Origin of the sequence: Paenibacillus sp. 2RAB27, assembly GCF_052115445.1 — a bacterium.
GTDB lineage: Bacteria > Bacillota > Bacilli > Paenibacillales > NBRC-103111 > Paenibacillus_E.
This window is the reverse complement of record NZ_JBFRGR010000014.1, coordinates 57672-115342: the sequence shown is the minus strand read 5'-3', so window position 1 is coordinate 115342 and position 57671 is coordinate 57672. Positions and strand designations below refer to the sequence as shown.

The following is a 57671-nucleotide window of genomic DNA, read 5'->3' as shown; positions in this document are numbered from 1 at the left end:
ACGACAAAAAGAGGAAATGCCGTTATATGCTGATCCTGACTGGAGAAGACGAATGGAGGACCCTGAATTTGCCTGGAGACAGAAGCTCATGATGGATACGGCGAATGATGATGCAGAAAGAGGAATTCTTACCCCGCCATCTGCGCGGAGAATCGCCTTTAAGCTGCTCATCAGTGGTGCCCTATTTGCATCTGTTTACGGTATGTTTCACATAGACAAGCCATGGGCAAATCAAGGGAAGCTGTACATAACGGCAGCACTAACGCAGTCTTATGACTTTACAGCTTTGTCCGCTTGGTATGCTGATAAGTTCGGAGGAGCTCCTTCGTTTATTCCAAGCTTTAATCGCGCAGGCAATGAAGCTGTGATTGTGAGTACCTCGAAGCGTACGTTGTTCGCACCAGCCAAAGGAAGCGTGTTGATCAGATACGATGGGACAATCCATAAGGGAGTCAAATTGAACACGGCTGAGTTCGCTCCGGTGTATGCGATGGATACGGGGCAGGTTATTTTTGCAGGTACAACCACGGATACGGGATTGACGATTATGATTCGGCATCCGGGTGGACTGGAATCTTTATATGGTGGACTAAGTGAGGTTACTGTAGCTGTTGGCGATTGGATGAAGGTAGGGGAGCCCATAGGTAAAGCTTCAGCCAAAGATCCAACAAAGGGGAATCTGTACTTCTCAGTCATGAAAGAAGGCGTGACGATCAATCCGGTGGATGTGATCACCTTTGATTAAATGGGCAGGGACGAAATATCGATTTCATCCATTATTCACCTTAATAATGATTGGCTGTGCGATAACGGGATATTTCCTAGAGGCAATCACTTTATTCGGCATCGTACTTATCCATGAGTTAGGGCATTTAACCGCGGCGAAAGGGTTCGGTTGGAGGGTCCAAGAAGTGCAACTACTCCCCTTTGGTGGTGTCTTAATTGTTGATGAGCTAGGGAGTACGTCTACTCGTGAGGAGTTGATCGTCGCTATAGCGGGACCCCTTCAACACGTATGGATGATACTGCTGGCGTTGATTTTGAAGTCGCTGGATATTGGAAGTGGTAACTGGTGGGACTACTTCATTGAAGCGAATCTCATGATCGGATTATTCAATCTAATACCAGTGATGCCGCTCGATGGCGGGAAAATCATGCAAGGCTTGTTAGGCTATATCATGTCGTTTCATAACACCATTGTCTATTCGGTTTGGATCAGTATGATCATAAGCTTATCAATCATTGTTATGGCAATTATTCAGCTCGTACATGGGCAACTGCCAATCAATATTCTAGTTATAGGTCTGTTTCTACTTGTATCCAATTGGTACGCCTACCGGCAGATTCCCTATCACTTTCTACGTTTCCTAATGGGGCGCGGGTTGCGAGTAGGGCAGTTGCTGAGCCGAGGTACTCGAGCGCAGCCGATTGTAATTACGAAGCAGCTTACGATGGCGGAGACATTGAAGCTTTTTATGCGAGAACGATACCACTTAATTTATGTTGTGAATGAAGCAGGGCGCATCCAAGCTGTGCTGCCCGAACAGCAAATCGTCGGCGGTTATTTAGATGGGAAAAAACCGGGGAGTGCAGTTTCCGATCTTTTCATGTAAAATAACTGTTGAGGTGAACATGTATGAAGCAACTGATAATTCACTGCGCACCAGAGCTTACACAAGCGGCATTGCTAGAGGATGGACGTCTTGTGGAGTATGATACGCAGTATCCGCTTGAATCTCAACGGGCAGGCAGCATCTACATGGGCCGCATCGTTAACGTACTTCCTGGCATGCAAGCGGCATTCGTCGATATTGGACTTGCGAAGAATGCCTTTCTTTATATAGACGATCTCCTCCCCGTTCATGTGGACAAGCAACCTAAGATTAAGCCGTCCATTACGGATATTGCTGAAGTTGGGCAAATGCTAATGGTTCAAGTGAGCAAGGATCCACAGGGGACCAAAGGGGCAAGAGTGACTACGCACGTGTCCATTCCGGGCCGTTGGATTGTTTATATGCCAGATGCGGATTATATTGCCATATCTCGTAAAATTGATCTTGAAGCAGAGCGACAGCGACTAAAGCAGCTAGCAGAGGGTAATCTTATGCCTGGTGAAGGCGTGATTATTCGAACAGGTGCAATCGGTCAAAGTGAAGAAGCTATTCGAGACGATTTGCAAAATTTACGCGATGTGTGGGGTACCATTCTAGCGAAGAGAGAAGAAACGCATGTTCCCGCACAGCTTTATCAAGACCTGGATTTACTGCCCAAACTAGCGCGAGATGTGATATCGGATGAAGTTCAAGAAGTGTGGATGAGCAATAACAAGGTTTTTGAAGAAATGAGAACCTTATTACGCAAGCAGCAGCCAGGTTGGCGTGGCCGCATCGCTTTCTACGACCGTAGAACACCTATGTTCGATCATTTCGGCGTCACGGAAGAGCTGAACCAGAGCTTTCGTCGCAAAATCTGGCTCCCTAGCGGCGGGTATTTAATCATCGATCAAACTGAGGCACTGACAGTAATTGATGTCAATACGGGACGATATACGGGTTCTATTGATTTGGAGCAAACGGTTACAGATATTAATCGGGAAGCAGCTATCGAGATCCCTAGGCTCTTGCGGCTTCGAAATCTAAGAGGCATCATTATTGTTGATTTTATTGACATGCATGCAGAAGACAATCGAGCGAAGGTCATGGCGAATATGGCCGAAGCTGTACGCAAGGATCGTTCTAAGACGACAATTGTAGGTTGGACCAAGTTAGGATTGTTGGAAATGACTCGGAAGCGCAAATAAAAGGTTTGCATATGAAAATATAACTGTGATATAATACTCGGAGTGTGTTGTTTAGGCATGCTGTAACCGCACGAAACAGGTCGAAGTACGCGAATGGATGTAGTTCTGTTCCGTCACCTGCACAAGGCGAGTCTGAGACATGAGGAGGTAATGAAAATGTACGCAATTATTGAAACAGGTGGTAAACAGTACAAAGTTCAAGAGGGCGATGTTCTTTACATCGAAAAATTGAACGCTGCTGAGGGTGAGGTTGTTTCTTTTGATCGTGTGTTCTTGGTTTCCAAAGAAGATGGCCTAGTAGTAGGTGCTCCATTGGTTGCAGGTGCTTCAGTTTCCGCGAAAGTGGAAAAACACGGCAAAGGCGCAAAAGTCATCGTTTATAAGTACAAACCGAAAAAGAACTATCACAAAAAGCAAGGTCATCGTCAACCGTACACAAGAGTAGTAGTTGAGAAAATCCAAGCGTAAGAGACAAGCCTATGATCTACGTGACCATAGAACGTCTTGCACCGGATTCACCTCAAATTCTTTCTTTTGTAGTTGAAGGCCATGCTGAATATGACGTGCCTGGCAAAGACTTGGTCTGCGCCGCGGTATCAGCGATTTCCGTTGGTACATGTAACTCGATAGAATCCTTAACCGGTGTGATTCCCATTCACGAAATGGAGCCTGGACTGCTGGATGTAACCATCCCAGATAGTGCGCGTACCATGCCTGAAACTTGGGGTCAAGTGCAGTTAATTATAGAATCGATGGTCGTTATGTTACAAACGATTGAACAAACTTACGGTGACTATATAACGATTGAAACAATCTATCACAAAGGAGGATAACACCATGTTTTTGAAATTGGATCTCCAATTATTCGCTTCCAAAAAAGGGGTAGGTTCCACAAAGAACGGTCGTGACTCACACTCTAAGCGCCTTGGCGCTAAACGTGCTGACGGTCAAACTGTTACTGCTGGAAGCATTCTTTACCGCCAACGCGGTACGAAAATTCACCCAGGAACGAACGTAGGCATCGGTTCGGATGATACACTTTTCGCTTTGGTACAAGGCGTAGTGAAATTCGAGCGTTTGGGCCGCGATCGCAAAAAAGTGAGCGTATACCCAGTTGATGTAGCTCCAGTAGCTGCAGCTCTAGAAGCGTAATTAGAATCCCTGGTGAGCGAGAGTTCATCCAGGGATTTTTTCTCAATATGCAAGGAAAAACCTCTAACCGTGATCACTCATTTCGGATGGTCCGGGGCGGGGGTTTTCTCGTTTGTTTGGTGAAGTTTTCCAGGCAGCATGATATACTGGATGAACGGTTACAAAGCAGAGAACGGGGCGAGCGGATAATGAAGCAATTGGGCAGCGCACAGGTCTATATATTAGCACTTGTGCTCATAGGATTGACTGGCTTGTTGGTTACAGAACCGTGGATTATTCGAGTGGCATTTCTACTAATCATTCTCGTAAGTGGGTATACAGCTTGGAGATTAGAAGTAAGTAGAATGGAAGAAAAGTGGCTTTCTACGCTGAAGCAGCAGGAGCAAGAGGACCATCTGAAGCTGATTGCCGTTGTAAATCGCTTGCGGCATGATTGGATGAATGATACCCAGATTTTATTTGGTTACATTCAAATGAAGAAGTTTGATAATTTACGGCCATATATGGAAAAAATAAAAATGACTATGCAGCAGGAAAGCAATCTCTCCAAGCTGGGAATCCCTTCTTTTATTGCTTACTTGCTTCAATTCCGTGTGCAGTCAAAGACGCTAGAGCTGAAAGTGGAAGTTGAGCAAGAAATTAATCTTGGACAACTCCCGATTCAGCACGGACTGATTGAACGATTGGTTCGGCAAATGGTGGCCTGCATCCAGGAACATACGGCATTCGAAGATGGGGAAAGTGGCACACTCAGCTTGGAGTTTGATGTTCAAGAAGATGGCTTACTGCTTGATTTTGTATATCAAGGCCCCTATAATCGGGAACAACTTGAGCAATCGATTTTAGCACGTTTTTCATCGAAAGGTTCACAGAACTTGCTTGAGAATGATGATTGGCATGAAGAAGAAGCAAGTGTCACGCTGCGATTGCCGTTTCATATATAAAGTTGAGGTGTAGAAATGTTTGTTGATAAGGCGAAGATTTTTGTAAAAGGCGGAGACGGTGGTGACGGTTTAGTTGCTTTCCGTCGGGAGAAGTATGTACCGGAGGGTGGTCCTGCCGGCGGTGACGGAGGCAACGGTGGTGATGTTGTTTTCCGCGTAGACGAAGGCCTACGGACATTGATGGATTTCCGTTATCAGAAGCACTTTAAAGCAGAACGCGGCGAGAAAGGCCGTAACAAATCGATGCATGGAGCTAACTCAGAGGATATGATCGTTCGTATTCCCCCTGGGACAACCATTATTGATGATGACACGCAAGAAGTGATTGCTGACTTAACGCGTCATGGGCAAGAAGTCGTTGTTGCGAAGGGTGGCCGAGGCGGAAGAGGGAATACGCGCTTTGCAACTGCTCGCGTGACAGCTCCTGAGATTGCGGAGAACGGTGAAGAAGGCGTTGAACGTTGGGTTATCTTAGAAATGAAAGTAATGGCTGACGTAGGGCTTGTAGGTTTCCCGAGCGTGGGTAAATCAACTTTATTGTCTGTCGTTTCTGCCGCGAAGCCTAAGATTGCAGCGTATCACTTTACAACGTTAACCCCTAACCTAGGTGTAGTTGACGTTGGGGATGGCAGAAGCTTCGTGATGGCAGATTTGCCAGGTTTGATCGAAGGCGCTCACGAAGGTGTAGGCTTGGGCCATGAGTTTCTACGTCACGTAGAGCGGACGCGAGTCATTGTACATGTCGTGGACATGTCGGCTGCGGACGGACGTGATCCTTATGAGGATTTCATCAAAATCAATGAAGAAATCAAGCTCTATAATGCGAAGTTAGAGCAACGTCCTCAAATCGTTGTAGCCAACAAAATGGATATGCCAGAGTCGGAAGATAACTTGGCCTTGTTCAAAGAGCAGTTGGCTGCTGACGGCAAGGATTATGCCGTTTATCCGATTTCGGCATTGACGCGCGGTGGCGTTCAAGAGTTGCTCTATAAGATTTCTGACATCGTGGAAAGTATCCCGAATGCCCCAGAGGTCGAGGGAGTTGCTGAGACACAAGAGCGTAAAGTATATCGCTTTGAGAAACGCGAAGAGAATGACTTCACGATTCGTCGTGATAATGATGTATTCGTTATTGAGAGCCCGTCGATTGAGAAATTGATTAAGCGGACGAATTTTACGACCCAAGATGGAATCGCGCGTTTTGCTCGTATTTTGCGTAACATGGGGATTGATGATGAGTTGCGTAAGCGTGGCGCCGTACATGGACAAACGATTCAAATTGGTGACTTTGACTTCGAGTTTGACGAAAACAATTTATAATACAAGAGCACTTATCCCTAAGGGATGGGTGCTTTTTTTTGTTCTGACCCATTTAATGTCATGATACTTGACATGTATTATTAAAAGCATTACCATTTTAGATATATCACAAAAATAATGTAAGTAAATATAACATAAAATGAACATAAGAAAGGGGGAGTATGATGAAGAAATGGATTCAAGCGATGGGGGCGGATCAGACGCGAATGCGGAATTTAACCTACGATGAAGCTGTAGAAGCTGCTGGCGAAATGGCGAAAGGAGATTCAACAGATGCGCAATGCGCAGCATTCCTAATKGCGCTATGTATGAAAGGGGAAGCAGATGAAGAGTTGATGGCCTTTATCGATGTCTATCGCGGCTATTCCTTGAATTATCATACTCAGCCTAACTCGCTTAATTCAATCGGGCCTACGGAAGGGAGAAAGCGATTCCCTGTTACGTTGCCTGTCAGCTTGCTGCTTGCTTCAGTGGGATTCACCCAGGTGATGCAAGGTGGTGATGCGCTTCCGTCTCGCCAAGGGACTGCACTGAAAGAGATCGTAGAAGGCTTAGGTGTTACCTTGCAACTTTCTGTGAAGGCTTGGCAATCCATGTTGTTTCATTTGCACATCGGATTTCTACCTACAGAGCAACTGTGTCCGCCAATTGGACGGTTGAAGCCGGTGCGAGAACAATTGGGTATACGAACAGTCATTGATACGATAGAGAAAGTATTAAATCCTGTGCTGTCGACGAACTTAATTATCGGTGTGCAACAGCGCAAAGCAATGGAATCCCTGATTCCGATATCGATGCGTTCGGGTTTTCAACAAGCGTATATTATAAGCGGCATTGATGGCTCAGAGGATTTACCCCTTTATGAGAATAGCACGATCCGGATCGTGACCCCCTGGGGAGATGAGTCCCGTAGTGTTGAGCCGCAGAAATTTGGCTTTACGAGTACACCTCTACCTCATCTGGCGAAAGAAGATCAGATTTCCATGGTGAAACGCATTATTACAGGCGAGGATGGAACAGAGGTCAAACGTGAACGTGATCACGTCATTTTCAATACAGGGTTAAGATTGAAATGGTTTGATAAGGTAGATAGCTACGAAGAGGGCTTTCAGCTTGCCGAAGCTCTACTACAGCGGAAAGAAGCGCATAAAATCATGCAGCGCTGGATTGATCAGAGTCAGTATTTGAAATTGCAAGATCTTGCCGACAGTGATGATTCCTCTTCGAAAATAGGTTAAAGGCCTTCCAAAAAGCTGTGAGTAGACAGCAAATGGGGGGCTTTTTTTATGGGGGTAGGCAAATTGGTAGATGTTACAGCTAAAACTTAATCAATGGATATGTTACCATTTACTAGTGTCATCAGGATTCGTAAGTACAAAACGCTAGGAGGCCTACTTCATGAAGAAACAACTACTTGCTTTTGCTCTTATCCCATCATTACTATTTGGTGCTGTTACAGTCCCATTCCCTAAAGCAGCTTCTGCTGCAACTACTGGTGAAGTCGTTAGCAGTGTGAGCTTCCGCCAAAGTCCAGACGAGAATTCACCACGTATTCGGTATTTAAAAGCTGGAGAGCCAGTCTCCATTATTGAGAAAGTGAATGCTTACTGGTATAGAGTTCAAGTGACGAACGGTCAGATCGGTTATGTCTCGACGAGTTCGAAGTACATAAAAGCAAACGATCAAACAACGTCACCTGCAACAGGGACAGGACGTATCGTCGCAAGCGTGAGCTTCCGCACCGCGGCTAATGAGAATGCAACGCGAATCCGTTATCTGAAGACAGGAGAAACCGTTCAAATCCTGCAGAAAGTAAATGCGTATTGGTATAAAATCAAGGCATCAGATGGTCGTGAAGGATACATAAGCACAAGTCCTACCTACATATCAACATCAGGTACAAGCACGTCTCCTGGTACGAACACAGGTGGTGGGACAACAAGCGAAAAGATTCAAAAGGTAATAGCAGCAGGTAAGAAATACATAGGAACGCCATATGAATATGGGTCCAGTCGTGATAGCACCGCAACGTTTGATTGTTCCGATTTTGTACGTCAGGCATTTTTGGACGGAATTGGATTGAAATTACCGTCTGATTCAAGAGGTCAAGGTGCGTATGTGAAATCGCTCGGACACAATGTAACGGATTGGCATAACCTCAAAGTTGGCGATCTCATGTTCTTTATGTCTTATAAAGGAACAGCGCAATCCAACTATGCAGGAATTAATAAGTCTACACAAACGATTACCCATGTGGCTATTTATTTAGGCGATGGTCAAATCCTTTCGACGTATTCCAAAGAAAGTGGCGGCGTGCGAATTGATTCAATCGCGAATCGGCATTGGGAATATCGCTTCCTATTCGGAGGCAGTGCGTTATAAGAATGCTACAAAAAGAGCAGGCAACGAGAAATCGTTGTCTGCTCTTTTCCAAGTCGGGGGTTGGACTAAATTTGCATCGGGTCCAATAAGGGGTTCCAATGAATCGTAGGTGTATCTGTCCCTAATTGAATCCCTGCAGAGCCTATCCACGGATGGGAAGTCCGGCCTACGCTGAAATAATGTTCGAGTAAGCAGCGGAAAATATAGGGCATCGGACGATCTAGGACAGCTGTTTTGTGAATCCAATGCAGATCACCTTCCGATGTAACGATTCGTGGATTCACATCTGTTTTACCGACATAGAAAAACTGTTGGCGTATTTCTTGGCCATTGAGCCGAAGTAAGACATATTGCAGATGTAAATCTTGAATCTCGTCTTGCTCAATGCCGGTTTCTTCCCAAACTTCACGAAAGCAAGCCGTTCTTGGTTGGCTAATTTCATGCGGTTCGAGATGACCCCCAATTGCCGCCCATAAGCCGGGAGAGAGGGTGCGGTTTAACGCGCGTTTCATCATGAGGAGCTCGTCATGCTTGTTCCATAAAAGTGCGGTAGACATCATTCGTAATGTAATCATGGAGAGATCCCCTCCCTTCGTTAGTTCCGTTTCAGCTTATCATAGAAAAGGAAGGGGCTGCAAAGGCGAATGCTTGGATGCATTTTGCCTATTGCTTCACAAGGCATGTTTCGATATAATGTCCTCTATAGGGAAACATTAGTCTTTTTGGAGAGGACGGTAGTTAGGTGCCGGAGAGCAAAGAGTTTCTTCCAACCATGAAGCACATCGGACCTGAGAGGTACTACTTAGTCCGTGAAGACATTCTTCCAGAAGGTGTTCTGAAGACAGCGCAGGCCAAGGAGTTGCTTGCACGGGGTGAAGTGAAGACGATTCACGACGCCGTCGAACAAGTTGGGCTGAGCAGAAGCGCCTTCTATAAGTATAAAGATGGTATTCATCCACTTAGCAAGCTAGAGCGCGAACGCATCATTACGATTTCGATGGATTTGGAGCATAGGTCTGGGATATTGTCCCGCGTACTCGCACTCATCGCTAATTTGGATGGCAATGTACTGACTATCCACCAAACGATTCCATTACAAGGTATGGCGAATGTCGTTATATCCTTAGAGATTTCTTCCATGGGCGAGGAGATCCGGGAAATTGTGGATCGCCTAGGGGCGCAAGACGGAGTCAAGCGTGCCATGGTCATCGGTCAAGGAAGTTAAGATTTGATTAGCATACAATTCAGGAGGTAATGAAATGAAACCCATCAAGGTTGGTTTACTAGGATTAGGTACTGTAGGAACAGGTGTCGTACGTATTGTTGAAGGGCATCAAGAAGATTTGCAACGTCAAACAGGTTCAGCTATTGAAATTGCAAAAATTCTTGTACAAGATAAATCCAAACATCGTAACATTTCTGTTGATGCAGATAAGCTTACAGAGAACGTCTGGGACGTCATTGGCGATAGTGAGATCGATATCGTTGTTGAAGTAATGGGTGGCGTTGAAGCAACGAAAGCCCACATTCTAACAGCACTGGGGAACGGCAAACATATCATTACAGCCAATAAGGATCTAATGGCGATGCATGGGGCTGAAATTTTGGCCAAAGCCGCTGAAAATAACTGTGATGTTTTTTATGAGGCGAGTGTTGCAGGCGGGATTCCAATCATTCGTGCACTTGTTGAAGGCTTCTCCTCCGATCGCATCACGAAGATTATGGGGATTGTGAACGGCACGACGAACTACATTTTAACTAAAATGAGTCAAGAAGGCGCAGCATATGCCGATGTCTTGAAAGAGGCACAGGAATTGGGCTATGCAGAAGCAGACCCAACTTCAGATGTTGAGGGCTTAGATGCTGCTCGCAAAATGACAATCTTATCAACGCTTGGTTTTCATGCCAATATCGCATTGAGCGATGTGGAAGCTAAAGGTATTTCCAAGGTAACGAAGGAAGATATCCAGTACGGTAAAAAGTTAGGGTATGAAGTAAAATTGCTTGGTATTGCTGAGAATCATGATGGTCATATCTCGGTCAGTGTTCAACCGACTATGGTCAAAAGCTCGCATCCACTAGCTTCCGTAAATGGTGTTTTCAATGCCGTTTATGTGACTGGTGAAGCAGTTGGTGAAACGATGTTCTACGGTGCGGGTGCAGGTGAACTTCCAACAGCAACATCCGTTGTAGCTGACCTAGTGGCTGTTGTACGCAATTTGAAATTAGGTATTAATGGACGTACGGTACAGGCTCCTTACAAAGAGAAGAAGCTTAAAACGGACGAACAAATCGCTTCCAAAAACTTCATCTTACTTCATGTTGAAGACAAAGCAGGCGTACTTGCCCAAATTACACAAATTTTCGCAGAGCATGAGGTTAGCTTGGAATCGGTCTTCCAACATCCGAATAAATCGAACCCGAAAGCAGAAATCATCATTATTACACATGATGCCAATCAAGCGAGCATGAAAAATGTATTGAATCAATTCGAATCCATGGATGTTATCCATGCGATTAAGAGCGTATATCGTGTAGAAGGCTAGAAATCGGTAACGCACTCGTCCTAGGAGGAGTGCGTTCGACGTTTATTTTAAAATATAGGAATTTATATGTTTCACATAATTATTAGAGCTATATTTCTCCATAAAACGCTCCCGTCCCCGAAGGACGGCGTAGCCGTTTATTTTGAGTGAAGAGAGGCGCAATTTCGAAATGAGCTACAAGACAGAACAAAAGGTAAGGGTGAAAGTACCGGCAAGCACTGCGAATCTAGGTCCCGGCTTTGACTCCTTGGGGATGGCCTTGAACTTATATGCTTGGATTGATATGGCGATCTCTGATCAGACAAGAATTCAATTGATCGGCGATCAGATGAGTGGAATTCCTACGGATAAATCGAATTTAATCTATAAAGTAGCTCAAATGGTGTTTGATAAAGCTGGCGTTTCGCATCCAGAGCTTGAGATTTCTATGTATAGCGAAATTCCACTTACACGAGGTTTAGGAAGCAGTGCTTCGGCAATCGTAGGGGCGCTTGCAGGAGCAAACGCACTTATTGGGAATCGATTCTCAACCTATGAGCTGTTCCAAATCGCTTCGCGTCTGGAGAAGCACCCTGACAATGTCGGCGCAAGCCTATATGGCGGAATTGTCGTTGCCTTCTGGGACGAATCAAGGGCAGAGTCGATACGTATTGAGCCTGATCACAACTTGGAAGTGCTGGTGGCGATACCAGCTTTCCAGTTATCCACGGAAAAGGCGAGAGGCGTTATGCCACAGCATGTATCGATGAAGGATGCCGTGTTCAATCTTAGTCACTCCTCGTTACTGGTTGCTGCCTTAAGCACGGGAAACTTGGAGATGATTCGTCTTGCGATGAAGGACAGATTGCATCAGCCCTATCGCGCGGCGCTTATCCCTGGTATGAAGACACTATTGAATGAATGTGAGGATCATGGCGCGCTTGGTGTTGCTTTGAGCGGAGCAGGTCCAACCATGTTAGCACTGGTCGACGCACGTAGTGAGAAAAAGACAGAGCTAGAGGCGTTCCTTCGCGACACGTTGGCGAAAGAAGGCATTGAAGCCCAGCTTCTATGGCTGAAGCCGAGCGAAGAAGGTGTGACGACAACAGCCCTTCAAAGCGGAGATGAGAGTCTTCTATCTTTAGTGGAAAATGAGGTGTTGGCATGAAGCGAGTTGCAATTCTTGGCCCCAGTACGTTCTCGGAAGAAGCTACACGTCACTTTCTAGGTGAGAAGTTTACATATGTCTCGTACAAGCTGATCTCTGAGGTTTTCAATGCAACGGCATCGGGTGAAACCGATTTAAGTGTGATACCCATTGAGAATACGCTAGAAGGCTCTGTGCATCTCCACGTGGATTGGCTCGTTCATGAAGTTGATCTTCCGATTCGAGCAGAATGGGTATTTCCGATCGATATGAATCTCATTGGTTACCCAAATCCCGATGCAGAAGTTGACGGTTTGAATCCCTATCGTCACATTCGCAAGGTACTTTCTCATCAAGTTGTACCTGCTCAATGCAATCAATTTATGAAGCAATATTTGCGTGAGGCCGAGTTTGAGCAAGTAAGCTCTACGGCTGAGGGTGTACGCATCGTGTCTACGCTTCAGGACCCGACAGTCGCTGCGATTGGAACGGCCATTGCCTCAATGAACTATGGTGTGCCGATGCTGCAACGTGAGATTCAAGATCACAAGGATAATATGACTCGCTTCTTGCTTGTTGGTAAAGAAGCGTCGGAGTTGATGCCGTCTGAGGATATGAAGACGACGATTCTGGTTACACTACCAGAGGATTATCCAGGTGCTTTGCACCAAGTTCTATCCGCTTTCGCTTGGCGGAGAATTAATCTTTCCAAGATTGAATCGAAACCGACGAAGAAGAAGCTTGGCATTTATTATTTCTATATCGATATTGCGGGTACGATGGACTCAGTTCTTCTGCGTTCAGCTATACAAGAGATCGAAGCCATTGGATGTCAGGTTCGAATTTTGGGCTGTTATCCAAGCTATCCGTATATTGGATCCTAAGGTAAATCCCTTGCGTTTATGACGCGAGGGATTTTTTTTGTACGAAAGGGGCAAAAGCCTAGGAACGTGCATAAACTGTAATATCATTATTGTGAATAAGCGATGCTGACGCGGCCAAGTTTATGGCGATTGGAAGAGAAACGCGAAGGAAATGCTTACAAGCCAGTTTTCTGTAGAAAACTTTAAGGAGGTAGGGTTTTGAAAATCCATATTGTCAAAAAAGGCGATACCCTGTACGAGCTCGCAAAAAAATACAACACCACCCTAGACCAGATTATTGCACTTAATCCGCAAATAGYTGATCCAAATCAGATTGAGATTGGGATGAAAGTGAAAATTCCATCTACAGTTAAACCTGCTGAACCACCTGCATCTGATTATGTCTATAAGCATGTTGTACAGCAAGGTGACAGTTTATGGAAGCTTGGAAAGGCGTGGGATGTACCACTGCAAGCAATGATTAAAGCGAATGCACATCTTAAGAATCCAAATGTACTTATGACGGGGGATGTGGTTTTTGTCCCTAAAATGCAGCAGGGACATACGCATAGTAATCAGCATGGCATGCACCACGCGCACCACAATCCATCAAAGCTTAGCACAGAGCCGTTTGCTCCCGTGCCAATGACTGAGCCAATGCCGCCAACAGAAGCTTATCAACAGCCAATTATCGCAAGCCCACAACAACCTGTCGTTGAGGCACCTCCGTTATCTACGGGGGAAACGGTTCCAGCCATGCCACAAATAATGCCGCCAKCGCCGGTTATTCCAGCTCCCGTCATGGAAGATCATGAACTCCATCAACCCTATGGGCAAGCGGTACATCCGTTCCAACAATTTCATATTACAGCCACAGAAGTTTTTGCTTACCCCGAGCAGCACCATGAGGCAATGACGCTTCCAGAGTATCCTCCGTATCMTTCGTATCCTCCGTATCAGGAGGAGCCGTGTGAGCAGCTTCCGACGATGGTAGCTCCAGTCACTTCAGTCGATGAGGGATGTGGGTGTGGCGGACCTTCTATGAATGAACACCCTTGGATGAACTATCCAGCTCATTACGGGAATGTTCCTATGGGGAACCCTTGGGACAATGCGTCACAGGAGATGCCGGTAATGCCTGCCTTTTATCCACCTCCAATGCCGTATGATCATCTTATGGCGCAACAATATGCGTTCCAACATGATCCTTATGGTATTCCTTATGTGGGTGCAGGCCACCACGCTCCTTATGAAGAATCATCTTTGTTGCCGCAAGTTCATACCCATGAACTAAAGCAGGTTACAGATACGCAAGCGGAAATTGACATTGACATTCGCGATAAGCAAAAATCAGTTAAACCCAAAACAAGTGGAAGCCGCACAACACGAAAAGTAAAATTATCAGGAGCCTCAGCGTTGAGTGCGTTCTTACAGCAACAAGAACGGGGTATAGAGAAGCGGGAATCGAGCAAACCGGGTCCGTGGATTAATTTCTAAGTTTCAAAAAAATAAGCCTCAAATCACGATTTATATCGTGGTTTGAGGCTTATTGCTATTCTGCATGTCAATTAAGCGATCATGCCCAATGTGAAGAAGGTCATTAAACCAATAACGAAATTCATTCCCCATTTTTTGCGAAGAAGCTCACGTCCCCGGTGTAAACGAGTTTTCACAGTCGTAATCGGCAGGTTCAGACGCTCGCTAATTTCTTGAAGAGAAAGCTCCTCTAGATAGTACAGCGTAATAATACCTTTATATTTGTCTGCTAATTTGTTGATGGATGCGTGCATATGCTCTTGAATTTCGGTTTGAAGCACGGCATGTTCCGGCGATTGATCTTGACTGGCAAGCTTACTGTAGTAGCTGTAATCATCATCAAAATCATTGAGCTCCGCATCAAGGGATTGAACGGGCCTTTTTTTGCGTAGCAAATCGATGGCAACATTTTTTCCGATCCGATAAATCCAGGTTGAGAAATTCTGGCTTTCATCAAAGTGGTTTAAATTCAAATAGACGCGGATAAAGGTTTCTTGCACAATATCCTCAGAATCAGGACGGTTATGCAGCATCTTAAACGCAAGCTTTTGTATTTTGCTACGATAGAGCTCGACTAACTCCACGAAAGCGTTGCGATCGCCTCGTCTGGATAATTGAATTAATTGAAGTTCTGCCACATTCATGATGTTTCCCTCCTTAGAGTTGTCGTTTAGAAAAAAGGTGTAGACCAGTCTCATTTGCTTATATCATATATATCGTCATTCCTGTATGCCTATGAGAGTTTTATCTATCTTTGACTATATCATTTCTGTGGCTACAGTCAAATTCAAATGAGAACGAGAGTCCGATTATAACCAATTGTTACCGAAATCATGTAAGTTTCGTGACATTTTATAGGGATCTTTGACGAAGTCAAAGTCTCTCTGCTAGCTATGGGGACTCGGATTTGATTGGGTGACAGAGGTTGTATTCGTATTCGAGTTGCCTGGTCCAATTTTATGGATTTCGTTCCATAAAGCTACACTTCCCCACAATATAACGACGCCGATAATGAGGAGAGTTGTGCGTTTAATTGGTTTTCTTCCGTTCATGGTAAATTCACCATCCGTCTTGATTGGTTTGATTCTCTTCTATGGTAAATGATGTATAGTGCTTCCTGCAAATGGATACAATACGAAAAAACAAGAAGAAGGGGATAACGTGATTGTACATCGGTTCTTGAAGCAATTGAAGAAGAGACTACGCTGGAAGCGAAGTTGGTTGACCTTAGGGATATTCGTTCTGGTTGTTATGGTTACCTGGTCCGTATTTGGTGATAATGCCCCCTACAACTCGAAAATTGCCACTCGCGCGACGATCACTGGTCTAACACCAGAAGAAGATGAACGTCTTCAGGAAGCAACGAAATTGTTGCAAGCCATTTCCGATCGCAGAGAAAGCTATTTGCTCAAGTCCTATGTCTGTGGTGAAGAACGCAGTCAGTTGGGTTCGCACACATCACAAGAACTACTTTCACTGCAGAGACAACATCCGAGTTGGCAGTTAAGCATTCAAGGGACAGGCGAGGTTGTTTTTACGGAAAACATTGAAGATTTATCTCCAGACTGCAAAGAAAAAGCAGTATTCGGAATAGACGGCAGCAGTAATTTGTCGTTATTCAATGGAACTCCTGCAAACAATCACATTATACGCACCTTTTTCCAACTCAATATTCAGCAGTTAGAAAGCAGTTTACCAAGAGATACGGTGGCACAACTCCACGATGGAATTCGAGTAACGGATATAGAGGAGTATAATAGCGTATTATCAACGTTCAGCGATTATGCCATAGAAGTTACGGAAGGTGCAATGTCACGTCCTTAGTTCAAACAATACCATAGATAAAGCTCAAGAGATAGTTTCGGGATTTCCCGAGTCTATCTCTTTTTTTTGTTATCTGCTATAATGGAAATGACTACATATGTTCGCTTTTTTAAAATATAAGCATTTATATGTTTCACATTATAAGTTAGCTATATTTCACCATAAACGCTCCCGTCCCAGGAGGAAGGCGTAGCCGTTTATTTCGGATGGGAGAGAAATACTTTGCGTATTCTAGGGATTGATCCAGGGATCGCGATCGTAGGGTTTGGCTTTATTGATAAAATCGGCAGTAAACTAGTTCCGGTACAATATGGTTCGATTCAAACGGAAGCACACACGGATCCAGGTATCCGATTGAAGGATGTCTATGACGCTACAGTACAATTGATAGAGAAATATAAACCAGATGTGATGTCCATTGAGAAACTATTTTTCAATCGAAATGTAACAACGGCATTCACCGTAGGCCAGGCGCGGGGTGTAATGATCCTTGCGGGCGTGCAAGCTGGGCTGCCGGTTGCTGAATATACACCACTTCAAGTCAAGCAAGCCGTGGTAGGTTACGGGAATGCAGAGAAGAAGCAAGTGCAGGAAATGGTTAAGATTTTGTTGAAGTTGTCCCAAATACCGAAGCCAGACGATGTTGCTGACGCGCTCGCTATCGCTATTTGTCATGCACATTCCTCCGCACTTCAATCTAGAATAAACGAGGTCAAACGATGATAGATTTCTTACGAGGTAAAGTAGCTCTGCGTGAAAGTGATTATGCGGTTCTCGATGTGAATGGTGTGGGCTATCGTGTTTTTTGCCCGAACCCTTATGCGCTTTCGCATAAAGAGAATGAAGATGTCACGATGTTCATTCATTATCATGTAAGGGAAGATGCTCATCTTCTGTTTGGCTTTATTACGCGGGATGAGCAGTCCTTATTCCGCTTATTGCTGGATGTTAGTGGGATTGGTCCCAAAGTAGCACTCGGCATTCTGGCAGCAGGTGGAAGACMTGAAGCGGTCATACTAGCGATAAGTCAAGAAAATTTGGCGTTTCTGACAAAGCTTCCTGGTATCGGGAAGAAAACAGCTCAACGGATTATTCTAGACTTGAAAGATAAGCTAGGCTCTGTGAGCTTCTCTAGTCCGGAGGCTGCTGTCGCATTAAGTGTTGTCGGATCGGCACAATTAACAGAAGGCGGGCTGCCTTGGAGCGAAGCGAAGGAAGCCTTGATGACACTTGGCTATACCGAAGCGGAAGTCGATCGTGCATGGCTGCAAGTGAAGCCTAAAGCAGGGCCATCGGATTCAGTTGATGTGCTGGTGAAGCTTGCTTTGCAAGCTTTATTCACCATGTAAGCAACTGAACGTGCAAAGGAAGGAGGGGCACCATGGACAATGAGCGGATCATATCGGCTAATTTTATGATGGAAGACAATGTGGTCGAGTATAGTCTGCGTCCGCGTTTTTTGGCTGAATATATCGGCCAGAAGCAGGCGAAGGAGAACCTCAAGATCTATATTGAAGCTGCGAAAATGAGGAAAGAAGCCCTGGATCATGTACTTCTGTACGGGCCGCCTGGACTCGGCAAAACAACGCTCTCCAACATTATCGCCAATGAGCTTGGCGTGAATATTCGTACAACCTCCGGGCCTGCCATCGAGCGGCCCGGAGATCTTGCTGCCATCCTGACGAATTTGCAGGAGGGGGATGTGCTCTTCATCGATGAGATCCACCGACTCCACCGGACGGTGGAAGAGGTGCTGTACCCAGCGATGGAGGATTTTGCCCTTGATATTATCATCGGCAAGGGGCCTAGCGCACGATCTGTGCGTCTCGACTTGCCGCCATTTACCTTGATAGGCGCCACGACACGCGTTGGGCTGCTCTCTGCGCCTCTTCGCGACCGATTTGGGGTCGTAAGTCGGTTAGAGTTCTACACGGTCGATGAGCTCAGCTACATCGTCAGCCGGACAGCCGACATCTTGCAGGTCGGCATCGTTGGTGATGCTGCGCGCGAGATCGGCATGCGCTCGCGCGGGACTCCGCGTATCGCGAACCGATTGTTGAAGCGGGTGCGCGATTTTGCACAGGTGAGAGGCGACGGCATCATCACCATGGAGCTTGCTAAGGAGTCGCTAAGACTCCTGCAAGTGGATGATCTGGGATTGGATGAAATTGACCATAAGATGCTGCGCGCAATTATTCAGAGCTTCCAAGGGGGTCCTGTGGGGGTTGAAACGATCGCAGCAACCATTGGTGAGGAAAGCCAAACCATTGAAGATGTCTATGAGCCGTATTTGCTTCAAATTGGTTTTATGCAGCGCACGCCTAGAGGACGGACCGTAACGCCGCAAGCGTACCGCCACCTCGGGTTACCCGTACCGGAGCAACGCTAAATCAGTTAAAGATCAGCCAACATGAAATGACAATTGTAAGCTTTTGCCGCTGCTGGAAGGGCGGGCAAGAGCTTTTTTTGTCTTTTTTCAGCGAATAAACAAAACTTCTGTCTCTTGCTAGAGTCTACATTACTAGATGATAGCGTAAGAAAGGATACGATACCTTTATGTTTGGAAGACATCAGCTAGTTAACCCAAAGCGAATTGCCATCATAACGGCAGCAGCACTAACGTTTACAGCCACTTTATATGGAGGATCCGAAGTGAATGCCGATGGGATTAAGCATTTGGATCAGATTCGTGTTGCCCTTGTCATTAATGCTGCCAAATATAAGAAGATAGAACCGCTAGTTTCACTCTCATCGCCAGGTGGATTTGATATTGGCGTGCGGAGCTCAGCGAATTCGGAGGCGAAGCCATGGGCTTCCATTTCGGATACAACGATTCGGATGTCATTAGATCAGTTTAGTGTGATGATGCTGGAAACGTCAGACTTCACTACGGCTAGGACCTTGAACGGCAAACTGGCTGCTATGGCAGAGGAGAGCTTCGTGTTAAGTCGTTCCAAGCTTGGTAAAATAGTGTATCAAGTGTATTACGGGAATCTGCCCACGCAGGCTGAAGCCGAAAATGCAGCAGCTGGGGCATTGAAGGACCCTACGGTTGCTGCTCTAACGAAATCGGCAGCACCTGTCAGTGGTCCGCTCCATTGGAGTGCGGGGACGTATGCATCAGAGGCCGCAGCACAGCAGCAAATCGCCGTGTACACGGGGGCTGGTGTTGCAGCTGAGCTCGTTTTACAGGCGGATGGGGCCGGCAAAGTGGGCTATAGTGTTTGGTTAGGGAGCGAGGCAACGGATGCCAAGCTTGAGCTAGTAAAGCAAGCTGCATTGAAAGCTGCACCGAATACGCCTCTTCAACCAGCGAACACGAAGGCAGCCTATTTGATCCGCAGATCGGATGTAACCACCTCAAGCAATCCCGCAGCTGCTGTGGCTCATTATGTGACTGCTGTTGGTGAGCAGAAAACAGTGATTCATCCTAAGAAACAGGGAATCGCTGTGAAAGAACGCATGGACCGAAGTTTCCGTGGCGACATGGAGATTAGCACGTATCACGATCGATTAGCATTGGTCAATGAAGTTCCTATGGAACAATATTTATATGGCGTTATTGGTGCAGAGCTTAATTCACAATGGCCAGCAGAAGCGTTGAAGGCTCAAGCTGTAGCTGCACGCACGTATGCGATCGTTCAAGGAAACAAGTACGAGATTGCACAAGTAACGGATACAACGCTTGAACAGGCCTACTATGGCATAGATAAGGAATTTACTGCTGGCAATCTAGCGGTGGATGCAACGAAAGATGAAGTAATTTCGAACAAGCGCGGCTTGATCTCACCTGTATTTGCTTCTAATGCGGGGGGGATAACAGCAGATTCTACGGAGGCTTGGGGCAATTCGGTTGATTATTTGCGAAGCGTTGCTAGCCCGGATGAAGGGGCTGAACAAGGCAAAGCCATTTGGTATCAGATTCAACTGACAGACGGCAGAATCGGTTTTGTACATAGCATGTATGTGAAGGATAGTGGACAGAAGGACAAGGCAGGTAAAGCTATTTACGAAGCTACAGAGGCAGATGTTAACGTACGGGTAGCACCTTATGTGGATAATGTCGCGAATCCTGCCATAGCTAAGCTGGCAACCAAAGAAAAAGTTGTCATCCTTGGTCAAGAGAGAGAATCGAATGCTTACTCTTGGATAAGAGGTCCTTATAGCTTAAGTGAAATCAAGAGTAAGCTTGAAGCTGCTAAGATTCCTATCAATGGTGAATTAACTTCTCTGGAAGTTTCCAATAGAGGCCCGTCTGGCCGAGCAATCGAGCTGAAGGCGAACGGAGTTGTCGTGAAGGTGGACAATCCAGACGCCATTCGGGCGGTACTGGGTGGTTTACCGAGTACGCTGTTTGAAATAGAAGGAGCAGGCAGTTATACTGGTACTAGCCCATCTGTTTCAAACGGTACCAGCATTGCGATCTTGAGCGGCTCAGGTGTGGTTTCGAGCAGTTCACCATCCGACAGCGTCTATGTGTTATCCGGGAAGCAAACGCAGCCAACAGCTGTGAAGAAAACGGATTTAATGACGCTAAGCAGTACGGGCATTAGTAAGCCCGTGTTGACAGGAACAGTGTCATCTACGTCTACATCCAGCATCCCATCTAAGGGGTCAACTGCCTTTCAAGGAAACCAAATTATTTTCCGTGGAAAAGGTTTTGGTCATGGCGTAGGCATGTCGCAATGGGGTGCAAAAGGCTTTGCAGAGAAGGGCTACGATTACAAAAAAATACTTCAGACGTACTTTACTGGGGTCAACATAACGAAGGAATGAATAACTAACATGGAAGTACAAGCATTCGATTTTGAATTACCTGAATCTTTGATTGCCCAGACGCCGCTGCTAGAACGCACGGCGTCTAGATTGCTTACACTGAACAAAGAAACTGGCGAAACCGCTCATCGCACATTTGAAGATCTGATATCCTATGTAGAAGCCGGGGATTTACTCGTGATGAATGATACACGAGTCATTCCAGCGCGGCTTTTTGGTATGAAGAAAGACACGGGCGCTAAAGTGGAGTTATTGCTGCTTAAGCCGCTCGGCGAAGACCGTTGGGAAGCACTAGTCAAGCCAGGGAAACGCATGCAGCTCGGCTCTGTTGCGGTATTCGGCACTGCGGCTGACCAAGGTGGCGAGCCTCTATTAACTGCGGAAGTCGTTGAAGTTGGCGACATGGGAGCTCGTATTCTGCAATTCCGGTACACTGGGATTTTCAATGAAATCCTGGATCGATTAGGCGAGATGCCGCTTCCGCCTTATATCAAGGAGCAGTTATCAGAGCGGGAGCGATATCAAACCGTCTACGCGAAGCACGAAGGATCATCTGCCGCGCCAACGGCAGGTTTGCACTTTACAGCTGATTATTTGGAGAGACTGAAGGACAAGGGTGTCCGACTAGCCTTCGTGACGCTGCACGTAGGTCTAGGCACTTTCCGCCCTGTGTCTGTGGATAAGATCGAAGATCACCAGATGCATGCTGAATATTACATTTTATCCGATGAAACAGCTGCATTAATTAATGAGACGAAATCAGCGGGGAAACGTGTTATTGCAGTTGGTACAACATCTGCACGAACGTTGGAGACAGCAGCAGGATTAAGCCGCGAACAGCCAGGTTACCAAGAAGGCCAACCTTTACTCATTCAGCCTTCCCAAGGCTGGACTTCCATTTTTATTTATCCTGGCTACACGTTTGGTGTCGTAGATGCGTTGTTAACGAATTTCCATCTGCCGAAGTCAACATTGCTTATGCTCATTAGTGCACTGGCTGGTAAGGCCAATGTGATGCGAGCCTACGAAGAAGCTGTGAAGGAAGAGTACCGATTTTTCAGCTTCGGCGACGCCATGTTGATTTATTAAATCATCCGATTGAACAAGAAAAGCAAGCTTAGAATAGGAAGTGGATATCATGACAGCAGCAGTAACATATGAATCGATTAAAACCTGTAAACAATCCGGCGCTCGCTTAGGCCGCGTTCACACCCCGCATGGCGTTATCGAAACGCCGGCGTTCATGCCTGTAGGTACACAGGCAACTGTGAAAACAATGAGTCCGGAAGAATTGAAAACGATGGACGCTCAAATTATTTTAAGCAACACCTACCACTTATTCATTCGTCCTGGACATGAGATTGTGAAAGAAGCTGGCGGGTTGCACAAGTTCATGAATTGGGATCGACCGATCCTAACGGACAGTGGTGGGTTTCAAGTTTTTAGCTTGAGCAATATGCGTAAAATTACAGAGGAAGGCGTCACATTCAAATCGCATTTGAATGGTGATAAGTTATTCCTATCTCCAGAGAAGGCGATGGAAATTCAGAACGCACTGGGTTCTGACATTATGATGGCCTTCGACGAATGTCMGCCGTTTCCAGCGGAATACGAATACGTGAAGAAATCCCTAGAGCGTACGACGCGGTGGGCGGAGCGCTGTCTGCAAAGTCATGCGAGACCTCAGGATCAAGGCCTGTTTGCGATCATCCAAGGTGGCATGCATGAGGATCTACGCAAGCTGAGCGCGGAGCAGTTGACTTCCATGGATTTCCCGGGGTATGCTATTGGTGGACTGAGTGTAGGTGAGCCTAAGCACTTGATGTATGAAGTGCTAGATTACACAACACCACTTATGCCTGCGAATAAGCCCCGTTATTTGATGGGGGTTGGTTCGCCGGACGCATTGATTGAAGGCGCTATCCGAGGCATTGATATGTTTGATTGTGTATTACCGACGCGGATTGCTAGAAACGGGACTTGTATGACAAGCTCTGGTCGTCTAGTTATTCGTAATGCGAAATATGCAACGGACTTCGGCCCGCTTGATGCCAAATGTTCTTGTTATACATGTACGAATTACAGTCGCGCCTATATTCGACATCTCATCAAAGCAGATGAAACATTCGGGATTCGCTTGACGACGATTCATAACCTTCACTTTCTACTACAGCTTATGCGTGAAGTTAGAGAAGCCATTAAGGAAGATCGATTACTTGATTTCCGCGATACCTTCTTTGCCGCTTACGGGCTGAATGATAATGAAAGAGGATTCTAAGAGAGGAGGATACCTATGTTTCTAGCTGAAGAAGGTACCACTGGTGCAGTAGGATATTTGTATACATACGGACCTTTAGTGCTTATGTTCGTAGTTCTGTACTTCTTACTTATTCGTCCACAGCAAAAAAGACAGAAAACACGTAGTCAAATGCTCGGAGGATTGAAAAAAGGGGATAAGGTTGTTACGATTGGCGGTCTTCATGGCACGATTGTAGAAATCACAGATGACATTTGCGTACTTCGTGTCAACGATGCAACGAAAATGACTTTTGATCGCTCTGCAGTTAATGCAGTTGCACAAACGCCTGCTACTAAGGAATAAGTTAACAAAAAGCGAGGTCCTATAATAGGCTCTCGCTTTTTATTTGCATATATACTTGAAATTAATATTCGTTATTCTTTACAGGGCGTTTAAGGAGTGCACGCTCACCAAGGATCAGACGACCTTCAGCAATGCGCAGACCCATTCGAGCAGCTACGACACCGAGTACGACACCAGCACACATATCGGACAACCAGTGAATGCCTAGATAGAAGATTGTGAAAATAATAAAGGCTGCTGAGCAGGGCACGAAAATTTTCCAAAACGTGTTTCGGCTTTTCACCGCGATAACGGCCATTGAAACGGATATGGATGTGTGCAAACTTGGGAAGCAATTATCGAGTCCAGATAATGGTCTGTAATCTTGCTCGAAAGTTGGGAACACATCTAGAATTAGAAGATCTACTTTAGGATGGAAAAACCATACTTCGTTAACCGGGAAGAAGAGATAAAACGGAATAGCAATCATATAGTTGAACATGAGTGCATAACAGACCGCATAGAAAAGTTTATGATTCTTCTGATACGTGTAAATAGCAATGGAAGTAATCATAATCGATGGGAATATAATGACATAGAAATAACTACATACGACGGTAAGAATATCATTATGGAAAAAGTTCTGGATCGTCGCTACAAAGTCACCCTCAATGCCATAGATCGACTTCGTGAAATCGGCTTTGTATTGCATGCCTTTCTCGATTGCCATCTCCATCTTGTTAAACATGAGGATCATCAGCAACGCGATGAAATGAAAAAGAAACTTGCGTGAAGTAAATATTTCATGAACTAAGCTACTGGCAATGGTGTATGGGCTCTTTCGCGTTGCAATAATTACAAAAGCGAAAATTGTTAGTACAATATAAACTGTCGCATGCGTCATAGATTGAAAAGGGCTCAAGTTGTATCCCCCTATTTATTGGAAGTTTTGTGCGGCAATAACTATGACATTATACCACATTCAACGGGGGGGAGTGCTATCTTCACGGAAAAGACTTATTTCTGAGTATTTACACCAAGTATGCCACCGAGCGCCCCAGATGCGAATAAAATGCCAAGCAATTGAAGGGACTGAAGATTCAACCCTGCATCGAATGCCAGAAAACCGACTAAGAAAATGAGAATGAAATAGAAGATGCCGACCATGCCCCCGTGATACCAGCCGCGGTTACCGGCCCGTTTACCTGAAACCCATCCTCCAATAAATAAGGAGACCGCGTGGATGATGGTTGTTAAAGTGTGTAAGGAACTTTCTTGTGTGCTGGTTAAAAGCAAAAACAAGGAGGTCACAATAGTTCCAATGGTCATCATACTAAATGAGTAGACAAGTCCTGAAAATAATGGCGATGTTATTCGAACCTGACTGACCGTTTTCATAGGGTTCACAGGCATCATTCCTTTCCTATATTCGAACGCTTCATTATCATCATTGTATGGCCAAGCACATAGAATTAGTACAAACTATTTAAAGCGTATGCTGCAGATAGCGAGTTTTGACGCTGCAATACTGCGCTTCGCGTGCGTGGGCTATTCAAAACTTTTAGGAGTGTGATTATTTATGACTGAATTCTCTCAAGGACCGGTGATGTGGCAAGCAGTAGCCGCACTGCTTATTTTTGCAGCTGCTTACGTTTGTATATTAATTGAAAAATGGGATCGTACGTATACCGCGCTTGGTGGGGCTTGTTTGATGCTGATTTTAGGCATTGTACCGCTCCAGAAAGCACTAACAACCTACGCGAGTTGGCCGATATTAATCTATCTCGTGAGCCTTTTCATCCTATCGAGCCTTTTTCAGAAAACTGGCATTATTTCGTATATCGTAAGTTCATTTGTTCGAAAATATCGCATGCGGGCGCTTACGGTTATCATTAGTCTTTCGCTGCTAGCGGCGCTGATCTCTGCGCTCTTGGATAGTTTAATGGCTGTTGTTGTCATCGTTCCTTTCATCATTATTGCGTCTAGAAAAATGAGGTTGCTGCCGGCTCCATTTCTAATCTCGATGTTATTATCCGTACATATTGGCGGTGCAGCAACGATTATGGGGAATATACCAAGCCGTATGCTAGGGGCGTCAGGGCATATTTCGGCGGGGGAAATGTTCATTAAATTGTTTCCTCTGATTTGCTTGCTGTTGGCCGTCGTTTATCTCATTATGTGGTTGATCTATCGAAAGCGCTTAGTAGCGGCTGAAGCACACATGCGTGAGCTGTTAAGCATAAAGCCAAGCTCCTATTTATCTCCCAATAGAGAATTCGTCTTGGGAAGCAGCATCATTACAGGGTTGACCCTAATTGGGCTATCCCTTCATGGTGTACTAGCATGGAGTCCAGCCTACATTGCAGCCTCCGGGGCTATTGCTTTACTTGCTATGAATTACAAAGATATTTTTGAGGTAATTAGAAACAAGGATTATGGAGCGGTATGGCATCACTTGAGAGAAACACAATGGCTCTTTTTCTTGGGACTTTTCATCATGGTTGGGGGCTTAACGTATGCAGGTTTTTCAGGTTTTATTGCAAATAAAGGACTAGAGCTAAGCCAAGGGAGCATCCCGTTCCTATCCATTCTAATGTTATGGTTGAATAGTTTTGGTACAGCGATGATGGATAATATCCCATTCATTGCTGCGATGATTCCGATTGTTGACGGGATGAAGCCGCTTGTAGAGACGTCAATTCAGCCGATGTGGTGGGCGCTGATCGTCGGAAGCGGGATTGGAAGCGGTGTGACACTAGTGAGCTCAATCGCGAGCTTATACGCGGCATCTTTTACCTATCATGATGGTGTAAAGTTAAAGCAAAGTGAGTACGTGGCGGTTGCTGCCCCGATTTGTTTCGTGCTGCTGTTGGTTTCTACGTTATATTTCAAATTATTCTTGTTGTAATTGCCAACAATTGAATAAGTAATATCTGCATGATGAGGTGCGTGCGCGGTCAGAATACCAGTGAACTCCGAGAACAAGCTAGAGCTTAGATCAGGGAGGTTGCGATGGAAATTCTGACCATTTTTTTGCGTACGGTGCTTATCTATTTTGTTGTTTTTCTCATGCTTCGTATTATGGGGAAACGTGAAATCGGCAAACTGTCGCTTTTCGATCTTGTAATTTCCATCATGATTGCGGAAATTGCTGTTTTCGTTATTGAGGATACGAAGAAACCTCTTATGGATGGGATTTTACCCATGGGGACGTTGGTGCTAATTCAAGTCTTGCTTGCCTATATCACCCTAAAAAGTCGCACAATTCGTGTGCTTTTCGATGGTAAGCCGAGTGTTCTCATCAAAAAGGGAATGCTTAACCGCGAGGAAATGAAGAAGCATCGTTATAATTTAGATGATCTGATGCTGCAGTTAAGACAAAATAAAATTATGAACGTGGCGGATGTGGAATTTGCTATCCTGGAGCCTTCGGGGAAATTAAGCGTATTCGAGAAAGAAAAAGATGGAAAAGAGACAGGGCCCGAAGTTACGAAGTTAAAAGAAACCATTCGTTACGAAGGCTTGCCCCTGCCTCTTATTATGGATGGTAAAGTACAAGACGATAACTTAGGGAAAATCGGTCAAACGAGGTTTTGGTTGAAAAACCAGCTCCAAGAACAAGGGGTCAGGGATTTTAAAGAAATCTTCTACTGTTCGATTGATCATCGCGGCAGAATGTTTCTTGATCGCAAAAGATGAGAAGCAGTGATTCAACGTATTATTTTTTTGCCCATATTCAGCAGTCGACCGATATCTTTCAGACTGATGAGTCGGAAAACCGTGATGAAAAAGATATAGGAAAAGAGCCCTAACAATAAGGAGGAGACAAATCGAATCCAGGTCACGGACACCCAAGGTGTGTACATGATGAAATAACAAACAACACCTGTGAGAAGCATGGCCGCGCCAATTTTCACGAAACTGCTGCCTTCCATGCGGAATTTGAGTAGACGAACGACACTATTCCAGTGTAGCAGTGTAACCAAAACGATATTCACATTGATGGCGAATACAGCGCCGTGTATGCCCATTTCAGGCTTGCTAGCTAACCAATAGATTAAGAATAACTTGACTGTCGAGCCAATTAAGGTGTTGATTAGAGCAGCTCCAGGCTTGTTTAATGCTTGTAAAGCAGATTGTAGCGGAGCTTGAAAATAAATGAATATCGCGATCGGTGCCATCATCTTCAGCATGACACTGACATCTGGCTGATTGTACAGATACTTGCAAATCGGTTCAGCAAGTACAAACATCAATACAGAGAACGGGGCACCTGTCACTAAAGCGAGCTTTAACGATTGATGCAAACGCATGTGGATAGTCTTGAGGTCTTTGCGGGCGGCAGCTTCGCTTAATGAGGGAATCAGAGAAATGGATAATGACATGGTTAGTGCACTCGGTAGAAGGATGATGGGAATGATCATACCTTGTAAGGCTCCGTACTGGGCGGTTGCAAGTGATGTGGTAATGCCGGCGATCGCCAAGCTTTGAGCAATTAAGATCGACTCCAGTAAGTAGGAGCTAGCACCGATGAGTTTGCTTCCTGTGATCGGGATTGAGATACGTAAGATTCTGCGCAGATTGGAGAGTCGACCTGTTGTTTTCTTCGTTCCGATTTGAGCAAGTGGAGGCTTGGGTATTGCTTTTTTATCCCATCTAAAATGAATTGCCAATACAGCTAGTCCGCCAATTTCCCCTGCCAAGACGCCAATCATCGCACCTGCTGCCGCATATTCGATGCCATAAGGGATCATCATATAGGAACAGACGAGAACCATGACAATACGAATCAACGTTTCCATAATTTGCGAGGTTGCAGTAGGAATCATATTTTGTCTGCCTTGGAAGTAACCGCGGTATACGGCAGAGACGCCAATAATGGGTATCATGGGGCTCATACATAGGAAAGTATAGTAAACGCGGGAATCCGTCAGTAAATGAGACGTGATCCATGAGGCTCCTAGCAGGCAGACAACTGTAAAAATGAAGCTAAGTGATATCGTGATGGCTAGCGATATGCGTAAAATGCTGCGAATCCGGGTCTCATTCTTCTCGGCTTCTGCTTCTGCAATCAGCTTGGCAATGGCAACGGGAATACCTCCGGTAATGATAGTTAAAATAACGGACAGGAATGGCCAGCCCATTTGATAAATACCAATGCCTTCAGCCCCGATCACGCGCGGTAAAGTCATTCGGGGTATGAAGCCAAGTATGCGATTCAAAATGCCTGCGGCGAGCAGGATCATTGTACCTCTAATAAACGACTGCTTGGTCACTGCCATACCCTCTTCCGATAATGTCATACCTATGACTATGCGCGAGCTGTCCAAGCTCATGCTAAGATTTTATGGACAAGTGCGCATTTGGCAGGAAATTCCGAGGTGACTATCGAAGTATATAACATACAGGTAAAACGAATGCATTAGCTTATGCTTACGTAGATAGTTTTGCTAAAGCAAAACTTTTAGGAGGATCCCCCATGAATGACGCACAGGATAACGGAAGTGAAGAAGAGCATCCAGGTATGTCGGATCAAGAGTTGAATGAAATCATCGAGAGCTTGTGTTTGAGCAAGGTTGAAGAGTTTATTCTGCTTGGATACGAGCATGTGACTGGCAAGGATATATGGGATTGTGTAAGTGATAGATACCGCAAAACCGGGTTGCCCTCTCTCCATCAAATCGTAAATGACATTTTGTCCCTCAAATCTACAGCGTTTATGAACTGGATGACGATTAGTATGTATAGAGGAGCCCAATTCTAAGAATGGGCTTATTTTTTGCGTGAAACGACTTAAATTGACTCGTTTTTCAGACCTGAGTATAATAGGCATATTGAGTATTGAAGGGAGACTAGCAACAGATGCTGGATTGGAAAAGAATTTCGTTCTTTTTTCTAACGGTTGTCATTGTTCTTGGCGCAGTTGGAATAACGAGCCCTGGGCTTGTAGATCGTATTAAGCTTGGATTGGATTTAAAAGGCGGTTTTGAAATATTGTACACCGCAGAGCCGCTTACTGCTGGACAGCCCCTAACGAAGGAAACGCTTACGGAAGCTGCAAAAAGTCTTGCTAAACGTGCGGATTCTCTTGGTGTTGCTGAACCAGAGGTGTACCCAGAAGGATCGGATCGTATCCGTGTTCGTCTTGCAGGGGTTGAGAACGAAGAAGAAGTTCGTACCCTGATGTCCAAACCTTCTGTACTTACATTCAGAGGTCCTGATGGAACGGTTTACATGAACGGAACTGACTTCGTCGAGAACGCAGCGAAATTAAGCTATGATCCGAATACGAAGCAACCGATCGTTGAGATCAAAATGAAAAGCAGAGAGAAATTCAAAGAAGTAACAACGAAGCTGGTTGGCAGCACGTTGTCTATTTATTTGGATGATGTCGTGCAATCCACAGCGTCCGTTAATTTCCCAATTGACAGCGACTCCGCAATCATTACACAAACGAACGTTGCCGAAGCTACCAAAGTAGCAAAGATGATTAATTTAGGGGCTATGCCACTTAAATTAACAGAGAAATACATACAACGTGTCGATGCTACATTAGGTAAAGCTTCTTTGCATGAGACAGCAAGAGCGGGATTAATCGCTTCGATCTTAATTTTCTTGTTCATGGTGCTTTACTACCGAGTTCCAGGTCTAGTAGCGGCGTTCACTTTGATTACGTATGTTTGGGTTCTACTCGCGATCTTCGACTTTATGAATGCCACATTGACGTTGCCTGGTATTGCTGCCCTTGTTTTAGGAGCGGGGATGGCCGTTGATGCGAACATTATCACATACGAAAGAATTCGCGAAGAAATCCGTGCAGGCAAGAGTATCCTTTCCTCCTTGAAAGCAGGGACGAAACATTCCTTCCGTACGATTATGGATGCGAACGTAACGAATTTAATCGCGGGTATCGTGCTGTACTATGTAGGTAACGGTGCAATTCGCGGATTCGCAGTTATTACGATGATGAGTATTATTATCAGTATCTTAACGAACGTGTTGTTCTCCAGATGGCTGCTACATCTTATTATCCGGGGTAATTTGCTGAAAAAGCCAAGTTATTTCGGTGTGAAGGAGGCAGACATCCGTGGACTCTAAGCAAAAGTTCGATTTTGTAAAAAATCGCAATAAATTTTTCATCATATCGGCTGCAGTTCTTATCATCGGGTTAGTAGTTCTGTTAACCTCAGGCATGAATTTCGGTGTCGATTTCAAAGCGGGAACGAATATCGATCTTGTTGTCGGTAAGCAGTTGGATAGTGCGAAGGTTGAGGAAATCCTGCATGGCTTGAACACCAGCGGTGAAGTGAAGTCGAAATATGCGGATCCTACAATTGGTGGTAATAATAGCGATCGTGTGTCTATCCGTTTCGATGACGTGCTGGACGATGCGACGGTGAACACAATCCAAAAAGCTTTTGCAACAGCCTATAGCGCAGAAGTTTCGAAGGAAATTAACACCGTGGATCCACAGCTTGCTAAAGAGTTATTGTTGAAAGCTGTCTATGCCGTTGCGATTTCCAGCGTACTCATTTGTTTGTACGTCAGTATCCGTTTTGAATGGCGTTTTGCCTTGGCTGCGATTATCGCTATTCTACACGATGCGTTCATCGTTATCGCGATGTTTGCCATTTTCCGCTTCGAAGTGAACCTTCCGTTCCTTGCGGCAGTGTTGACGACAATCGGTTATTCCATTAATGACAAGATCGTTATTTTTGACCGGATTCGTGAAAACCTGCGTTTTGCTAAACTGAAGACAGATGCAGATCTAGTAGCACTCGTTAACGATAGTATCTGGCAAACGATGGCACGTAATATTAATACTGTACTCGTCGTGTTAATTGCTGCAGGCTGTTTGTATCTGTTCGGAAGCGAGTCCATTAAGTTGTTCGCTTTGGCCAAGTTAATTGGTTTAACGAGCGGTGCCTACTCCTCCGTCTTCATTGCATGTTCCTTGTGGTATTTGTTCAAAAGAAACTCTTTATCACGTTCTAAAAAGAAAGTTGCAGCGTAATAACCATAATAACCGGCCGCGTGATTGTTGCGCGGCCTTTGTATCCGTTCAGGGGGAATGTCCACGTGAATGATGAGGGATTTCGTAAGACAGAATACGCGCTTTGGTCAGCAATACTTGTACTTACCGTGTTGGCTTGTCTGATGGGGATCGTTGGCTTTCAAGCACATAGTAATTCTCTGATCGCAGCTGCGGCGCAGTCGGGAGCAGGAATTTGTGTGGTTGCTGCTGCCATCAACAGAGTAAGGACAATGAGAGTGCAGCTTGCTGCAGCTTCTTTCCGGGGGTTGGATCCACAAATTTCAGTCGGTTCCCTACTATTCATTGTCTTGATCTTATTGATTGGTGCTGAAGTAGGTGTCATATCGGTTAAATCCTTGATCAACCAGGTTAAGTATGATGCCACTATGACGACCTTTGCTGTTCTCGTTCTTTCGCTGCTTGCGAAGGAAGCGATGTTCCACTTCTTAAGTAAACTGGGCAAGCAGTTAGGATCTGAGGAATTTATTGCCAATGCGCGAAGACGCCGTTCCGATATATACTCTTCTTTTGTAGTCGTTGCTGGTGTGCTCTTGACGATGCTGGTTCAAGCGATCGGATTTAACGGATTTTCTTACGTAGACACATGTGCTGGACTCATTGTTGCACTTTTTATAGGTATAATGGGATTCTCGTTAGTCAGCAAAACCATATCTACACCAACAGAAAAAGTACTTCACCAGGAAGAGGCAGCTGATTTCGTTAAAGCTGTTCAAAAGATTCATGGTGTGATTACGGTTGATGATTTGAACGCGAGAGAACATGGGCATTATGTTGTCATCGACATGACGATCAGTGTGAATCCTAGGCTTTCTGTTTGGGAAGGACATGAGGTGTCTAAGAAGATTAAACAACAGCTGATGAAGCAATACCATCATGTATCGCATGTATACATACATGTAAATCCTTACGATGCAGGTTATCCCTATAAGCAAGCAGATGTGGAAGCAAGTGAGCTGCCGTCTGTTTTACACTAAATCATTGTTTTCGAAGATGACGTACCGTGAAATTTTCATAGGAAAACACCAAGGAGGAGCCACCAAGTGCTAGCACCGAAGGCAAGATGGAACATTGGAAATGCGGATGAGGCGCTTGTTGAAGAATTTGTTCGTGAGCTGCAGTTGGATCCCTTGGTAGCCCGTATTCTAGTTCTTCGAGATATTCACAGCGTGTCTGAGGCCAAACAATTTATGCAAGGTGGCGTCGGTGATTACCATGATCCCTATTTGTTAGATGGGATGCTGCCAGCAGTGGAGCGTATTCGCAGAGCCTTACACAATAAGGAATTCATTCGTATTTACGGCGATTATGATGCAGATGGAGTAAGCAGTACCTCCTTAATGGCGCATTTGTTAAAAGGGTTAGGGGCGCATTTCGATACTTACATTCCACATCGGATTCGTGAAGGCTATGGATTGAACCGTGCTGCAATGGACTTGGCCAAGGAACAAGGTGTCCAGTTGCTTATTACGGTGGATACAGGAATAAGTGCCATTGAAGAAATTGCGTATTGCCATGAAATTGGTTTAGATGTCATTGTGACTGATCATCATGAACCGCCAGAAGTGCTGCCTGATGCCCTGGCGGTGATTAATCCTAAGAAGCCAGGCTGTCCGTATCCTTACAAGCTATTAGCAGGTGTTGGTGTGGCATTTAAGCTTGCACATGCGTTGCTGGAACGATTCCCAGAGGAACTTCTTGAGTTCGCTGCACTTGGAACAGTTGCCGACCTTATGCCGCTCACAGGTGAGAATCGGTTGCTTGTGAAGATGGGTCTCGCGCGCATGCAGGATTCCAACTATGTTGGATTTCGTTCGCTGATTGGTGTGTCGGGCATTGAACGGAAAGAGATTACGGCAGGTCACATCGGTTTCTCGCTCGCTCCGAAAATTAATGCGAGTGGTCGTTTAGAAGCGGCTGACATTGCTGTTAGGCTGTTGACCACAACAGATGAAAAAGAAGCAGAGCAAATTGCCTTCGAATTGGATATGCTGAATAAAGAGCGTCAACAAATTGTTGAGGATATGGTCCAAGAAGCGTTTGCGATGGCTGAGGAGCAGCGAGCGAAGGGCTTGGATAAAGTCATCGTCGTAGCTAAAGAGAACTGGAATGTTGGTGTCGTTGGGATCGTAGCTTCCAAGATTGTGGAGAAATTCTATCGACCTACACTTGTGTTAAGCATTGATCCGCAGAAGGGTATGGCCAAAGGCTCTGCACGTTCCATTGCCGGCTTTGATTTGCACAAGGCGTTGACAGCTTGTAAGGATCTATTGGACCACTACGGTGGTCATCAAGCAGCGGCAGGGATGAGCTTGGATAGCAGCCATCTGGAAGCTTTCGCACTTCGACTAAATGAGCTTGCAGCGGCAACGTTAACAGATCAGGACTTCGTACCTGTATTACGTGTAGATAATGCGTGCAACCTAGCTGATGTCCCGATTGCAAGCATTGAGGGGCTAGAATTACTGGCACCATTCGGAATGGGGAATCCATCGCCTAAGTTCATGTTCACGGATTTAGGACTTGAAGATATTCGGACCATGGGCAAAGAAAAACAGCATTTGAAGCTGGGATTATCTCAAGCTAAGGATGAAGTCAGCTGTTCGGTAGAAGCCGTGGGTTTTGGCAAAGGTAGTTTAGCAGCGTTAATTGCCCCCTCGGCAAAGGTAGATGTCTTGGGCGAGCTCTCGATTAATGAGTGGAATGGTGTTAGAAAGCCGCAGATCATCATGCAGGATCTGCGAATCCCGCACACGCAAGTATTTGATTGGCGTGGCACCGGACAATTGCACCTGAAGCTTGCATCGCTTGTGAGCAATCTCTTAGCAGGACCATCGGCGACACTGCGCTCACCTGGAATCGTACTGTTTGATGAAGCGGATGCAGCGTTGTATCAAGCCGTAGCTGCACAAGTCGGGCATCAGGTGCCGTATTGGATCGTGCAGGATACTGGACACGTGAGGCCAGCCAATGAGGCTGCGATCGGAATGGCGTTTGATGAGCTGCAAGATGTCGTTCTGTACACGTTGCCTCGTCGTATTGATAGTTTGAAATCAGTACTTCAGCAGGCGACAGGAATGATGCGGTGCTACCCCGTATTTGCTGAGTTAGGGCAGGACAGCGGCAATACGTTGCCTTCAAGGGATATGTTTAAGATGCTCTATGGCACCTTGCAGAAGGAGAAATCACTTCAACTGCAAGATACCAGGATGATGACATCTTTCAGTAAACGGTCAGGATTATCACTCGGCATGATTCATTTTATTTTATCTGTTTTTGAGGAATTAGAATTTGTCGTCAAACATGATAATATGGTTACATTAAGTGCTACTCCGGCCAAACGAGATTTAACAACCTCACGATTGTACCAGCATCGATTGCATCGTCAAGAAGTTGAAGCCATTGTAATGTATTCTTCAGCGAAAGAGCTGGAGCAATGGATCGCTGATAACATAAAAATAAAAACAGAGTCTACATTGGAGGAAATCATATGAATTTCAAAGATTATATTCGCGTTATCCCGGATTTTCCACAGCCAGGCATTCGTTTTAAAGATATAACAACGCTGTTGCAGAACGGCCCTGTGTACAAAGAAGCGATCGAGCAATTAAAACAACTCATCCAAGATAAGGAAATTGACGTAATTGCAGGTCCGGAAGCGCGTGGATTTGTCATTGGTGCCCCTCTAGCTACAGCACTCGGCGTGGGCTTTATTCCAATTCGCAAAAGCGGCAAATTGCCTGGCGAAACGATCGAAGCGGATTATGCCCTTGAATACGGCAAAGATAAACTAGCTATGCACAAGGATGCGATTAAGCCTGGACAGAAAGTGCTTATTGCGGATGACTTGCTTGCAACAGGCGGAACGATTCAAACATCCGTTGATTTGATCAAACAGCTTGGTGGAGAAATCGTCGGAGCTGCTTTCTTAATCGAGCTTACGTACTTGGATGGCCGCAGCAAATTCGAAGGTTTTGATGTCGTTTCACTTGTTCAATATTAAGACAGGGTTGGAGAATCGAATGTTCGTTATTCGATTCTCTTTTTCATAGCATTTTACGGAGTAAATGTGAAGTGTTCGCGGCAGCTATGATGCTTTTTGTCGAAGCCTGTACGTGAATAGTTGACGAGGGGCCTGACTTGCAGGCATAATGAATAAAAATCGACTAAAGGGAATGGGTAGATGCATGGGTATAGAGCAGCTGCTGGAAAAGGCCGCCACCTATCTGAAAGAGAATGATTTGCAGAGGATTCGGGAGGCCTATGAATTCGCGGATGAAGCCCATCATGGCCAAGTGCGCAAATCAGGTGAGCCCTATATTCTGCATCCACTCGCTGTTGCAGATATATTGGTGAATATGCAGATGGATGTCACTTCGGTGATTGCCGCGCTTCTGCATGATGTGGTTGAAGACACGACAGTTTCATTGGAAACTGTTTTAGATAAATTCGGGAAAACCTGTGCGATGCTCGTTGATGGTTTGACGAAGCTGGAGCGCATTAAGTTCAAATCCAAAGAAGAGCAACAGAATGAGAATTACCGCAAAATGTTCGTTGCTATGGCGCAGGATATTCGGGTTATTCTGATTAAGCTTGCGGATCGTCTGCATAACATGCGGACACTCAAGTATCAATCGGAAGAAAGCCAGCGCCGCATTGCGGAAGAAACGCTGGAGATTTTCTGCCCGATTGCCCATCGGMTCGGTATTTCCACAATCAAATGKGAGATGGAGGACATTGCCCTCCGTTATTTGAATCCGCAGCAATACTATCGGATCGTGAATCTCATGCAGAAGAAACGGACTGAGCGTGAGCAATACATTGAAGATGTCATTCACAGCATCAAAGAGAAGTTAGATGAGATGGGAATTCAGGGGGATATTTCGGGAAGGCCGAAGCATCTTTACAGCATTTACAAGAAAATGAGCTCCCGCGGCAAGCAATTTAACGAGATATATGATCTCATGGCTTTGCGCGTCATTGTTGACGGCATTAAAGATTGTTATGCTTCTTTGGGTATCATTCATACGTTATGGAAACCGATGCCTGGCCGCTTCAAGGATTATATTGCGATGCCGAAGCCGAATATGTATCAATCCTTGCACACGACCGTTATTGGGCCGAAGGGTGAGCCGCTAGAGGTTCAGATCCGGACGTGGGAAATGCATCGTACGTCCGAGTTCGGGATCGCCGCACATTGGGCTTACAAAGAAGGCGGCACTGTTGTTCCATCCGGCACCTTCGAGGATAAAATGAGCTGGTTCCGCGAAATTCTGGAGCTTCAGCATGAAACGAACGATGCGTCTGAGTTCATGGAATCCATGAAGATGGATTTCTTCTCTGATCTTGTTTTCGTCTTTACGCCAAAAGGGGAAGTTATCGAGCTTCCAGCAGGTGCAGTTCCGTTGGATTTTGCCTATCGGATTCATACAGAAATCGGCAATCGTACTATTGGTGCCAAAGTCAATTCACGGATCGTTCCGCTCGATCATAAGCTCAAAACCGGTGATATTATTGAAATCCTAACTTCTAAGCATTCCTATGGGCCAAGTCAAGATTGGATCAAAATCGCCCAATCCTCCCACGCACGCAGTAAAATCAAGCAGTGGTTTAAGAAAGAAAAGCGTGAAGAGAACGTTGAAAAAGGTAAGGATATGATTGAACGTGAGCTTAAACGCTTAGCCATCGATCCTCCGACCTTAATGAGCGATGATAAAATGCTGGAAGCGGCGAAGAAGTTTAATTTTAGCGATATTGAAGACATGCTCTCTGCGGTTGGCTTTGGTGGCATTACGGCAGCGCAAATATGTACCAAGCTAACGGAGAAGCTGCGTAAGGAAGCGGAAGAAGCTCAGATTATTAAGCTGAGCAGTGAAGTGAAAGAGGTCAAAGCACCCCCATCCACGGAGCGCAAAAGCCGTCCTACAAACGGTGTACGCGTCAAAGGTGTAGATAACTTGCTAGTCCGATTCGCTCGTTGCTGCAATCCAGTTCCAGGGGATTTCATTATTGGCTATATTACTCGAGGACGCGGTGTTTCTGTTCATCGCTCGGACTGCACGAACATTCCGACGAGTATGGGCGAGGAAGAACGGGTAATTGAAGTGGATTGGGCAGAGGCTGTTGAGTCTAATTTCAATGTGGAAATTCAGATTACAGGCCATGATCGCCGCGGCTTCTTAAATGAAGTGCTGCAAGCTGTATCCGAGAGCAAGACGATGATCTCAGCTGTTTCTGGGCGTTCCGATAAGAACAAAATGGCGACGATTCATATGACGATTTTGATAAAAAATATTGATCATCTTCAATCTGTTGTCGAAAAAATAAAACGCGTCAAAGATATTTATTCCGTTCAAAGGATTATGCAGACCTAGCTAGTAAGGGGATTTAGGAACGATGAGAGTTGTTGTTCAACGTTGTAAGAGCGCGGAAGTAACGTTCAATAATCAAACGATCGGTCGCATTGAGCAGGGGCTTATGCTGTTGGTTGGCATCACCCATGAAGACACCGAACAAGATGCGAAGTATCTTGCGGATAAAGTGGCCGGGCTTCGAATTTTTGAAGACGAAACAGGTAAAATGAATTTGTCTGTCCTTGAGACAGGGGGAGCCATTTTGTCAGTGTCACAATTTACGCTATATGGGGATTGTCGCAAAGGCAAGCGGCCTAATTTCATGTCAGCAGCGAGGCCAGAACAAGCAGAACCATTGTATCAGGAATTCAACAGAATGCTCAGAGAGCAGGGGTTACAAGTTGAAACGGGTGCATTTGGTGAAATGATGGATGTTTCCCTGACGAATTGGGGACCTGTTACCTTGATGATCGATAGCAAATAAGCTACTTGGGCGAAGGATTCAGGATAGGCAGCCTAGTCACTGGTTATACTAGACAAGTATAAACTAGCGGTTAGGAGCCTACAGATGCGTCAATCCATCAAAGAAAAGATGATGACTGCCCCGATACAGCAATTGTTCCATTCCTCTATGGCTGAGCGGATGAGTCAAGGAAATGCCTTTGCGGATGTTGAAATCAGTGCAGAATTCACTTCTGATCAGGAAAAAATGAAGAGTATCCCAAAGAAATCGTTCCGGTAATTCATAAAACCACGTGTGTGCTGTTCACCAGCCCTGCGTGGTTTTATTTGTACCAAAGGTAGAATTTCTCTCCTCCATCAAATTGTGGTAAACTAGCCTATGGAATTATTGTAAGACATGCAGGAGATAAGGTGGGTGCTTAAAGTCGTAATGGCAAATTCAAATCGTAACAAATCCACATCCAGAGGTTGGCTATGGTTAATGGTAGTATTGATTGTACTTACGCTGGTTGCTGCAACAGCCGCCATGTACTATCAATATAATCACCATAAGAACGGCGCCAAAGGACATAGTGATCAGCAACAAGCCCTTGAAGAAGTGAAATCGGTAAAAAAGGCGAAAGAAGCCTATGATGTCATTGTAATTGGTACGGACCCGGAGGGCATTGCCGCAGCGGTTTCGTCAGCTCGGAATGGATTAAGCACGCTGCTTGTTGATGGTCGGGATCGTGAGATCTTTGGCGGATTGATGACGCTCGGCTGGATTAACTCCTTGGACATGAATTATTCCACGAGCAAAACGTTGCTCGGCAAGGATGATGTATGGAATAAAGGGTATTTCTCGGAATGGTATGCCAAAACGGAAGGCGATTCCTTCGATGTGAATACAGCGGCCAATGCCTTCTACGATGCCGTAAAGAATGAAAAGAATATCGATGTCTTGATGAAAACGAAGAAAATTGATCCGCTGCTATCGCAAAATAAAAATGCGGTGCAGGGGGCGACGATCACACTTGAGAATGGCAGTACGCAAGTTGTCAAAGCCGCGTCCGTCATTGATGCGACACAAGATGGTGACTTCGCAGCAGCAGCAGGGGTTCCTTTTACCATGGGACATGAGGATATCGGAGATCCAAAATCGAAAATGGCCGTCACACTGGCGTTTCGATTGAAGAATGTCACACCTGAAGTATGGAAATTGATGGMCAACCGTTTGAATGGGGATGACAATTCGGGTACGGGTGTTACAGATGTGAGTGTATTTGGATACAGTGAAATGAGCAATTATCCTGCACTTAACAAGGATAGAGCCAAAATGAGAGGCCTCAATATGGGGAGGCAAAATAACAATACGGTGTTAATTAATGCCTTACAGATTTTTGGCGTAGACACCTTTGATCCGAAGTCGGTTCAAGAAGCATTCGACATTGGGAAGAAGGAACTGCCGAATATTGTTGCTTATATGCAGAAAACGTTCCCGGAATTCTCAACCGTTGAGCTCGATGGTTCAGCACCCGAGCTTTATGTGAGGGAGACCCGACATATGCAGGGTGAATACCGATTGAGTATCGTCGATGTTTGTACAAATGCAGATCAGTGGGATCGCATTGGCTTCGGATCTTATCCCGTTGATATCCAGCGTATAGCGCCTACAGACTCAGGTAATGTCGTGTGTAAGCCGAAACAATACGCAATTCCATTCCGCAGTATCGTTCCACAGAAGATTGATGGTTTACTCGTTGTAGGCAGAGCGGCAAGTTATGATACACTGCCACATGGAAGTGCTCGTGTTATGCCGACGGGCATGGCAGAGGGTGAGGCAGCTGGAGCTGCGGTGAGTTTGGCGAAAGCAGAGAATATGACGTTCCGTCAGATTTCTGCATCAAAGGACATGATAGCGAAGCTGCAGGCTCAGTTGAACAAGCAAGGCATGGAAGTTCAGCCGATGACCATTAAACCTCAGCCATTTATGGAACATAAGTCATTCGAAGGTTTGAAAACGGCGATGATGCTTGGATTGGCATCTGGTGCTTATGATAATAACTTCCGTCTAGACGACGCGGCCAATCCGAAGAGAATGGTCAATGTGGTTGGCGGGGCAAGGAAGATGAAGCCGGATGCATTTGTAGGGGATGTTAACCAAGCCATCGCTAAGATAGACAGTGCGGACAAAATTCCGTTGACTCTTGAGCAAGCTAGCTATACCTTCACGCAAGCACTTGGTATTAAGGGCACGCCTGCTGAAGCGCAAGCGAAGCTCGTTGAGGGGAAACTGCTAACAGCAACTACGATCAATGGCATTGCAGATAAGCAAAAACTGACCAATGCAGACACGTACATGATGATTCGTGACGTTAAGATTGGTTTGACAGGCAAGCCTTAGCCTACATCAATAAAGAGCCTTATTGCCGCAGGAGATGTGGCTGTAAGGCTCTTAGTTTGTAGTTGGCGATGAGTGAAATGATGATGACGGTTACATTTCTTAGTCTTCCTCGGCAGCTTCTTCGTCCGCTTCTGCTTCAGCGGATTCCTCTGCTTCTTCGTCGTCGGCAGCTTCTGCCTCCTCGTCTGCGGATTCTTCGCTTTCAGCTTCCTCTGATTCCTCAGCTTCTGCTTCTTCCTCATCAGCCGCTTCTTCTTCCGATTCTTCAGCATCCGTATCTGACTCTTCAATGGCCTCTTCTTCGGCTGCTTCTTCGTTAGCAGGTTGATCGTCAGCAGTTTCGGCTTCGGTTTCGGATTCCTCAGAGAAAAGCACCACGAGATCTTGACGTTCCTCTTGAAACTCGTTTTGTAGTGTCATTGTTACAGCCTCCAGATGTTATATTCAAGGCCATCCGCCTTGTTGTACATGTATATGTGAAAATAGCCTGAATATACGAATGAAACGAAATGAAAATGCTTGAAAGTAAACGATATTTTGGTGTAATCAAATTGTAATACGAGCTTCATGTTCCTTTAATCTAGGAGGGATATACTAATAGTCGACCCCCTTTAAAATATAAACTTTGAAAGCCTGCTGCCCCGTGCTGCAGGCTATTTTCTTTGTATACAAAGAAAAACCGCCACAGTCTAAGCTGGACGGTTTACGAATTTATTTATTACATAAGTGCATCTATGGAATAGTCACCAGCACCGATTAAGGCAACGCCAAGCGCAATGACTAGTAAAGCTAAATTATATTCAAATCCATTGGAAGTTACCCAGTAGCCGTTTTTGCCATGAACTTTAATAATAGCCATGATCATTGTAATAATAATAAGAGCTGCGCCAACTTCAGTCCATAAACCAGCGGCGAAGAGCAGACCGCCACCTAATTCGATTAAACCAGCAACAACCGCCATCATGACACCTGGTTTGATCCCGATGGATTCGAAGAATCCGCCTGTACCTTTGGGTCCATAACCACCGAACCAACCAAACAATTTCTGTGTACCATGTGCCGCCATCGTTAACCCAATCACCAAACGAATAATAAGAAGTCCTAATGCCATACTAACATCTCCTCTATTGATATATTTTGTTTAACAACTTACTTTATGTTAGTATATTATTACGAAGCACTTACTTTTGTCAAGCGACTATGTTAAAATAGTTATTACAGAAGTGGTTGGTGCCGTAATCGGCAAGAACTCGAAGGAGATGATTAAGATGGAAAATGATCAACTATGTCCCAAATTCGAGCATGCATTCGAACTTCTGGGAAAACGTTGGACAGGACTTATCGTGAATGTATTGCTATCCGGGCCTAAGCGGTTTAAAGATATCTCCGTATTAATCCCAAGTATGAGTGATCGCATGCTCTCAGAAAGATTCAAGGAGCTCGAGGCTGCCGAGATTATTATTCGACATGTTTATCCAGAGACGCCGGTACGGATTGAGTATGAATTAACGCCTAAAGGGAAAGGACTTCAGCCTGTTATGGATGAAGTACAGAAATGGGCGGACACTTTTAACTAAATATAGGTTGAGGGCGCATAGTAAGTATGGTTGTCTCTTGACTTTGCCCTTACCAATGTTTACAATAACCATAATGTAATTCCATACGAATGTGATCCATTGAAGGGACACAGTAATTCGCCCCCACATGTACAGAGAAGGAAGCCTAGGCTGCAAGCTTCCCATGATGAGTGAATGAACAGACCTCCCCGAGGACCAACTGGGAACAGCCATGAGTTAATGTGCTAAGTAGTAGTTGTGCGAATAGCGGGCGTTAACCGCAAAGAGCAAGATGTGTTTGATTGCGTAAGCAAGCAACATAGCATGCTGAATGTGGGTGGTACCACGGGTGAATTTGTTAATCAAATCTCTCGTCCCTGACGTAAGTCGGGGATGGGGGATTTTTTGCTTTTAGAAAGGCATGTAAGTAGAGAAAAAGGGAGGTTACTTCGATGAGTATTCAGAAGCCGAAAGGTACACAAGATCTGCTTCCAGGCGAGGTGGAGAAATGGCAGTACCTAGAGTCCAAAGCGAGAGACTTGTGTCAACGTTTTAATTACAAAGAAATCCGTTCGCCAATTTTCGAGAGTACTGAGCTTTTTTCGCGCGGGGTTGGAGAAACAACAGATATCGTCGAAAAAGAAATGTATACCTTTCTGGATAAAGGTGACCGCAGCATGACACTTCGCCCTGAAGGTACGGCGGGGGTCGTTAGAGCGTATGTGGAAAACAAACTGTATGGTATCCCTGATCTGACAAAGTTGTTTTATGTGGGACCTATGTTCCGCTATGAACAGCCGCAAGCGGGGAGATACCGCCAGTTTCACCAGTTCGGTATTGAAGCTTTCGGCTCCGTGGATCCAAGCATTGATGCAGAAGTGATCGCGCTTGGCTACACGTTCTATAAAGAGATTGGACTCAAAGAGGTAACCGTGGAGGTTAACTCCGTGGGCACACCTGCGGTTAGAACGGCTTATCGTGAACAGTTGCAGGCTTTCTTTGCTCCAGTGAAGGATCAGCTATGTAAGGATTGTCAGTCGCGCTACGACCGTAATCCAATGCGTATTCTCGATTGCAAAATCGATCAAAAGCATGGTGTAGGCGCACCTGACATCCTGGAGTTCTTGGATGAAGAGTGCAGCACTCACTTTGCACAGGTACAAGAGCACTTAACAGCGATGGAGATTCCATTCCGTATTAACCCTCGTCTTGTGCGTGGTCTGGATTACTACACGCACACTGCGTTTGAATATAAGGCAGCAGGTATCGGTGCGATCGACACGATTGGTGGAGGCGGACGCTACAATGGTCTAGTCGAACAGATCGGTGGACATGGTACAGATCAACCAGGTGTAGGTTTAGGACTTGGTCTAGAGCGTATTCTTCTCGTATTGCAAGCGCAAGGGGTTGAAATTCCGAAGCCTGAGCCGCTTGATGTGTACTTGATTGGTCTAGGTGAAGCCGCGGAGAAAGAAGTTACAAAACTTCTGCACCAGCTTAGAGTTCAAGGTTTAAAAGCAGAGAAGGACTATCAGGGCCGTAAGATGAAGGCTCAAATGAAGTCCGCTGATCGTTTCCAAGCTACTTATGTGGCGATTCTTGGTGACGATGAGTTGGCACGCGGCGAAATTACGCTGAAGAAGATGGAAACAGGAAATCAAATCACGCTAAGTTTAGTGGATCTTGCTTCAAACGCTGCAAAGACACTATTCGAATAAACAACTACACCAATATGGACACTACGAGGAGGAAATAACAATCATGATGCTCAAAACACATCATTGTGGGCAGCTAACAAAAGCCCATGTAGGCGAAACGGTAATACTTAATGGGTGGGTGCAAGTAAGACGCGACTTTGGCGGCCTTCTTTTCATCGACCTACGCGATCGCAGTGGCTTAATACAAACGGTGTTTAACCCGGATTTCTCTGGCGACGCATTGGCGATTGCAGACCGTGCACGTAATGAATACGTGCTTGCAGTTAAAGGGAAAGTCGTAGAACGTGATGCTGAAACAGTGAACAAAAACATCCCGACAGGTGAAATCGAAATTCAAGTAACCGATATTGAAATCATGAACGCAGCGAAAACACCTCCGTTCTTCATCGAAGATGGCGTGGAAGTGGATGAAGCGGTTCGTTTGAAATATCGTTACCTTGACCTACGTCGTCCGGAAATGCAACGTACGTTGATGCTGCGTTCCAAAGCATCCAACGTGTTCCGTAATTTCTTGGACTCTCAAGGCTTCATTGATGTGGAAACACCGATTTTGACAAAAAGTACACCAGAAGGCGCTCGTGATTACTTGGTACCAAGCCGCGTGCACCCTGGTGAGTTCTTTGCACTTCCACAATCCCCACAAATCTTTAAGCAATTGTTGATGGTTAGTGGTCTTGAGCGTTACTACCAAATCGCTCGTTGTTTCCGCGACGAAGATCTTCGTGCAGACCGTCAGCCTGAGTTCACACAAGTCGACATCGAGACTTCCTTCCTATCTCAAGATCAGCTTCTTGATATTCTCGAAGAGCTTGTTGTGAAATTGATGCAAGAAACAGCTAACGTTACAATCGAGCGTCCGTTCCAACGGATTACCCATGCGGATGCAATGGCGAAATACGGATCCGATAAGCCGGACCTTCGTTTCGACCTTGAGTTGAAAGATGTATCCGATATCGTGTCCACTTCCGGTGTTCAAGTATTCGCGAGCGTAGTGAACGGTGGCGGTCAGGTTAAAGCTCTTAATGCCAAAGGCTGTGGGACTTGGAGTCGTAAAGAGATCGACGATCTTCTTCCATTCGCAGCCCGTTACGGCGCGAAAGGTCTTGCTTGGATTCAAGTGAAAGACGGCGAATTCAAAGGGCCTATCGTGAAATTCTTCAACGAAGCTGAAATCGCAGCGTTGACCGAGCGTTTGGGCGCAGAAGAGGGAGATCTACTTCTATTCTCTGCGGATAAAAAGAAAGTCGTTGCTGATGTGCTAGGTAACCTTCGTCTGAAAATCGGTCGTCAACTAGGTCTTATCGATGATTCCGTATTCAAATATGCTTGGGTCGTAGACTTCCCACTTCTTGGGTATGATGAAGACGCGAAACGCTATGTGGCTGAACATCACCCGTTCACTCGTCCGAACGAAGAGGACATTCATTTCTTCGATACAGATCCAGGTCAAATTCGTGCGCAAGCTTACGATCTTGTCTTGAATGGTTACGAAGTAGGCGGCGGATCCATGCGGATTTACCAACGTGATGTGCAAGAGAAAATGTTCACAGCGCTAGGTTTCTCCAAAGAAGAAGCGTATGAACAATTCGGCTTCTTGCTGGAAGCATTTGAATACGGTACGCCTCCACACGGTGGCTTTGCCTTCGGATTTGACCGCTTGGTAATGTTAATCACAGGCCGTACGAACCTGAGAGAAACGATCGCATTCCCGAAAACAGCTAGCGCAACAGACTTGTTGATGGACGCTCCGGGAACTGTTGACGACAAACAACTAGAACAACTATCGATTCGCTTAGCGCTTAAGCAGCCTGCTGCGAAAGCCTAAGAACTTTGAAGAGGAAGTGTTCCCATGCTTCACCAATTTTCGCGCACTGAACTATCGATTGGACCTGAGGGTCTAGAAATAATGAAAAATAGTACCGTTGTTGTACTCGGTATTGGCGGTGTCGGCTCCATAGCGGCTGAAGCTTTGGCAAGATCTGGCGTTGGACGCTTAATTCTAATCGACAAGGATGTTGTCGATATCACGAATATTAACCGTCAGATCCATGCGCTTACGACAACTGTAGGTCAGCCTAAGGCTGATCTGATGAGAGACCGTATCCTTTTGATAAACCCCGAGTGTGACGTTATTTCTCTCCGGATGTTCTATACAGAAGAAACGTATGAGCAAGTATTCGCTTATCCGATCGACTATGTACTCGACGCAAGTGATACGATTTCCTACAAGATTCATCTGATCAAGCAATGTCTTGAACGCAAAATTCCGATGATTTCTTGTATGGGTGCAGCCAATAAAATGGACCCTACGCAATTTAGAATTGCTGATATTTCGAAGACAAGTATGGATCCGATCGCCCGCGTGATTCGTCAACGATTGCGCAAGGAAGGCATCAAGAAGGGCGTGAAGGTCGTATTCTCGATGGAAGAGCCAATGAAGCCACGGGAAGACGTTACAGAGCAAATCGTGCCTGCAGATGCACCTGATAGACGTAAGGCGCAGCAGCCGCCTGCGAGTAATTCTTTTGTACCTCCTGTAGCGGGGCTTATCATGGTGAGTGCAGCTGTGAAGGATTTGCTTGCGATTGGTGGGAAGAAGTAATCTTAGCAATGAGGGATGCCCGTGAAAATGGGTGTCCCTTTTTTCGCATTGGAAGGAGTTTTTTATTTGACTAGACATGACATGCCAATCCAGGCAAGGTATAATGGACAGACCAACTTTTAGCACCAAGTAAAGGAAACTAATCATGGATTTGTTTACATATGCGTCATCCCAAGATCCAGTGGGCAAGCTGCTCGCCGACCGGATGCGGCCAACGACATTGGATGAATATATCGGCCAAGAACAAATTGTCGGCAAAGGCAAGCTCCTCCGACGGGCGATTGAAGCTGATCAAGTGACTTCGATTCTTCTCTACGGACCTCCAGGGACAGGGAAGACGACGTTAGCGAACATTATCGCTAATCGGACCCAAGGCGAATTTATGAAGCTCAATGCAGTGGATGCTTCCGTGAAGGATGTTCGTGAAATCATTGAGCTGGCCAAAAGCACTAAAGCGATGTACGGGCGTAAAACGACGCTGTTTCTGGACGAAGTACATCGCTTCAACACCTCGCGGCAGGATGCGCTGCTTCCTGCTGTGGAGCAGGGCATCCTCATCTTCATTGGGGCGACCACAGAGAACCCCTTTCACCATGTGAACGGGGCCCTCTTGTCGCGCTCGACGCTGTTTCAGCTCGAACCGCTCACGGCGGAGCATGCGCTCATTGCCATGCGGAGAGCCATCGCCGATCCCGTGAAGGGGCTCGGCTTCATGCGCCTCCACGTGGACGAGGAGGCGCTGCAGCACATCGGGCAGATGGCCAATGGCGACATCCGCCGATCCCTGAACGCGCTGGAGCTCGCAGCGCTGACGACTTCACCTGAACCGGACGGCACGGTTCATATCACGCGCGAGGTGGCGGAGGAGTCGATCCGCCGCCCGATCGTGAAAGCGGACGAGTCGACGCAGTATGACGTCTTGTCCGCCTTTCACAAGAGCGTGCGCGGCTCTAGCGACGCCGCGCTGTTCTGGTTCCTCTATGCCGTCGAGAAGCTCGGCATGGATCCTATGACCTTCTTGCGGCGTCTCATCGTCGCTTGCAGTGAAGATATCGGACTCGCCAATCCGCAGGCGATGGTTCAGTCGGTTACGGCGATGGACGCCTACCATAAGATCGGCTGGCCGGAATCGAAGTACATCATTTCCCAGGCAATTTTATTCGCTGTGGAAAGTCCGAAGTCCAACTCGATTCCGCTCGCCATCATGCGTGCACAGGAGTTGATGGAGCGGGTGAAATCAGCGGAAGTTCCGCTGCATCTGCGTGATACACACTACAAAGGTGCAGAGAAGCTTGGTCATAAAGGTTATATGTATCCGCATAATTACCCAGGGCATTTCGTACGACAACAATACTTGCCGGATGAGATTCAGCATGAAGTGATTTTCGCGGCAACCAATCAAGGCACAGAAGAGAAGATGAAGCTTAATCAGCATAAAAGAAGAGGGACGCCTACAGATTCATAGAATCCGTAGAGTCCCTCTATTTTCTTGCTCCATAAGAATGGTAAATACCTTTTCTGTAACGGGATCATAACGAATGGAGACGATGAGTGGGAATTCAGCGCCATCCTTTTTGACCCAGAAGCGGAACTGCTGTTGTACGACACCTGGTGCCACGTTGGACTTTCCGATATATTTGTAATCTAGCAACGTATACACCTTACCAGCTTCGTGAAAAGCAAGACGGCTCCACTTGGCATAAGAGGGGTCCTGAATGGGCGCACTTACGGTTTGACCGCCATTGCCATGTTGGTTGGCGTCTACTGCAAGTGCAGATGAAGATCCTACCCAGCTGAAGCCAAACATGAGTAAAATAGCTATGATTTTGCTCAGTATCGCTCACACCTTTCGAGTTTAGCGTGTGCGACAAGGGGAGCTTGCATGCGCCATAGTGAACGGTAAATAACAGCAATGGGGGATACCCACTAGAGTTCCAATAATCTATTCCTATCTTCGAAAGGGATCGTAAGGACGCTATTTGTGCAGAATAACCTTGATTGCCAAGAAAGGGGAACGACAGTTCGCTATTTGTTCCGAAACTGACCATTTGGCCCTCTTCTCGGGTAAATAGTGTATCTACGTTCCCTTATACGTCGAAGTGAGCTTATTTCGCTGGAATAGCGCACTCTCGTTCCCTTTGGGGATAGAATAGAGGCTGTAGTAGCTGAATTAACCATGTGCAATCAACAAAAAAGGAGCACCTAAGTGCTCCTCCCCAATTACAGTTTAAAGATTTTCGTTAAATACTTGCCAGCAGCCTCACTGTACTGCTCCTGTAGCAGCGTACGGAGCTGAGCTTTCGCTTCAGGTGTTGGCAGTGTATTTTTCGCAATGCCATGCAGCTCCATCCAATGCGCAGCGGTCATATAACATGTGCTGTTCCAGCCGTTTTTGGTACCATTGGCGTTCAGACGCTCACTAATCCMCGCAATTACGATATCAGCTTTGCTCTGCAAGTCAATCAAGGCACGATCAAATTCATTCTTAGATTCTTTCGATTTCAAATCGGTCGCAGTGCGCAGAGCTTTCACATCAATGCCTTCATTCCCTGCAATAGCGTGATACACATCTACTGCCGCTTTGGAGAGCTCACCATCCGAATAACGCTCGTCCACCGTATAAGGATCTTCCAATAAGTTTTTGATCAACGGAAATAACTCAGAAGAAATTAATAAGGGCTTCTTGGCGAAAAATCGTCCATAAGCCGCAAGACCGTCACCTGGAAGGCGATCACGCCATAACCAAGGATCTGTTTCGTGTCCTGTATGCCATTGCTCATGGACCGTTAAGGATTCAAGAGAAGGATGCTCAGGGATGAATGTAGAGAGGGGCAGTATACCAATTTCCTTAACGAGCCTCTTCACATCTTCATACGTATCAGCTTTAATCGTTACCTCATTCATAGCCATACACATTCTCCTCCACACTAATCTTTGCACTAATTTCTTGTTTTTGTCCTACTTTACGCTCAAATCTTCGCCCTCTTACTTATGAACCTTATCAATCACACCGCCGCCTAGACATATCACACCATCATAAAAGACAACGGATTGGCCTGGCGTAACCGCTTTTTGCGGCTTATCGAAGACAACTTCACAGCTGCCGTCGGGTTGCAACGTAATCACAACGCCTTGATCCGCTTGGCGATAGCGGAATTTCGCTGTACAAGTGTAGGCACCTTCTGGCTTTTTCGGTGATATCCAGTTCACATTCGTTGCTGTCAGACCCTTGGAGTAAAGCCCAGGATGCTGTTCACCTTGCACAACGAGCAATTCGTTCGTCTCCAAATTCTTGTCCACAACGAACCATGGCTCACCAGAGCCTGATCCACCAATCCCAAGGCCTTGTCTTTGGCCTAATGTGTAATACATTAACCCATCATGACGCCCTTTGATTTCACCATTGCGTATATCGACCATATTGCCTGGGCGAGCAGGGAGGTATTGGCTGAGGAACGTCTTGAAGTCGCGCTCACCAATGAAACAAATCCCGGTGCTATCTTTCTTCTTCGCCGTTGCAAGACCAGCTGCTTCAGCAATTTCACGTACCTTGGACTTGGGCAAGTGACCGATCGGGAACATCGCTTTGGCAAGCTGACTTTGATTAAGGACGTTAAGGAAATAGGTTTGATCCTTATTCGAATCATTACCACGCATCAACACGAATTCACCGTCTTGTTCTTTCACTTGTGCGTAATGTCCAGTCGCGATGTAGTCGCCGCCTAGATCGAGGACCTTTTGCAGCAATTCCCCGAATTTAATTTCACGGTTGCACATGACATCAGGGTTTGGCGTGCGGCCCTTGGTGTACTCGTCCAAAAAGTAGGCGAAAACTTTGTCGTAATACTGCTTCTCAAAATTAACTGTATAGAAAGGAATGTCGAGCTGGTCACAGACCCGTCTGACATCCTCTGCGTCTTCTTCTGCGGTACAATGACCAAATTCGTCAGTATCGTCCCAGTTTTTCATGAAAATGCCAATAACTTCATAACCTTGCTCCTTGAGCAGCAGCGCGGCAACTGAAGAATCGACACCTCCAGACATACCTAAGATGACACGTTTTTCTGTTTGCATAGCGTAAACCTCTTTTCCATCTTGCTGGACTTTGTTGGAGCTGTTCATTTTGAACACTACTATTATACATGCCAATTGCTCAAAATTGAAATATTTCATGAGAATGTCATTGTTTTTCCCCCACAATACAAGGGTTTTGTGATAACATAGATACGATATACGGATGTTTTGGAATGTTTTTGCGAAAAATGGAAACGCTGTTTACCTAGATAGGGACAACCCTGGTGTTTAGTGTGGGTAGCAAGGTTGGTAAGCATTTCAAGTTTTAGCGATATATACAGACTCCATGATGGCATATCTTGTTGAATGAGGTGTTAATTTTGAAAATTTCCACAAAAGGTCGTTATGGTCTAACGATCATGATGGAATTAGCTAACCGAGTGGGTGAAGGGCCAACTTCACTGAAGAGCATTGCTGAGAGACATCAGCTTTCTGAACATTATCTTGAGCAGCTTGTAGCTCCTTTACGGAATGCGGGTTTAGTAAAAAGTATTCGCGGAGCTTATGGTGGTTATATTCTTTCTAAATCTGCCGAGCAGGTAACTGCAGGTGAAGTCATTCGTGTACTTGAAGGACCGATCTCCCCCGTAGATTTTACGGAAGAAGATGATCCTGCCAAACGTGACTTGTGGATTCGCATTCGTGATAGTATTGCGGATGTGCTGGACTCCACGACATTGGCGAATCTGATTTCTTTTGAGGATAAAGGTAAAAACGATAATTACATGTTTTACATTTAAGGTGACACATGGAACCTATTTATCTTGATCATGCTGCAACAACGCCCGTACATGCCCATGTATGGGAGGCTATGTTGCCTTTCTATACAGCAAATTATGGTAATCCATCCAGTACGCATAGCTTCGGCCGTGCGGCAAGAACTGCGTTGAATCGCTTCCGTGACGGTATGGCGAAATCCTTAGGCTGTTTGCCTGGTGAGCTTATCTTTACAAGCGGCGGAACAGAAAGCAATAACATGGCGATCTTTGGGATCATGCATGGGGAGCAAGCTGGCAGAAAGCATATCGTGACAAGTGCGATCGAGCATCATGCTGTGCTTCATCCCTGTGAACGATTGGAAAGCCTTGGATTTGAAGTCACATACGTCCCAGTAGGTTCAGATGGACTTATTCAAATAGAAGATGTGGAAGCAGCTATTCGTCCCGATACAGCTTTAATCTCTATGATGTATGTGAACAATGAAGTAGGGACTATCCAACCCATTGAGCAAATTGGTCGGTTAGCACGTAAACTTGGCATTACCTTTCATGTCGATGCGGTGCAAGCTTTAGGGAAGATTTCCCTGAATCTTGCCGAACTGCCGGTCGATCTCGTGAGTCTGTCTGCCCACAAAATTTATGGCCCCAAAGGCGCAGGTGCCCTCTACGTTTCCAAGCATACGAAGCTGCTTCCTCACGTATTCGGTGGTTCACAAGAACGCAAGCGAAGAGCTGGAACTGAAAACATCCCCGCCATTGCCGGCTTCGCTAAAGCAGTTGAAACCATTCTTCCGCTCCAAGAACGCAACTACACACAAGCTAGTAGGCTTCGCGAACACATGATTTCCATCTTAGAACAGCAATTGGGCTGTGAGGGGTTTGTGATTAACGGGCATAAGGCTTGGCATGTCCCGCACATTCTAAACATTTCTTTTCCAGGTGTTTCTACAGAAACGCTCTTAATGAACCTTGATTTAGAACAGGTAGCTGCTGCAAGCGGCTCCGCATGCACGTCTGGCTCACTTGAAGTTTCACATGTCTTACAGGCCATGAAACTTCCAGAAAATGTGACACACTCCGCTGTGCGATTTAGCTTTGGAATGGGGAATTCTAAAGAACAAATCGAAACGGCTGCCCATAAAGTTGCAACCATTATCCAGCGGTTGCGTAATAAGTAGTACTGGGTGGTTCTAGGAGGCGTTACGCTTGCGCAGAGCGCATGAATTAATAGGACTTCCCGTTGTAACCGTTGAGTCGGGCAAGCAAGTTGGTGAAGTAAAGGATTTACTGATTGACCCAACGTGGAACATAAGCGGCATTATACTCGAAGCGAAGACATGGTTCTCGTCCTTACGATACATTTCATGGGAGGGAATCGTTTCTGCCGGAGAGGATGCTATAACCATACCGAACGATAGTGTCATTTGCGAATTTGGGCAGAAGAATGAGTGCCATGCTTTTCTTGAGGGAAGCGACAAGATTAAGGGACTCCCGGTCATCACAGTGGGAGGGCACGAATTAGGCGTGGTAGAAGATGTTTATTTAAACCAGAATTGGGGTAAACAAATAGTAGGTTATGAATTGTCCGAAGGGTTTATTTCTGATTTAAAAGAAGGGCGAAAGTGGCTTCCCATGCCAGAATCGGCAACCATGGGGGAAGATGCAATCATCGTGCCTGGACATTGCGCTCAGGAAGTAGAAGAACTCTTCGTATCCAAAGAAGAATAGGGTGAGCATGATGCGTTGTCCAAACTGTAATTCCAAAGATATTGGAAAGATCGGTTCCCATCAATTTTACTGTTGGGGTTGTTTCATTGAACTCAGCGTAAACGGAGATAAGATGTCCGTCTATCAAGTTGAGGAAGATGGTACGTTAAGTTCTCTGGATGATTTGTTTTTTGAGGAAGAAGTTTCTCATATCCACGAGCACGTGAACTAAAGTTAACAAGTTGAAGCGTTATTGGTCAGGCGAGGAATCGCTTGAACAATAACGCTTTTTTGTCATGAGGTGCTAAGTCAGGATTAAATTGGACAACTAGTACACATACTGTATGAACGTTACTTTGAATTCAAATGACCAGAGGTGGAGGCAGCATGGAACGATTTTGGAGTAATAAATGGTTTGTGGGGATCATATATGCCTTATTAATCTTAGTCGGGTTATATTTGCTTTTGCTGATTAAACCTATCTTGTTTTACCTTTTCACATTCATTAAAGCCATCGTGATGCCGTTTTTTATAGCGATAATCATTTCGTATATATTAAATCCTGTGGTCACGGTTCTGAACAAACGCAAAATGCCGCGAACAATTGCCGTATTGCTAATTTATAGTGTATTTATCACATCAGTGACGGTCATTATTATGAATATGACACCTATGTTTGTAGAGCAAGCGGCTGAATTAAATGAACATATGCCACAAATGGCGATGAAAGCACAGTCCCTTGTTGATGGCTTCAATCAGAATAAACTGCTGCCTGACAGTGTTCGAAATGGCTTTAATCATTCCATAGGGAAACTGGAAACGAAGATTACCATGGCGGTTGCGAATTACATGAATCAAATTGGGACGACGATCAATATGCTGTTTATAGCTTTCATCGTGCCGTTCCTGGCTTTCTACATCTTGAAAGATTTTCAGATTATCGAGAAAACCGCGCTAGCCATTGTACCGATGAAGCATCGCAAAAAAACCGTCTCCCTGCTCATGGACATTGATACGGCGCTGGGCAACTATATACGAGGACAGCTCCTCGTGTGCTTGATTATTGGCGTGCTAGCATATGTGGGCTACTGGCTGATTGGCATGCCGTACCCGTTATTGCTTGCCAGCGTAGTCGCGATCTTCAATATCATCCCGTATATGGGGCCTTTTTTTGGCGCGGCACCGGCCATTATTATGGCTTCAACCGTCTCGTTGAAAATGGTGCTGTTCGTCGCACTTGTCAATTTGACCGTGCAGATTCTCGAGGGGAATGTGATTTCGCCACAAGTCGTAGGTAAAACGCTGCATATGCATCCGCTGTTTATCATTTTCGCCTTGCTTGTCGGTGGCGAAGTAGCTGGAGTTGTGGGATTGATCTTGGCGGTACCCTTCTTCGCCGTAATGAAAGTCATCGTCCAGCATGTGTTCATCCACTTCGTTCATAAGCAAACAACGTAGGCTAGCTGATCAGGAAACAGGCAAAAAGACGCACAAAACCCCTTGAGCCATGACTTGCGGGATCATGGTCCAAAGGGTTTTGCACGAGGGTTGAGGAGTTAGAAAAGGTTGTGGCCCATACGTAAACCATGAAATGGACTACGGAATAAGTGAGTAATAAACTTGCTGTTAGTTGTTAACTTTGAAAATGAAAATCATTATCAATAAACTTAGTATACGTCTATTGAGAATCATTGTCAATGGTGTTTTTCTAATGAAATGAAAGAAAGTACATGACTATTTCAAATGCTTGTCTTTATCATCACCTTGGCTGTCATCTTCTTCTTTTTGTTCCTTTTGTTCTTGAAATTCGACATGCGATTGCCCCGTTATGTAGTCAAACGGATTGTAACGGCTGTCCGGAATTTGCTTCCTAATGACTGTTTTCGCCATAATGTAAATGATTAAGACGAAGATGGGGAAGATGAGCCCGAGCAAAGTAAGTGTTGAAATGTCCATATAAAACACCTCCATATTTCTATATTCTACAGTATAATGCCCTCATATTGACAGGCACCCCCCATAAAGTTATAATTTGCCTTATCTATATGTGAATTAAAGCGTTGATGAAACTTAGTAAGCCATAGCTCATCGTCAGAGAAGAGGTTCCGCTTGGCAGCGAATGCTGCGAAGATCGGCTGGAAGAACCTTACGGTGCTAGGATGGCCCAAAGCTCGTTTCGGAGCGTGGATGAACTCCACCGGTTGGACCCGTTACAAATCCGCACAAGGAGATTGGATTCGCTCTACGCCGTAGGCAAAGGAAGCACGAAACCAATAACCAGGGTGGTACCGCGATGATTCGTCCCTGTTAGCTGCAGGGGCGTTTTTTGTTTTTTGTAAACTTATCCTAAATATGGAGGCTCACAGAGATGAAAGCAAGTGAAATTCGTTCGAAGTGGTTGCAATTTTTCGCGAGTAAAGGGCATAAGGTTGAGCCGAGCTCCTCGTTAGTCCCGCACAACGACCCATCTTTATTGTGGATTAATGCAGGGATTGCACCATTAAAGCCCTATCTGGATGGACGTGAAATCCCAGAGAATCCACGGATTACGAATGCTCAGAAATGTATCCGTACGAATGATATTGAGAATGTAGGTAAAACGCGTCGTCACCATACATTTTTTGAAATGCTGGGCAACTTCTCTATTGGTGATTATTTCAAGAAAGAAGTTATTCCTTGGGCTTGGGAGTTCCTAACGGATCCGCAATGGATCGGCTTTGATCCGAATCGAATCTCGGTAACCGTTCATGAAGATGATGAGGAAGCTTTTGATATTTGGAACAAACAGATTGGCATTCCAGAAGAGCGTATTTATAAGCTCAAGGAAGATAATTTCTGGGATATTGGTGAAGGTCCTTGTGGTCCTTGTACGGAAATTTTCTACGATCGCGGAGATAAATATGGTGACTTGTCGGATCCGGAATGCTGGCCAGGTGGGGAAAATGAGCGCTTCCTAGAAGTGTGGAATTTGGTATTCACACAGTTCAATCATAATTCCGATGGCAGCTACACGCCGCTTCCTAATAAAAATATTGATACAGGCGCAGGGTTGGAGCGTTTCGCTTCCATTCTTCAGGATGTTGACTCGAACTTCGATACCGACCTGTTCTTGCCGATCATTGAGAAAACGTGCGAGCTTACGGGCGTTGCTTACCACGCGAATGAAGATCAGGATGTGGCACTTAAAGTCATCGCTGACCATATCCGTACAGTAGCTTTCTCCGTTGGAGATGGCGTTCTTCCTTCCAATGAAGGTCGCGGCTATATCATTCGCCGTTTGCTGCGCCGGGCAGTACGCTACGGGAAAGTACTTGGACTCGATAAACCGTTCTTATTCAAACTAGTGCCAACGGTTGGTGACATCATGGGTGTTTACTATCCAGAGGTTGTAGATAAGCGTGAGTTCATCGAGAAAGTGATCCGTACCGAAGAGGAGCGTTTCCATGAGACGCTGAGCGACGGGTTGATCATTCTTGCCGAGATGGTTCAGAAAACGGAGCAAGCAGGCACGAACCAAATCAGCGGACCTGATGCTTTCAAACTTTATGACACGTATGGCTTCCCATTCGATTTGACGGAGGACTTTGCGTCGGAGAAGGGATTAACCGTTGATCGTGCGGGCTTTGATGCTTCGATGAAGGAGCAGCGTGATCGCGCCCGTGCAGCTAGCAACAAAGAAGGCGGCATGAAGGTTCAAGGCGGACCCCTGTCCGAATTAACGATTAAAAGCGAATTTGTTGGATATAATGAATTGGTAGTTACTGCTAATATCGAAGCGATTGTGCATGAGAATGAGCTCGTGGAGCTTGTTGGTGTTGGTGAGACTTGTCAGGTTGTCCTAGATCGTACGCCTTTCTATGCAGAGAGCGGTGGTCAAGTTAGTGATCATGGTACGATTCGTAACGATCAAGTAACTCTACAGGTTGTTGATGTGATGAAAGCGCCGCATGGTCAACATGTACATAAGGTTATTGTTGAATCTGGCGTACTTCGCAAAGGTGACTCGATAGAGGCGGTAGTAGCATCTGCACCACGTACGGATATCATTAAGAACCATACGGCGACTCACTTGCTGCATAAAGCACTTAAGGAAGTGTTGGGCACGCATGTTAATCAAGCGGGGTCCCTCGTTGAACCAGATCGCTTGCGGTTTGACTTCTCTCATTTTGGCTCTATCACTAGTGAAGAGCTGCA

58 protein-coding genes (2 of these 58 cut by a window edge) are annotated in these 57671 nt (G+C 45.6%); 47 read left to right on the top strand and 11 right to left on the bottom strand.

The window, feature by feature from the left end; translation table 11 throughout:
- From AB4114_RS19620 to AB4114_RS19575, 10 genes are all read left to right on the top strand, one after another.
- On the top strand, window positions 1–745 hold the 3' portion of the coding sequence (locus AB4114_RS19620; protein ID WP_441989986.1) for a peptidoglycan DD-metalloendopeptidase family protein. The gene continues 125 nt to the left of window position 1, outside the view; only the last 745 of its 870 coding nucleotides appear in the window; its start codon lies beyond the left edge, outside the window; it ends in the stop codon at window positions 743–745.
- Window positions 738–1613 (top strand): M50 family metallopeptidase, encoded by an 876-nt coding sequence (locus tag AB4114_RS19615; protein ID WP_441989985.1) that lies wholly within the window; start codon window positions 738–740, stop codon window positions 1611–1613. The genes AB4114_RS19620 and AB4114_RS19615 overlap by 8 nt, the downstream gene beginning before the upstream one ends.
- 23 nt (window positions 1614–1636) lie before the next feature.
- A complete protein-coding gene (locus AB4114_RS19610) occupies window positions 1637–2800 on the top strand; it encodes an Rne/Rng family ribonuclease (protein WP_441989984.1) in 1164 nt (387 codons plus the stop codon).
- Between the two features lie 156 nt (window positions 2801–2956).
- Window positions 2957–3268, top strand: coding sequence for a 50S ribosomal protein L21 (rplU, locus tag AB4114_RS19605; protein WP_028555793.1), 312 nt, complete (start codon window positions 2957–2959; stop codon window positions 3266–3268).
- An 11-nt stretch (window positions 3269–3279) separates the two neighbouring features.
- Complete coding sequence (locus tag AB4114_RS19600; RefSeq protein WP_441989983.1) at window positions 3280–3633, top strand: ribosomal-processing cysteine protease Prp; 354 nt, start codon at window positions 3280–3282, stop codon at window positions 3631–3633.
- Between the two features lie 4 nt (window positions 3634–3637).
- Window positions 3638–3952, top strand: coding sequence for a 50S ribosomal protein L27 (gene rpmA, locus AB4114_RS19595; protein ID WP_036742986.1), 315 nt, complete (start codon window positions 3638–3640; stop codon window positions 3950–3952).
- Between the two features lie 188 nt (window positions 3953–4140).
- A complete protein-coding gene (locus AB4114_RS19590) occupies window positions 4141–4896 on the top strand; it encodes a Spo0B domain-containing protein (protein WP_441989982.1) in 756 nt (251 codons plus the stop codon).
- Between the two features lie 15 nt (window positions 4897–4911).
- Complete coding sequence (obgE, locus tag AB4114_RS19585) at window positions 4912–6216, top strand: GTPase ObgE (protein ID WP_441989981.1); 1305 nt, start codon at window positions 4912–4914, stop codon at window positions 6214–6216.
- A gap of 161 nt (window positions 6217–6377) precedes the next feature.
- The gene (locus AB4114_RS19580; RefSeq protein WP_441989980.1) at window positions 6378–7454 is read left to right on the top strand and encodes an anthranilate phosphoribosyltransferase; all 1077 of its coding nucleotides are present in this window, start codon (window positions 6378–6380) and stop codon (window positions 7452–7454) included.
- Window positions 7455–7614: 160 nt separating this feature from the next.
- Complete coding sequence (locus AB4114_RS19575) at window positions 7615–8598, top strand: C40 family peptidase (protein ID WP_441989979.1); 984 nt, start codon at window positions 7615–7617, stop codon at window positions 8596–8598.
- 65 nt (window positions 8599–8663) lie between these two features.
- Here AB4114_RS19575 and AB4114_RS19570 read toward each other — a convergent pair whose 3' ends face one another.
- Window positions 8664–9173: an NUDIX domain-containing protein gene (locus AB4114_RS19570; RefSeq protein ID WP_441989978.1), complete on the bottom strand. Its 510-nt coding sequence runs from the start codon at window positions 9171–9173 to the stop codon at window positions 8664–8666.
- Between the two features lie 197 nt (window positions 9174–9370).
- Between AB4114_RS19570 and AB4114_RS19565 the strand changes: the two genes are divergently transcribed.
- From AB4114_RS19565 to AB4114_RS19545, 5 genes are all read left to right on the top strand, one after another.
- On the top strand, window positions 9371–9823 hold the full coding sequence (locus tag AB4114_RS19565) for an ACT domain-containing protein (RefSeq protein WP_056610603.1): 453 nt from the start codon (window positions 9371–9373) through the stop codon (window positions 9821–9823).
- 34 nt (window positions 9824–9857) lie between these two features.
- Window positions 9858–11144 (top strand): homoserine dehydrogenase, encoded by a 1287-nt coding sequence (locus tag AB4114_RS19560; protein WP_441989977.1) that lies wholly within the window; start codon window positions 9858–9860, stop codon window positions 11142–11144.
- A gap of 169 nt (window positions 11145–11313) precedes the next feature.
- Window positions 11314–12291: a homoserine kinase gene (gene thrB, locus AB4114_RS19555; RefSeq protein ID WP_441989976.1), complete on the top strand. Its 978-nt coding sequence runs from the start codon at window positions 11314–11316 to the stop codon at window positions 12289–12291.
- Entirely contained in the window at window positions 12288–13154 is an 867-nt protein-coding gene (pheA, locus tag AB4114_RS19550) for a prephenate dehydratase (RefSeq protein ID WP_441989975.1), read from the top strand. The genes thrB and pheA overlap by 4 nt, the downstream gene beginning before the upstream one ends.
- Before the next feature lie 198 nt (window positions 13155–13352).
- Window positions 13353–14630, top strand: a complete 1278-nt coding sequence (locus tag AB4114_RS19545; RefSeq protein WP_441989974.1) for a LysM peptidoglycan-binding domain-containing protein — start codon at window positions 13353–13355, stop codon at window positions 14628–14630.
- A gap of 71 nt (window positions 14631–14701) precedes the next feature.
- On the opposite strand, the gene sigW is transcribed toward AB4114_RS19545, so the two are convergent.
- Window positions 14702–15313, bottom strand: coding sequence for an RNA polymerase sigma factor SigW (gene sigW / locus AB4114_RS19540; protein WP_056610392.1), 612 nt, complete (start codon window positions 15311–15313; stop codon window positions 14702–14704).
- A 517-nt stretch (window positions 15314–15830) separates the two neighbouring features.
- Here sigW and AB4114_RS19535 point away from each other — a divergent pair.
- The 8 genes from AB4114_RS19535 (at window position 15831) to yajC (ending at window position 23871) form a co-directional block, all read left to right on the top strand.
- A complete protein-coding gene (locus tag AB4114_RS19535) occupies window positions 15831–16493 on the top strand; it encodes a BofC C-terminal domain-containing protein (protein WP_441989973.1) in 663 nt (220 codons plus the stop codon).
- A 222-nt stretch (window positions 16494–16715) separates the two neighbouring features.
- A complete protein-coding gene (ruvC, locus tag AB4114_RS19530) occupies window positions 16716–17216 on the top strand; it encodes a crossover junction endodeoxyribonuclease RuvC (RefSeq protein ID WP_441989972.1) in 501 nt (166 codons plus the stop codon).
- Window positions 17213–17842, top strand: a complete 630-nt coding sequence (ruvA, locus tag AB4114_RS19525; RefSeq protein WP_441989971.1) for a Holliday junction branch migration protein RuvA — start codon at window positions 17213–17215, stop codon at window positions 17840–17842. Before ruvC ends, ruvA begins: the two co-directional genes overlap by 4 nt.
- Before the next feature lie 32 nt (window positions 17843–17874).
- Window positions 17875–18882, top strand: coding sequence for a Holliday junction branch migration DNA helicase RuvB (gene ruvB / locus AB4114_RS19520; RefSeq protein WP_441989970.1), 1008 nt, complete (start codon window positions 17875–17877; stop codon window positions 18880–18882).
- Between the two features lie 167 nt (window positions 18883–19049).
- Window positions 19050–21269: a SpoIID/LytB domain-containing protein gene (locus AB4114_RS19515; protein ID WP_441989969.1), complete on the top strand. Its 2220-nt coding sequence runs from the start codon at window positions 19050–19052 to the stop codon at window positions 21267–21269.
- Between the two features lie 9 nt (window positions 21270–21278).
- Complete coding sequence (queA, locus tag AB4114_RS19510) at window positions 21279–22358, top strand: tRNA preQ1(34) S-adenosylmethionine ribosyltransferase-isomerase QueA (RefSeq protein ID WP_441989968.1); 1080 nt, start codon at window positions 21279–21281, stop codon at window positions 22356–22358.
- 49 nt (window positions 22359–22407) lie between these two features.
- Entirely contained in the window at window positions 22408–23547 is a 1140-nt protein-coding gene (gene tgt / locus AB4114_RS19505) for a tRNA guanosine(34) transglycosylase Tgt (RefSeq protein WP_441989967.1), read from the top strand.
- Between the two features lie 15 nt (window positions 23548–23562).
- A complete protein-coding gene (gene yajC, locus AB4114_RS19500; RefSeq protein WP_056610408.1) occupies window positions 23563–23871 on the top strand; it encodes a preprotein translocase subunit YajC in 309 nt (102 codons plus the stop codon).
- A gap of 61 nt (window positions 23872–23932) precedes the next feature.
- On the opposite strand, the gene AB4114_RS19495 is transcribed toward yajC, so the two are convergent.
- Entirely contained in the window at window positions 23933–24772 is an 840-nt protein-coding gene (locus tag AB4114_RS19495; RefSeq protein ID WP_171632109.1) for a phosphatase PAP2 family protein, read from the bottom strand.
- A 95-nt stretch (window positions 24773–24867) separates the two neighbouring features.
- The gene (locus tag AB4114_RS19490) at window positions 24868–25248 is read right to left on the bottom strand and encodes a TIGR04086 family membrane protein (RefSeq protein WP_441990030.1); all 381 of its coding nucleotides are present in this window, start codon (window positions 25246–25248) and stop codon (window positions 24868–24870) included.
- 181 nt (window positions 25249–25429) lie between these two features.
- Between AB4114_RS19490 and AB4114_RS19485 the strand changes: the two genes are divergently transcribed.
- Together AB4114_RS19485 and AB4114_RS19480 are read left to right on the top strand one after the other, a co-directional pair.
- Window positions 25430–26758 (top strand): SLC13 family permease, encoded by a 1329-nt coding sequence (locus tag AB4114_RS19485; RefSeq protein ID WP_441989966.1) that lies wholly within the window; start codon window positions 25430–25432, stop codon window positions 26756–26758.
- 104 nt (window positions 26759–26862) lie between these two features.
- Entirely contained in the window at window positions 26863–27549 is a 687-nt protein-coding gene (locus AB4114_RS19480) for a DUF421 domain-containing protein (protein ID WP_441989965.1), read from the top strand.
- Window positions 27550–27560: 11 nt separating this feature from the next.
- Here AB4114_RS19480 and spoVB read toward each other — a convergent pair whose 3' ends face one another.
- On the bottom strand, window positions 27561–29126 hold the full coding sequence (gene spoVB, locus AB4114_RS19475; protein WP_441989964.1) for a stage V sporulation protein B: 1566 nt from the start codon (window positions 29124–29126) through the stop codon (window positions 27561–27563).
- Window positions 29127–29329: 203 nt separating this feature from the next.
- Here spoVB and AB4114_RS19470 point away from each other — a divergent pair, with 203 nt between their 5' ends.
- The 10 genes from AB4114_RS19470 to AB4114_RS19425 all read left to right on the top strand — a co-directional run bounded on the left by AB4114_RS19470 (window position 29330) and on the right by AB4114_RS19425 (window position 41101).
- Window positions 29330–29614 carry a post-transcriptional regulator gene (locus AB4114_RS19470; protein WP_441989963.1) on the top strand — a complete coding sequence of 95 codons (285 nt, stop codon included), beginning with the start codon at window positions 29330–29332 and terminating at the stop codon, window positions 29612–29614.
- Between the two features lie 101 nt (window positions 29615–29715).
- The gene (gene secD, locus AB4114_RS19465) at window positions 29716–30948 is read left to right on the top strand and encodes a protein translocase subunit SecD (protein WP_171632148.1); all 1233 of its coding nucleotides are present in this window, start codon (window positions 29716–29718) and stop codon (window positions 30946–30948) included.
- Window positions 30938–31864, top strand: a complete 927-nt coding sequence (secF, locus tag AB4114_RS19460) for a protein translocase subunit SecF (RefSeq protein WP_441989962.1) — start codon at window positions 30938–30940, stop codon at window positions 31862–31864. The genes secD and secF overlap by 11 nt, the downstream gene beginning before the upstream one ends.
- A gap of 65 nt (window positions 31865–31929) precedes the next feature.
- Window positions 31930–32880 (top strand): cation diffusion facilitator family transporter, encoded by a 951-nt coding sequence (locus AB4114_RS19455; protein ID WP_441989961.1) that lies wholly within the window; start codon window positions 31930–31932, stop codon window positions 32878–32880.
- A gap of 66 nt (window positions 32881–32946) precedes the next feature.
- Complete coding sequence (recJ, locus tag AB4114_RS19450) at window positions 32947–35397, top strand: single-stranded-DNA-specific exonuclease RecJ (RefSeq protein ID WP_441989960.1); 2451 nt, start codon at window positions 32947–32949, stop codon at window positions 35395–35397.
- Complete coding sequence (locus AB4114_RS19445) at window positions 35394–35906, top strand: adenine phosphoribosyltransferase (RefSeq protein WP_057311658.1); 513 nt, start codon at window positions 35394–35396, stop codon at window positions 35904–35906. Before recJ ends, AB4114_RS19445 begins: the two co-directional genes overlap by 4 nt.
- 184 nt (window positions 35907–36090) lie before the next feature.
- Entirely contained in the window at window positions 36091–38277 is a 2187-nt protein-coding gene (locus AB4114_RS19440) for a RelA/SpoT family protein (RefSeq protein ID WP_441989959.1), read from the top strand.
- Window positions 38278–38299: 22 nt separating this feature from the next.
- Window positions 38300–38740, top strand: a complete 441-nt coding sequence (dtd, locus tag AB4114_RS19435) for a D-aminoacyl-tRNA deacylase (protein WP_441989958.1) — start codon at window positions 38300–38302, stop codon at window positions 38738–38740.
- A gap of 84 nt (window positions 38741–38824) precedes the next feature.
- Window positions 38825–38998, top strand: a complete 174-nt coding sequence (locus AB4114_RS19430) for a hypothetical protein (RefSeq protein WP_157256822.1) — start codon at window positions 38825–38827, stop codon at window positions 38996–38998.
- 135 nt (window positions 38999–39133) lie between these two features.
- Window positions 39134–41101: an FAD-dependent oxidoreductase gene (locus AB4114_RS19425; protein WP_441989957.1), complete on the top strand. Its 1968-nt coding sequence runs from the start codon at window positions 39134–39136 to the stop codon at window positions 41099–41101.
- 99 nt (window positions 41102–41200) lie between these two features.
- Here AB4114_RS19425 and AB4114_RS19420 read toward each other — a convergent pair whose 3' ends face one another.
- A complete protein-coding gene (locus AB4114_RS19420; protein ID WP_441989956.1) occupies window positions 41201–41521 on the bottom strand; it encodes a hypothetical protein in 321 nt (106 codons plus the stop codon).
- A gap of 298 nt (window positions 41522–41819) precedes the next feature.
- Complete coding sequence (locus AB4114_RS19415) at window positions 41820–42212, bottom strand: DoxX family protein (protein ID WP_056610438.1); 393 nt, start codon at window positions 42210–42212, stop codon at window positions 41820–41822.
- A 157-nt stretch (window positions 42213–42369) separates the two neighbouring features.
- On the opposite strand from AB4114_RS19415, the gene AB4114_RS19410 reads away from it, so the two are divergent.
- The 5 genes from AB4114_RS19410 (at window position 42370) to AB4114_RS19390 (ending at window position 48442) form a co-directional block, all read left to right on the top strand.
- Complete coding sequence (locus AB4114_RS19410; RefSeq protein ID WP_056610440.1) at window positions 42370–42678, top strand: winged helix-turn-helix transcriptional regulator; 309 nt, start codon at window positions 42370–42372, stop codon at window positions 42676–42678.
- Between the two features lie 431 nt (window positions 42679–43109).
- The gene (gene hisS / locus AB4114_RS19405) at window positions 43110–44375 is read left to right on the top strand and encodes a histidine--tRNA ligase (protein WP_171632091.1); all 1266 of its coding nucleotides are present in this window, start codon (window positions 43110–43112) and stop codon (window positions 44373–44375) included.
- 43 nt (window positions 44376–44418) lie between these two features.
- A complete protein-coding gene (aspS, locus tag AB4114_RS19400; RefSeq protein WP_441989955.1) occupies window positions 44419–46200 on the top strand; it encodes an aspartate--tRNA ligase in 1782 nt (593 codons plus the stop codon).
- Window positions 46201–46224: 24 nt separating this feature from the next.
- Window positions 46225–46977, top strand: a complete 753-nt coding sequence (locus AB4114_RS19395; protein ID WP_441989954.1) for a tRNA threonylcarbamoyladenosine dehydratase — start codon at window positions 46225–46227, stop codon at window positions 46975–46977.
- Window positions 46978–47122: 145 nt separating this feature from the next.
- Window positions 47123–48442 carry a replication-associated recombination protein A gene (locus AB4114_RS19390; protein WP_441989953.1) on the top strand — a complete coding sequence of 440 codons (1320 nt, stop codon included), beginning with the start codon at window positions 47123–47125 and terminating at the stop codon, window positions 48440–48442.
- Here the strand turns inward: AB4114_RS19390 and AB4114_RS19385 are convergent.
- The 3 genes from AB4114_RS19385 to mnmA all read right to left on the bottom strand — a co-directional run bounded on the left by AB4114_RS19385 (window position 48437) and on the right by mnmA (window position 51051).
- Entirely contained in the window at window positions 48437–48784 is a 348-nt protein-coding gene (locus AB4114_RS19385; RefSeq protein WP_441989952.1) for a DUF3889 domain-containing protein, read from the bottom strand. The genes AB4114_RS19390 and AB4114_RS19385 overlap by 6 nt on opposite strands.
- A gap of 413 nt (window positions 48785–49197) precedes the next feature.
- Window positions 49198–49887 carry an AlkZ-related protein gene (locus AB4114_RS19380; RefSeq protein WP_441989951.1) on the bottom strand — a complete coding sequence of 230 codons (690 nt, stop codon included), beginning with the start codon at window positions 49885–49887 and terminating at the stop codon, window positions 49198–49200.
- Between the two features lie 75 nt (window positions 49888–49962).
- A complete protein-coding gene (gene mnmA, locus AB4114_RS19375) occupies window positions 49963–51051 on the bottom strand; it encodes a tRNA 2-thiouridine(34) synthase MnmA (RefSeq protein WP_441989950.1) in 1089 nt (362 codons plus the stop codon).
- Between the two features lie 320 nt (window positions 51052–51371).
- Here mnmA and cymR point away from each other — a divergent pair, with 320 nt between their 5' ends.
- The 5 genes from cymR to AB4114_RS19350 all read left to right on the top strand — a co-directional run bounded on the left by cymR (window position 51372) and on the right by AB4114_RS19350 (window position 54935).
- A complete protein-coding gene (cymR, locus tag AB4114_RS19370) occupies window positions 51372–51791 on the top strand; it encodes a cysteine metabolism transcriptional regulator CymR (RefSeq protein ID WP_056610615.1) in 420 nt (139 codons plus the stop codon).
- Window positions 51792–51799: 8 nt separating this feature from the next.
- Window positions 51800–52948, top strand: a complete 1149-nt coding sequence (locus AB4114_RS19365) for a cysteine desulfurase family protein (protein WP_441989949.1) — start codon at window positions 51800–51802, stop codon at window positions 52946–52948.
- A 28-nt stretch (window positions 52949–52976) separates the two neighbouring features.
- Window positions 52977–53498 (top strand): PRC-barrel domain-containing protein, encoded by a 522-nt coding sequence (locus AB4114_RS19360; protein ID WP_441989948.1) that lies wholly within the window; start codon window positions 52977–52979, stop codon window positions 53496–53498.
- A gap of 7 nt (window positions 53499–53505) precedes the next feature.
- Entirely contained in the window at window positions 53506–53709 is a 204-nt protein-coding gene (locus tag AB4114_RS19355) for a hypothetical protein (RefSeq protein WP_028555750.1), read from the top strand.
- A gap of 155 nt (window positions 53710–53864) precedes the next feature.
- The gene (locus tag AB4114_RS19350; protein WP_441989947.1) at window positions 53865–54935 is read left to right on the top strand and encodes an AI-2E family transporter; all 1071 of its coding nucleotides are present in this window, start codon (window positions 53865–53867) and stop codon (window positions 54933–54935) included.
- A gap of 276 nt (window positions 54936–55211) precedes the next feature.
- On the opposite strand, the gene AB4114_RS19345 is transcribed toward AB4114_RS19350, so the two are convergent.
- The gene (locus AB4114_RS19345) at window positions 55212–55433 is read right to left on the bottom strand and encodes a DUF3951 domain-containing protein (protein WP_171632072.1); all 222 of its coding nucleotides are present in this window, start codon (window positions 55431–55433) and stop codon (window positions 55212–55214) included.
- A gap of 153 nt (window positions 55434–55586) precedes the next feature.
- Between AB4114_RS19345 and AB4114_RS19340 the strand changes: the two genes are divergently transcribed.
- A complete protein-coding gene (locus AB4114_RS19340; RefSeq protein ID WP_441989946.1) occupies window positions 55587–55730 on the top strand; it encodes a hypothetical protein in 144 nt (47 codons plus the stop codon).
- 115 nt (window positions 55731–55845) lie between these two features.
- Window positions 55846–57671: the 5' portion of an alanine--tRNA ligase gene (alaS, locus tag AB4114_RS19335; RefSeq protein WP_441989945.1), read on the top strand. 802 nt of this gene lie beyond the right edge of the window; 1826 of the gene's 2628 nt are visible here — the first part of the coding sequence; its start codon is at window positions 55846–55848; its stop codon lies beyond the right edge, outside the window.

Excerpts from the sequence above, each read along its gene's own strand:
- AB4114_RS19345 (WP_171632072.1), bottom strand. The coding sequence starts at position 55,433 with ATGGACATTTCAACACTTACTTTGCTCGGGCTCATCTTCCCCATCTTC.
- AB4114_RS19420 (WP_441989956.1), bottom strand. The coding sequence starts at position 41,521 with ATGACACTACAAAACGAGTTTCAAGAGGAACGTCAAGATCTCGTGGTG.
- rpmA (WP_036742986.1), top strand. The coding sequence starts at position 3,638 with ATGTTTTTGAAATTGGATCTCCAATTATTCGCTTCCAAAAAAGGGGTA.
- AB4114_RS19385 (WP_441989952.1), bottom strand. The coding sequence starts at position 48,784 with ATGTTTGGCTTCAGCTGGGTAGGATCTTCATCTGCACTTGCAGTAGAC.
- AB4114_RS19410 (WP_056610440.1), top strand. The coding sequence starts at position 42,370 with ATGGAAAATGATCAACTATGTCCCAAATTCGAGCATGCATTCGAACTT.
- AB4114_RS19480 (WP_441989965.1), top strand. The coding sequence starts at position 26,863 with ATGGAAATTCTGACCATTTTTTTGCGTACGGTGCTTATCTATTTTGTT.
- dtd (WP_441989958.1), top strand. The coding sequence starts at position 38,300 with ATGAGAGTTGTTGTTCAACGTTGTAAGAGCGCGGAAGTAACGTTCAAT.
- hisS (WP_171632091.1), top strand. The coding sequence starts at position 43,110 with ATGAGTATTCAGAAGCCGAAAGGTACACAAGATCTGCTTCCAGGCGAG.
- AB4114_RS19445 (WP_057311658.1), top strand. The coding sequence starts at position 35,394 with ATGAATTTCAAAGATTATATTCGCGTTATCCCGGATTTTCCACAGCCA.
- AB4114_RS19430 (WP_157256822.1), top strand. The coding sequence starts at position 38,825 with ATGCGTCAATCCATCAAAGAAAAGATGATGACTGCCCCGATACAGCAA.
- AB4114_RS19610 (WP_441989984.1), top strand. The coding sequence starts at position 1,637 with ATGAAGCAACTGATAATTCACTGCGCACCAGAGCTTACACAAGCGGCA.
- AB4114_RS19355 (WP_028555750.1), top strand. The coding sequence starts at position 53,506 with ATGATGCGTTGTCCAAACTGTAATTCCAAAGATATTGGAAAGATCGGT.
- AB4114_RS19575 (WP_441989979.1), top strand. The coding sequence starts at position 7,615 with ATGAAGAAACAACTACTTGCTTTTGCTCTTATCCCATCATTACTATTT.
- AB4114_RS19350 (WP_441989947.1), top strand. The coding sequence starts at position 53,865 with ATGGAACGATTTTGGAGTAATAAATGGTTTGTGGGGATCATATATGCC.
- rplU (WP_028555793.1), top strand. The coding sequence starts at position 2,957 with ATGTACGCAATTATTGAAACAGGTGGTAAACAGTACAAAGTTCAAGAG.
- AB4114_RS19485 (WP_441989966.1), top strand. The coding sequence starts at position 25,430 with ATGACTGAATTCTCTCAAGGACCGGTGATGTGGCAAGCAGTAGCCGCA.
- AB4114_RS19570 (WP_441989978.1), bottom strand. The coding sequence starts at position 9,173 with ATGATTACATTACGAATGATGTCTACCGCACTTTTATGGAACAAGCAT.
- AB4114_RS19600 (WP_441989983.1), top strand. The coding sequence starts at position 3,280 with ATGATCTACGTGACCATAGAACGTCTTGCACCGGATTCACCTCAAATT.
- aspS (WP_441989955.1), top strand. The coding sequence starts at position 44,419 with ATGATGCTCAAAACACATCATTGTGGGCAGCTAACAAAAGCCCATGTA.
- AB4114_RS19565 (WP_056610603.1), top strand. The coding sequence starts at position 9,371 with ATGAAGCACATCGGACCTGAGAGGTACTACTTAGTCCGTGAAGACATT.
- AB4114_RS19490 (WP_441990030.1), bottom strand. The coding sequence starts at position 25,248 with ATGAAAACGGTCAGTCAGGTTCGAATAACATCGCCATTATTTTCAGGA.
- obgE (WP_441989981.1), top strand. The coding sequence starts at position 4,912 with ATGTTTGTTGATAAGGCGAAGATTTTTGTAAAAGGCGGAGACGGTGGT.
- mnmA (WP_441989950.1), bottom strand. The coding sequence starts at position 51,051 with ATGCAAACAGAAAAACGTGTCATCTTAGGTATGTCTGGAGGTGTCGAT.
- ruvB (WP_441989970.1), top strand. The coding sequence starts at position 17,875 with ATGGACAATGAGCGGATCATATCGGCTAATTTTATGATGGAAGACAAT.
- AB4114_RS19515 (WP_441989969.1), top strand. The coding sequence starts at position 19,050 with ATGTTTGGAAGACATCAGCTAGTTAACCCAAAGCGAATTGCCATCATA.
- queA (WP_441989968.1), top strand. The coding sequence starts at position 21,279 with ATGGAAGTACAAGCATTCGATTTTGAATTACCTGAATCTTTGATTGCC.
- AB4114_RS19560 (WP_441989977.1), top strand. The coding sequence starts at position 9,858 with ATGAAACCCATCAAGGTTGGTTTACTAGGATTAGGTACTGTAGGAACA.
- pheA (WP_441989975.1), top strand. The coding sequence starts at position 12,288 with ATGAAGCGAGTTGCAATTCTTGGCCCCAGTACGTTCTCGGAAGAAGCT.
- thrB (WP_441989976.1), top strand. The coding sequence starts at position 11,314 with ATGAGCTACAAGACAGAACAAAAGGTAAGGGTGAAAGTACCGGCAAGC.
- AB4114_RS19390 (WP_441989953.1), top strand. The coding sequence starts at position 47,123 with ATGGATTTGTTTACATATGCGTCATCCCAAGATCCAGTGGGCAAGCTG.
- AB4114_RS19395 (WP_441989954.1), top strand. The coding sequence starts at position 46,225 with ATGCTTCACCAATTTTCGCGCACTGAACTATCGATTGGACCTGAGGGT.
- AB4114_RS19470 (WP_441989963.1), top strand. The coding sequence starts at position 29,330 with ATGAATGACGCACAGGATAACGGAAGTGAAGAAGAGCATCCAGGTATG.
- sigW (WP_056610392.1), bottom strand. The coding sequence starts at position 15,313 with ATGAATGTGGCAGAACTTCAATTAATTCAATTATCCAGACGAGGCGAT.
- yajC (WP_056610408.1), top strand. The coding sequence starts at position 23,563 with ATGTTTCTAGCTGAAGAAGGTACCACTGGTGCAGTAGGATATTTGTAT.
- AB4114_RS19590 (WP_441989982.1), top strand. The coding sequence starts at position 4,141 with ATGAAGCAATTGGGCAGCGCACAGGTCTATATATTAGCACTTGTGCTC.
- AB4114_RS19415 (WP_056610438.1), bottom strand. The coding sequence starts at position 42,212 with ATGGCATTAGGACTTCTTATTATTCGTTTGGTGATTGGGTTAACGATG.
- AB4114_RS19365 (WP_441989949.1), top strand. The coding sequence starts at position 51,800 with ATGGAACCTATTTATCTTGATCATGCTGCAACAACGCCCGTACATGCC.